The 54,913-nt window shown below is 65.2% G+C and carries 54 protein-coding genes and 1 tRNA gene (2 of these 55 running past the window's edge); 20 read left to right on the top strand and 35 right to left on the bottom strand.

Annotation, left to right across the window (positions count from 1 at the left end):
- The 9 genes from Q0030_RS16005 to Q0030_RS15965 form a co-directional block, all read right to left on the bottom strand.
- Positions 1 to 195 carry the 5' portion of a low molecular weight phosphatase family protein gene (locus Q0030_RS16005; protein ID WP_298368681.1) on the bottom strand. Its footprint begins 270 nt before the window's first position, so 195 of the gene's 465 nt are visible here — the first part of the coding sequence; its start codon is at positions 193 to 195; its stop codon lies off the left edge, out of view.
- A 168-nt stretch (positions 196 to 363) separates the two neighbouring features.
- Positions 364 to 870, bottom strand: a complete 507-nt coding sequence (locus Q0030_RS16000) for a UPF0262 family protein (protein WP_092123128.1) — start codon at positions 868 to 870, stop codon at positions 364 to 366.
- On the bottom strand, positions 867 to 2,162 hold the full coding sequence (gene hisD / locus Q0030_RS15995) for a histidinol dehydrogenase (protein ID WP_298368677.1): 1,296 nt from the start codon (positions 2,160 to 2,162) through the stop codon (positions 867 to 869). Before hisD ends, Q0030_RS16000 begins: the two co-directional genes overlap by 4 nt.
- 195 nt (positions 2,163 to 2,357) lie before the next feature.
- The gene (locus Q0030_RS15990) at positions 2,358 to 2,786 is read right to left on the bottom strand and encodes a DUF2948 family protein (RefSeq protein WP_298368674.1); all 429 of its coding nucleotides are present in this window, start codon (positions 2,784 to 2,786) and stop codon (positions 2,358 to 2,360) included.
- 92 nt (positions 2,787 to 2,878) lie between these two features.
- Positions 2,879 to 3,538 (bottom strand): epimerase, encoded by a 660-nt coding sequence (locus Q0030_RS15985; protein WP_298368672.1) that lies wholly within the window; start codon positions 3,536 to 3,538, stop codon positions 2,879 to 2,881.
- Between the two features lie 51 nt (positions 3,539 to 3,589).
- A complete protein-coding gene (locus tag Q0030_RS15980) occupies positions 3,590 to 4,414 on the bottom strand; it encodes an alpha/beta hydrolase (RefSeq protein ID WP_298368669.1) in 825 nt (274 codons plus the stop codon).
- 113 nt (positions 4,415 to 4,527) lie between these two features.
- Positions 4,528 to 5,028 carry a hypothetical protein gene (locus Q0030_RS15975; RefSeq protein ID WP_298368667.1) on the bottom strand — a complete coding sequence of 167 codons (501 nt, stop codon included), beginning with the start codon at positions 5,026 to 5,028 and terminating at the stop codon, positions 4,528 to 4,530.
- 171 nt (positions 5,029 to 5,199) lie between these two features.
- Positions 5,200 to 5,508 (bottom strand): UBP-type zinc finger domain-containing protein, encoded by a 309-nt coding sequence (locus Q0030_RS15970; protein ID WP_298368664.1) that lies wholly within the window; start codon positions 5,506 to 5,508, stop codon positions 5,200 to 5,202.
- 8 nt (positions 5,509 to 5,516) lie between these two features.
- Positions 5,517 to 7,214, bottom strand: a complete 1,698-nt coding sequence (locus Q0030_RS15965) for a cyclic nucleotide-binding domain-containing thioredoxin-disulfide reductase (protein WP_298368661.1) — start codon at positions 7,212 to 7,214, stop codon at positions 5,517 to 5,519.
- 682 nt (positions 7,215 to 7,896) lie between these two features.
- Here Q0030_RS15965 and Q0030_RS15955 point away from each other — a divergent pair.
- Both Q0030_RS15955 and Q0030_RS15950 read left to right on the top strand, forming a co-directional pair.
- A tRNA-Thr gene (locus Q0030_RS15955) sits at positions 7,897 to 7,971 on the top strand.
- A gap of 197 nt (positions 7,972 to 8,168) precedes the next feature.
- On the top strand, positions 8,169 to 9,356 hold the full coding sequence (locus Q0030_RS15950) for a hypothetical protein (RefSeq protein ID WP_298368657.1): 1,188 nt from the start codon (positions 8,169 to 8,171) through the stop codon (positions 9,354 to 9,356).
- A gap of 128 nt (positions 9,357 to 9,484) precedes the next feature.
- Here Q0030_RS15950 and Q0030_RS15945 read toward each other — a convergent pair whose 3' ends face one another.
- On the bottom strand, positions 9,485 to 10,372 hold the full coding sequence (locus Q0030_RS15945; protein WP_298368654.1) for a LysR family transcriptional regulator: 888 nt from the start codon (positions 10,370 to 10,372) through the stop codon (positions 9,485 to 9,487).
- Positions 10,373 to 10,534: 162 nt separating this feature from the next.
- Between Q0030_RS15945 and Q0030_RS15940 the strand changes: the two genes are divergently transcribed.
- Complete coding sequence (locus Q0030_RS15940) at positions 10,535 to 11,410, top strand: MBL fold metallo-hydrolase (RefSeq protein WP_298368652.1); 876 nt, start codon at positions 10,535 to 10,537, stop codon at positions 11,408 to 11,410.
- A gap of 28 nt (positions 11,411 to 11,438) precedes the next feature.
- On the opposite strand, the gene Q0030_RS15935 is transcribed toward Q0030_RS15940, so the two are convergent.
- Positions 11,439 to 12,428 (bottom strand): zinc-dependent alcohol dehydrogenase family protein, encoded by a 990-nt coding sequence (locus tag Q0030_RS15935; protein ID WP_298368650.1) that lies wholly within the window; start codon positions 12,426 to 12,428, stop codon positions 11,439 to 11,441.
- Positions 12,429 to 12,551: 123 nt separating this feature from the next.
- Between Q0030_RS15935 and Q0030_RS15930 the strand changes: the two genes are divergently transcribed.
- On the top strand, positions 12,552 to 12,935 hold the full coding sequence (locus Q0030_RS15930) for a helix-turn-helix domain-containing protein (protein WP_298368648.1): 384 nt from the start codon (positions 12,552 to 12,554) through the stop codon (positions 12,933 to 12,935).
- Positions 12,936 to 12,975: 40 nt separating this feature from the next.
- On the opposite strand, the gene Q0030_RS15925 is transcribed toward Q0030_RS15930, so the two are convergent.
- A complete protein-coding gene (locus Q0030_RS15925) occupies positions 12,976 to 13,101 on the bottom strand; it encodes a hypothetical protein (protein ID WP_298368646.1) in 126 nt (41 codons plus the stop codon).
- 100 nt (positions 13,102 to 13,201) lie between these two features.
- On the opposite strand from Q0030_RS15925, the gene Q0030_RS15920 reads away from it, so the two are divergent.
- From Q0030_RS15920 to Q0030_RS15895, 6 genes are all read left to right on the top strand, one after another.
- Entirely contained in the window at positions 13,202 to 13,522 is a 321-nt protein-coding gene (locus Q0030_RS15920; protein ID WP_298368644.1) for a hypothetical protein, read from the top strand.
- A gap of 227 nt (positions 13,523 to 13,749) precedes the next feature.
- Positions 13,750 to 14,496: an outer membrane beta-barrel protein gene (locus Q0030_RS15915; RefSeq protein WP_298368642.1), complete on the top strand. Its 747-nt coding sequence runs from the start codon at positions 13,750 to 13,752 to the stop codon at positions 14,494 to 14,496.
- Positions 14,497 to 14,733: 237 nt separating this feature from the next.
- A complete protein-coding gene (locus Q0030_RS15910) occupies positions 14,734 to 16,878 on the top strand; it encodes a methyl-accepting chemotaxis protein (RefSeq protein WP_298368640.1) in 2,145 nt (714 codons plus the stop codon).
- Between the two features lie 218 nt (positions 16,879 to 17,096).
- Positions 17,097 to 18,161 (top strand): MBL fold metallo-hydrolase, encoded by a 1,065-nt coding sequence (locus Q0030_RS15905; protein WP_212317191.1) that lies wholly within the window; start codon positions 17,097 to 17,099, stop codon positions 18,159 to 18,161.
- Positions 18,162 to 18,344: 183 nt separating this feature from the next.
- On the top strand, positions 18,345 to 19,574 hold the full coding sequence (hemA, locus tag Q0030_RS15900; RefSeq protein WP_298368637.1) for a 5-aminolevulinate synthase: 1,230 nt from the start codon (positions 18,345 to 18,347) through the stop codon (positions 19,572 to 19,574).
- A gap of 114 nt (positions 19,575 to 19,688) precedes the next feature.
- Complete coding sequence (locus tag Q0030_RS15895; protein ID WP_298368635.1) at positions 19,689 to 23,198, top strand: PAS domain-containing hybrid sensor histidine kinase/response regulator; 3,510 nt, start codon at positions 19,689 to 19,691, stop codon at positions 23,196 to 23,198.
- Positions 23,199 to 23,215: 17 nt separating this feature from the next.
- On the opposite strand, the gene Q0030_RS15890 is transcribed toward Q0030_RS15895, so the two are convergent.
- Positions 23,216 to 24,622: an MFS transporter gene (locus tag Q0030_RS15890; protein WP_298368633.1), complete on the bottom strand. Its 1,407-nt coding sequence runs from the start codon at positions 24,620 to 24,622 to the stop codon at positions 23,216 to 23,218.
- Between the two features lie 94 nt (positions 24,623 to 24,716).
- Here Q0030_RS15890 and Q0030_RS15885 point away from each other — a divergent pair, with 94 nt between their 5' ends.
- Positions 24,717 to 25,352 carry a metalloregulator ArsR/SmtB family transcription factor gene (locus Q0030_RS15885; protein ID WP_298368631.1) on the top strand — a complete coding sequence of 212 codons (636 nt, stop codon included), beginning with the start codon at positions 24,717 to 24,719 and terminating at the stop codon, positions 25,350 to 25,352.
- A 1-nt stretch (position 25,353) separates the two neighbouring features.
- Here the strand turns inward: Q0030_RS15885 and Q0030_RS15880 are convergent, their stop codons facing one another.
- On the bottom strand, positions 25,354 to 26,028 hold the full coding sequence (locus Q0030_RS15880) for a response regulator transcription factor (protein WP_050630075.1): 675 nt from the start codon (positions 26,026 to 26,028) through the stop codon (positions 25,354 to 25,356).
- 354 nt (positions 26,029 to 26,382) lie between these two features.
- Here Q0030_RS15880 and Q0030_RS15875 point away from each other — a divergent pair, with 354 nt between their 5' ends.
- Complete coding sequence (locus Q0030_RS15875; RefSeq protein ID WP_298368822.1) at positions 26,383 to 28,008, top strand: MFS transporter; 1,626 nt, start codon at positions 26,383 to 26,385, stop codon at positions 28,006 to 28,008.
- A 73-nt stretch (positions 28,009 to 28,081) separates the two neighbouring features.
- On the opposite strand, the gene Q0030_RS15870 is transcribed toward Q0030_RS15875, so the two are convergent.
- The 3 genes from Q0030_RS15870 to Q0030_RS15860 all read right to left on the bottom strand — a co-directional run bounded on the left by Q0030_RS15870 (position 28,082) and on the right by Q0030_RS15860 (position 29,905).
- Entirely contained in the window at positions 28,082 to 28,558 is a 477-nt protein-coding gene (locus tag Q0030_RS15870; protein WP_298368626.1) for a secondary thiamine-phosphate synthase enzyme YjbQ, read from the bottom strand.
- 182 nt (positions 28,559 to 28,740) lie between these two features.
- On the bottom strand, positions 28,741 to 29,250 hold the full coding sequence (locus tag Q0030_RS15865) for a hypothetical protein (RefSeq protein ID WP_298368624.1): 510 nt from the start codon (positions 29,248 to 29,250) through the stop codon (positions 28,741 to 28,743).
- Positions 29,251 to 29,281: 31 nt separating this feature from the next.
- Positions 29,282 to 29,905, bottom strand: a complete 624-nt coding sequence (locus tag Q0030_RS15860; protein WP_298368622.1) for a 2-hydroxychromene-2-carboxylate isomerase — start codon at positions 29,903 to 29,905, stop codon at positions 29,282 to 29,284.
- Positions 29,906 to 30,181: 276 nt separating this feature from the next.
- Here Q0030_RS15860 and Q0030_RS15855 point away from each other — a divergent pair, with 276 nt between their 5' ends.
- The 5 genes from Q0030_RS15855 (at position 30,182) to Q0030_RS15835 (ending at position 32,808) form a co-directional block, all read left to right on the top strand.
- On the top strand, positions 30,182 to 30,553 hold the full coding sequence (locus Q0030_RS15855; RefSeq protein WP_050403125.1) for an AtpZ/AtpI family protein: 372 nt from the start codon (positions 30,182 to 30,184) through the stop codon (positions 30,551 to 30,553).
- A gap of 72 nt (positions 30,554 to 30,625) precedes the next feature.
- Positions 30,626 to 31,375: a F0F1 ATP synthase subunit A gene (locus tag Q0030_RS15850; protein WP_298368619.1), complete on the top strand. Its 750-nt coding sequence runs from the start codon at positions 30,626 to 30,628 to the stop codon at positions 31,373 to 31,375.
- Positions 31,376 to 31,430: 55 nt separating this feature from the next.
- Positions 31,431 to 31,661: a F0F1 ATP synthase subunit C gene (locus Q0030_RS15845; protein ID WP_016847054.1), complete on the top strand. Its 231-nt coding sequence runs from the start codon at positions 31,431 to 31,433 to the stop codon at positions 31,659 to 31,661.
- 91 nt (positions 31,662 to 31,752) lie between these two features.
- Positions 31,753 to 32,319: a F0F1 ATP synthase subunit B gene (locus Q0030_RS15840; protein WP_097676593.1), complete on the top strand. Its 567-nt coding sequence runs from the start codon at positions 31,753 to 31,755 to the stop codon at positions 32,317 to 32,319.
- A gap of 3 nt (positions 32,320 to 32,322) precedes the next feature.
- On the top strand, positions 32,323 to 32,808 hold the full coding sequence (locus Q0030_RS15835) for an ATP F0F1 synthase subunit B (RefSeq protein WP_298368615.1): 486 nt from the start codon (positions 32,323 to 32,325) through the stop codon (positions 32,806 to 32,808).
- 109 nt (positions 32,809 to 32,917) lie between these two features.
- On the opposite strand, the gene Q0030_RS15830 is transcribed toward Q0030_RS15835, so the two are convergent.
- The 7 genes from Q0030_RS15830 to Q0030_RS15800 form a co-directional block, all read right to left on the bottom strand.
- Positions 32,918 to 33,565, bottom strand: coding sequence for a hypothetical protein (locus Q0030_RS15830; protein ID WP_298368613.1), 648 nt, complete (start codon positions 33,563 to 33,565; stop codon positions 32,918 to 32,920).
- Between the two features lie 139 nt (positions 33,566 to 33,704).
- Positions 33,705 to 34,292 carry a GNAT family protein gene (locus Q0030_RS15825; RefSeq protein WP_021076543.1) on the bottom strand — a complete coding sequence of 196 codons (588 nt, stop codon included), beginning with the start codon at positions 34,290 to 34,292 and terminating at the stop codon, positions 33,705 to 33,707.
- A gap of 241 nt (positions 34,293 to 34,533) precedes the next feature.
- Positions 34,534 to 35,823, bottom strand: a complete 1,290-nt coding sequence (locus Q0030_RS15820; protein ID WP_298368610.1) for a pitrilysin family protein — start codon at positions 35,821 to 35,823, stop codon at positions 34,534 to 34,536.
- Complete coding sequence (thrC, locus tag Q0030_RS15815; protein WP_298368608.1) at positions 35,823 to 37,238, bottom strand: threonine synthase; 1,416 nt, start codon at positions 37,236 to 37,238, stop codon at positions 35,823 to 35,825. Before thrC ends, Q0030_RS15820 begins: the two co-directional genes overlap by 1 nt.
- A 396-nt stretch (positions 37,239 to 37,634) precedes the next feature.
- Positions 37,635 to 38,261: a glutathione S-transferase family protein gene (locus Q0030_RS15810; protein ID WP_298368606.1), complete on the bottom strand. Its 627-nt coding sequence runs from the start codon at positions 38,259 to 38,261 to the stop codon at positions 37,635 to 37,637.
- A gap of 238 nt (positions 38,262 to 38,499) precedes the next feature.
- Positions 38,500 to 38,790 carry a hypothetical protein gene (locus Q0030_RS15805; protein ID WP_298368604.1) on the bottom strand — a complete coding sequence of 97 codons (291 nt, stop codon included), beginning with the start codon at positions 38,788 to 38,790 and terminating at the stop codon, positions 38,500 to 38,502.
- Positions 38,791 to 38,801: 11 nt separating this feature from the next.
- A complete protein-coding gene (locus Q0030_RS15800) occupies positions 38,802 to 39,395 on the bottom strand; it encodes a GNAT family N-acetyltransferase (protein WP_298368819.1) in 594 nt (197 codons plus the stop codon).
- Between the two features lie 149 nt (positions 39,396 to 39,544).
- Between Q0030_RS15800 and Q0030_RS15795 the strand changes: the two genes are divergently transcribed.
- Positions 39,545 to 39,862 (top strand): hypothetical protein, encoded by a 318-nt coding sequence (locus Q0030_RS15795; protein ID WP_298368602.1) that lies wholly within the window; start codon positions 39,545 to 39,547, stop codon positions 39,860 to 39,862.
- 51 nt (positions 39,863 to 39,913) lie between these two features.
- Here the strand turns inward: Q0030_RS15795 and Q0030_RS15790 are convergent, their stop codons facing one another.
- The 6 genes from Q0030_RS15790 to Q0030_RS15765 all read right to left on the bottom strand — a co-directional run bounded on the left by Q0030_RS15790 (position 39,914) and on the right by Q0030_RS15765 (position 48,091).
- A complete protein-coding gene (locus tag Q0030_RS15790; protein ID WP_298368600.1) occupies positions 39,914 to 40,273 on the bottom strand; it encodes a hypothetical protein in 360 nt (119 codons plus the stop codon).
- A gap of 324 nt (positions 40,274 to 40,597) precedes the next feature.
- Positions 40,598 to 43,042, bottom strand: a complete 2,445-nt coding sequence (locus Q0030_RS15785; RefSeq protein WP_298368597.1) for a penicillin acylase family protein — start codon at positions 43,040 to 43,042, stop codon at positions 40,598 to 40,600.
- Positions 43,043 to 43,259: 217 nt separating this feature from the next.
- Positions 43,260 to 44,762, bottom strand: coding sequence for a glycerol kinase GlpK (glpK, locus tag Q0030_RS15780; RefSeq protein WP_298368595.1), 1,503 nt, complete (start codon positions 44,760 to 44,762; stop codon positions 43,260 to 43,262).
- A 259-nt stretch (positions 44,763 to 45,021) separates the two neighbouring features.
- The gene (locus tag Q0030_RS15775) at positions 45,022 to 46,035 is read right to left on the bottom strand and encodes an SGNH/GDSL hydrolase family protein (protein WP_298368593.1); all 1,014 of its coding nucleotides are present in this window, start codon (positions 46,033 to 46,035) and stop codon (positions 45,022 to 45,024) included.
- Positions 46,036 to 46,049: 14 nt separating this feature from the next.
- Positions 46,050 to 46,823 (bottom strand): SGNH/GDSL hydrolase family protein, encoded by a 774-nt coding sequence (locus Q0030_RS15770; protein ID WP_298368591.1) that lies wholly within the window; start codon positions 46,821 to 46,823, stop codon positions 46,050 to 46,052.
- Complete coding sequence (locus Q0030_RS15765) at positions 46,820 to 48,091, bottom strand: OpgC domain-containing protein (protein WP_298368589.1); 1,272 nt, start codon at positions 48,089 to 48,091, stop codon at positions 46,820 to 46,822. Before Q0030_RS15765 ends, Q0030_RS15770 begins: the two co-directional genes overlap by 4 nt.
- A gap of 273 nt (positions 48,092 to 48,364) precedes the next feature.
- Here Q0030_RS15765 and apaG point away from each other — a divergent pair, with 273 nt between their 5' ends.
- Complete coding sequence (gene apaG, locus Q0030_RS15760) at positions 48,365 to 48,763, top strand: Co2+/Mg2+ efflux protein ApaG (protein ID WP_092123063.1); 399 nt, start codon at positions 48,365 to 48,367, stop codon at positions 48,761 to 48,763.
- Positions 48,764 to 48,870: 107 nt separating this feature from the next.
- Here the strand turns inward: apaG and Q0030_RS15755 are convergent, their stop codons facing one another.
- The 3 genes from Q0030_RS15755 to Q0030_RS15745 all read right to left on the bottom strand — a co-directional run bounded on the left by Q0030_RS15755 (position 48,871) and on the right by Q0030_RS15745 (position 52,192).
- Positions 48,871 to 49,872, bottom strand: a complete 1,002-nt coding sequence (locus Q0030_RS15755) for an Hsp33 family molecular chaperone (RefSeq protein WP_298368586.1) — start codon at positions 49,870 to 49,872, stop codon at positions 48,871 to 48,873.
- A 188-nt stretch (positions 49,873 to 50,060) separates the two neighbouring features.
- Positions 50,061 to 50,987 carry an ornithine carbamoyltransferase gene (argF, locus tag Q0030_RS15750; RefSeq protein WP_298368584.1) on the bottom strand — a complete coding sequence of 309 codons (927 nt, stop codon included), beginning with the start codon at positions 50,985 to 50,987 and terminating at the stop codon, positions 50,061 to 50,063.
- Positions 50,987 to 52,192, bottom strand: a complete 1,206-nt coding sequence (locus Q0030_RS15745) for an aspartate aminotransferase family protein (RefSeq protein ID WP_298368583.1) — start codon at positions 52,190 to 52,192, stop codon at positions 50,987 to 50,989. Before Q0030_RS15745 ends, argF begins: the two co-directional genes overlap by 1 nt.
- 497 nt (positions 52,193 to 52,689) lie before the next feature.
- Here Q0030_RS15745 and Q0030_RS15740 point away from each other — a divergent pair, with 497 nt between their 5' ends.
- Positions 52,690 to 53,202 carry a GcrA family cell cycle regulator gene (locus Q0030_RS15740; protein ID WP_021076557.1) on the top strand — a complete coding sequence of 171 codons (513 nt, stop codon included), beginning with the start codon at positions 52,690 to 52,692 and terminating at the stop codon, positions 53,200 to 53,202.
- A gap of 211 nt (positions 53,203 to 53,413) precedes the next feature.
- Here the strand turns inward: Q0030_RS15740 and phoB are convergent, their stop codons facing one another.
- Both phoB and phoU read right to left on the bottom strand, forming a co-directional pair.
- Entirely contained in the window at positions 53,414 to 54,124 is a 711-nt protein-coding gene (gene phoB / locus Q0030_RS15735) for a phosphate regulon transcriptional regulator PhoB (protein WP_016844067.1), read from the bottom strand.
- 130 nt (positions 54,125 to 54,254) lie between these two features.
- On the bottom strand, positions 54,255 to 54,913 hold the 3' portion of the coding sequence (gene phoU, locus Q0030_RS15730; RefSeq protein ID WP_050403109.1) for a phosphate signaling complex protein PhoU. The gene runs 58 nt beyond the window's last position; 659 of the gene's 717 nt are visible here — the last part of the coding sequence; its start codon lies off the right edge, out of view; its stop codon occupies positions 54,255 to 54,257.

Raw genomic sequence — 54,913 nt, 5'->3', positions numbered from 1 at the left:
GATGTCCTGGCCGAACTCGGCCATCACGGCGACCGCGAACGGATCGAGCTCGCCCTTCTTCACGCCGGCGGAGCGGACATAGACGCCTTGCGGAAACATCTCCTGCAGCAGGCTTTCGGCCATCGGCGAGCGCACGGCGTTGTGCCCACATGCGAACAGCACGGCCTGGGGGTGGCGCGCGCGCGGCGCTTCCATGCGATCAGGCTTTTTTCGACCGGGGTACGCCCCCGTCGTCTGGCGAAGTGAAGATGGCCGGGATCATGCGCTTCTTATTCCGGCGCATGATCTCCGCGCAAACGCTCGCGTTTGTCGCGACCGAAAACCGGTGCCCACTTTGCGTTAACGCGGCCTTCCGGGTCGGGATCATGCGCCCTCACCCTTCCAGTGCAGCACAGTGATCAACGTGAACAACCGCCGCGCGGTCTCGAAATCGACGCGCACCTTGCCCTTGAGCCGCTCCTGCAGCGTGCGCGAGCCCTCGTCATGGATCCCGCGGCGGCCCATATCGATGGCCTCGATCTTGTCCGGTGTCGCGGTGCGGATCGCCTGATAGTAGCTGTCGCAGATCATGAAGTAGTCCTTCACGACGCGGCGGAACGGCGTCAGCGACAGTAGATGCGCCACCACGGGCGCGCCGTCCTCTTTCCTGATGTCGAACATCAGCCGGTTGCCGGTGATCGCGATGTGCAGGGTATAGGGCCCCGGCCCGGCTGCGCCTTCTGGCGCGAACAGGTTCTGCTCGACCAGGTCGTAGATGGCGATCGCCCGCTCATGCTCGATGTCGGGCCCGGAACGGCCGATCGATTCCTCGTCGAGCGTCACCGCGACGATGCGATTGTTGGAATCCTCGTCGTCTGGTGGCTTGTTCATGAGAGGTTGAGGCGCAATCCGACGGAACGTGAATGGGCATCGAGACCCTCGGCCTGGCCGAGCGTCATCGCGGCGGGCCCGAGCGCACGAAGCTGATCCGGCCCGCACCGCAGGATCGAGGTTCGCTTCATGAAGTCAAGCACCCCGAGGCCCGAGGAGAACCGCGCCGAGCGCGCGGTCGGCAGCACGTGGTTGGAGCCGCCGACATAGTCGCCGATCGCCTCCGGGGTATGGGGCCCAAGGAAGATCGCGCCGGCGTTGCGGACCTTTTTCGACAGGCCCTCGGCGTCCGCGGTCATGATCTCCAGATGCTCGGCCGCGATCGCATTGGCGAGCTCGATCGCGTCGTCGAGCTTTGACACCATGATCACCGCGCCAAAATCGTCCCACGAGGCGCGCGCAATCACCGCACGCGGCAGCGTCGCAAGTTGCGCCTCGACCGCGCGCTCGACATCGGCGGCGAGCCGTGGGCTGTCGGTGATCAGGATCGACTGCGCGCTGACGTCATGCTCGGCCTGCGCCAGGAGATCGGCCGCGATCCAGTCGGCATTGCCGGTGTCGTCGGCGATCACGAGCACCTCGGAGGGGCCGGCGATCATGTCGATGCCGACCTTGCCGAACACCAGCCGCTTGGCGGCAGCGACATAGGCGTTGCCGGGGCCGACGATCTTGGCGACCGGCGCGATCGTCGCGGTGCCATAGGCCAGCGCCGCCACCGCCTGGGCACCGCCGACGCGGTAGATTTCCGAGACGCCGCCGAGATGGGCGGCGGCGAGCACCAGCGGGTTGAGCTTGCCGTCGGGCGCCGGCACCACCATCACGACCCGCGGCACGCCGGCGACCCGGGCCGGCACCGCATTCATCAGCACCGAGGATGGATAGGCCGCGGTCCCGCCGGGCACGTAGAGCCCGACCGCATCGACCGCGCTCCAGCGCCAGCCGAGCTCGACCCCGGCGGCATCGGTGAAGCGTTCGTCCTTGGGCAGCTGGCGGCGGTGAAAGGTCTCGATCCGGTCGCGCGCGAATTTCAGCGCCTCGACGGTCTTGGGGTCGCAGGCCGCAACCGCAGCGTCGACCTCGGCGGCGGTGATACGCAGGCCGGCGGCTTCGATGTCGAGCCGGTCGAACTTTTTGGTCGCCTCGAGCAGCGCCGCGTCGCCGCGGGCCGCCACGTCATCGACGATGGCGCGGGTGGCGCGCTCGACATCGGCCGATACCTCGCGCTTGGCCGCCAGGAATTCGCGGAAACGCTGGTCGAAATCGGCGCTCTGTCGGTCCAGGCGAACGGGCATGGCGGCTTTCTGAAGAGGAATTCGGGTCCCTGCTCAATGGCGCGGCGGATAATGGCCGTCAACCCTTGGCAGACACCCACCGTCGTCCCGGCGAAAGCCGGGACCCATAACCACCGATGCGGATTATGGTCGCGATGGGACCCCAGCTCCCGCAGCGGGCAATGGGTCCCGGCTTTCGCCGGGACGACGGCATAATTACCCCGGAGCCACCCCGAGATCGTCGGGCCCGAGATCGGTCAATTCGCACTCCAGGCACTCGACATCGAGCCGCAGCGCCCCACCCTGGCCGAACATCAGCAGCGCGCTGCCGCCGGGCGGGTCGGAGGCGTGGAATTCGATCCCGAGCAGTTCCAGGGTGGCCTCAGGGGCCTTCAGGTCGATGTTGCGCGACTTGCATGCCAGCACCCGGTCGAACCTGAGCGCGGCGATCAGCCGGCGCGAGCAGGTGCCGCCGGCCAAGGTCTGCTCCCAGTCCAGCCGGTTCAGGCCGAGCACGAGGCGTTTCTCGTCCTGGCGCCAGACGATGTCGGCGGGCTGGACGCGGGCGTCCTGCACATGGGCGGAGATCACCGCGAGGTCATCGGCATCGAGGGCGATCAGTTTCAGGGGAGCAGGCGGGGACATGGCGGCAATTATAACGTCCTGGAAGCCGGGAGATACCCACGCGCCTCAAGGAAACCCACGATCAAGGGAACCGGCCCTGCCGCCGCCCCCCGTCAGAGGCTGTTGATGTCCTCGCTCTCCAGCACCGGCCTCGGATAGCCGTCGCGGGCGACCTTGAGCATGGCGCGGCCAAGCTGTTCCGATGTCGTCATGTAGCTCGGGGCAACGCGCACCAGAAACGACAGCAACGGCGAGGTCGCGACATAGATCGCCTGCACCCAGCCGGTCTTGGAGCGGACCCCGTGCAGCGGCTGGATACCGGCGGGCCGGAACATGTAGGCCGCCTTGAACGGCAGCTTGAGCAGGTCGTTCTCGGTCTTGCCCTTCACCCGCGCCCACATCTGCGGACCCTGTTCGGTGGAATCGGCGCCACGTCCCGTGACATAGGTGAACACCATGCCGGGATTGAGCCGCGCCAGCGTCGTCGCCGCCGCCAGCGTGATGTCGTAGGTCAGATGGCGGTAGCGCGCCTCGTCCATCCCGATCGAGGAGACGCCGAGGCAGAAGAAGCAGGCGTCATAGCCGGCCAGCTGCGGCTCGATTGCGCTGTAGTCGACGAAATTGTCGCAGATCAACTCGACGAGCTTTGGATCGCGCTGCGCGGTCGGGCTGCGTCCGACCGCGAGCACGCGCTCGACGCCGGGATCGAGCAGGCACTCGCGCAGCACGCCCTGCCCGACCATGCCGGTCGCGCCGAACAGGATGACCTTCATATTGCGTCCTTTTGCCCGGCCTTACCGGATGCGCTCACGCGCAGCCGCCCGTCAGCCCTTGATGAACGCCAGCAGATCCTTGTTGATCGTCTCGGCTTCGGTGGTCGGCATGCCGTGCGGAAAACCCTTGTAGGTCTTCAGCGTGCCGTTCTTCAAAAGCTTGGCCGAGAGCGGGCCGGAATCGGCATAGGGCACGATCTGGTCGTCGTCGCCATGCATCACCAGCACCGGCACAGTGATCTTCTTCAAGTCCTCGGTGAAGTCGGTCTGCGAGAACGCGACGATGCCGTCGTAATGCGCCTTGGCGCCGCCCATCATGCCCTGCCGCCACCAGTTCTGGATCACGGCTTCCGACGGTTTTGCGCCGGGCCGGTTGTAGCCGTAGAACGGCCCGGCCGGAATATCGCGGTAGAACTGGGAGCGGTTGGCCGCGAGCTGGGCCTGCAGCCCGTCGAACACCGACTTGGGCAGACCGCCGGGGTTGGCCGCGGTCTGCACCATCAGGGGCGGCACCGCGCTCAGGATCGCGGCCTTTGCGACCCGGCTCTCGCCGTGGCGGGCGATGTAATGCACCACCTCGCCGCCGCCGGTAGAATGGCCGACATGGACGGCATTCTTCAGGTCAAGATGCGCGGTGACGGCCGCGAGGTCGTCGGCATAGTGGTCCATGTCATGGCCGTCGGCGACCTGGGCGGAGCGGCCGTGGCCGCGGCGGTCATGGGCTACGACGCGAAAACCGTGTCCCACGAAGAACAGCATCTGCGCGTCCCAGTCGTCCGATGACAGCGGCCAGCCATGGCTGAACACGATCGGCTGGCCCGAACCCCAATCCTTGTAGAAGATCTCGACGCCGTCTTTGGTGGTGATGATCGGCATTTGATTGCTCCTCTTGTTGCAGATCTTCAGGCGCGAACGCAGCTCACGCGCGCGCCATCGCGCGTCACCTTCTATGCCGTGCGTCGCCGCGAAATGATGTCATCCGCCCCCGATCAGGCGAACGTGACCGGCCTGAACCGGCGCCAGGCGCCGATGATCACCACGGCGAAGAACACCAGCACGATGCCCTGCACCACCGCAAACACCGGCCCGGACGGTGGGTTCGGCGGCACCGCCGGCGCCAGCGCCTGCAGCGCGGGCACCTTGAGGAAGCTCTGGATGACGAGCACGAAAACGTTGAGATAGAGCGAGACCATCGCGGTCACGATATAGATCGGACGCCAGGCGCCCTTGAGCTGCATCGCATACAGCGCGATGCAGGCGATCGCGAGCAGCACCAGCGAGAGGCCGCCGATGATGTGCGACGGCAGCAGCTTCTCGGTCGCCAAGGGCGGGATCACGAAGCCGGTGGCGTTGGTCAGGATCGTGAGGATGAGGAAGATCGCGGTCAGCCCGGGCATCGCGCGCGAGCCGAGCAGGCCGAACATCACGATCACGCCGGCGACGATAGCGATCAGGCTGATAATGACGTGCACAAGCACCAGCGTCGTCATGTGGCGTACTCCCCGTTGAGAACCCGCACTACGTTACGATGCGTCCTTGAAAATTGCTACATGGTTCGATGGCAGGATCGCCGACATCTCATGAGAAATTTGCCGGCGTCGGCACTTGCCAAAAATTGTCGCACGCATGTCGTACGCACGTGCTCCTCGTGAGACACTGAATCAATAATAGCGCGGGATCGGCCCGTTATGCGGCGTCTTGCGCCTCGACAGGTCGAACAGCACCTCGTCGACATAGCACCAGCCCCAGCCTTCCGGCGGATCGTAGCCCTCGATCACGGGATGGCCGGTGGTGTGGAAATGCGCCGTCGCATGTCGGTTCGGCGAGTCGTCGCAGCAGCCGACATGGCCGCAAGTCCGGCAGATCCGCAAATGCAGCCAGCGGCTGCCGCTCTTCAGGCATTCCTCGCAGCCGAACGCACTCGGCGTGACGTCCTGAATGCCGGCGATGTGGGTGCAGCCTTTTGTCATCAAATCTCCTACAGCGACGGACTGCCGTCATCGGCGAGATAGCCGTGCAGCGCCGCAACGACCTGCGCGCCCTCGCCGATCGCACCGCCGACGCGTTTGACCGATCCGGAGCGGACGTCGCCGACCGCGAACACGCCGGGCACCGTGGTCTCGAGCAACGGCACCGCGGGCGCACCCTCGCCGTTCTGCACACCGGTCATCACGAAGCCGCCGCGGTCGACCTGCACGCCGCAGCCCTCGAGCCAGCCGGTCGCCGGATCGGCGCCGACGAACAGGAAGAGATTGCGGATATCCATGGTGAACTCGTCGGGCGCGAGCCGGCTGCGCCAGCGCACGCGCTCCAGCGTCTCCGCGCCTTCGAGCCCGATCACCTCGGTGTTGAACATCAGTTCGATGTTCGGCGTCGCCTCGATGCGCTCGATCAAATAGCGCGACATGCTGGCCCCGAGCCCGCCGCCGCGAATCATCATGTTGACCCTGCGGGCATGCGCCGACAGATACACCGCCGCCTGCCCCGCGGAGTTGCCGCCGCCGACCAGCACGACATCCTGCTGGGCGCAGAGCCGCGCCTCGATCGGCGAGGCCCAGTACCAGACGCCGCGGCCCTCATAATTCTCGAGATTGTCGATCGCCGGCCGGCGATAGCGCGCGCCGCTCGCGACCACCACCGACTTGGCGCGCAGCGTGTGCCCGCAGCCGGTGGCGAGCGTGAACGCGCCCGACGCCTTCGAGCAGTCGAGCGATTTGATCGAAACCGGGATCAGCATCTCGGCGCCGAATTTCTGCGCCTGGTTGAAGGCGCGCCCGGCCAGCGCCTGGCCGGTGATGCCGGTCGGAAATCCCAGATAGTTCTCGATCCGCATGCTGGCGCCGGCCTGGCCGCCGAACGCGCGGGAATCGAACACCGCGACCGACAGCCCCTCGGAGGCCGCATAGACCGCGGTGGAGAGCCCGGCCGGGCCGCTGCCGACCACCGCGACATCGTAGAGCTTGTCTTGCGCACTGTTGCCGATCATACCGAGCGCCATCGCCAGCGCGGTCTCGGACGGATTGCGCAGCACCGTGCCGTTCGGGCAGACCACCAGCGGCAGCTCGGCGCGCGTCGGCGAATAGCGCGCGACGAGATCGGCCGCATCCTTGTCGGTCTCGGGATCGAGGACGTGATGCGGCTGGCCGTTGCGCGCCAGGAAATTCTGCAGCGGCGCCATGTTGCCGACCGACGCGGAGCCGATCAGCACCGGCCCGCCGGCGCCACCCTGGATCAGGCTGACGCGGCGCAGGATCAGCGCGCGCATGATGCGCTCGCCGAGGTCAGCCTCGGCAACCAGCAGCGCGCGCAGCCGCTCGGGCGGCAGCAGCAGCGTCTCGACGGGGCCCTCGGCATGGCCGTCGACCAGCGCGGCGCGCCCGGAGAGCTGGCCGATCTCGGCGAGGAATTGCCCCGGCCCCTGGTCGATGATCGGCGTGACACGGCCGAGGCCATCGCGCTGGGAGATCGCCACGCTGCCCGACAGCACCACGAACATGCCGGGCCCCGGCTTGCCCGTCTCGAACAGCGCCTCGCCATCCTTGTACGACCGCGGCTCGCCGAAGCGGCGCATCCGCTCGATCTCATGCGCCGTCAGGGTCGGAAAGGTTTGCTCGTGGCGCGGGAAAGCGGTGGCGGTTGCGTTCAATCGGTCGATCGTCGTTTCATCCATGGCCATCTCGGCGACTCGCTTCTTGTTGCAACACACGCCAACCGGCCGGAGTTTCGATTCTCACTAGAACCAGAACCCAGGCCCTGGCTTGTCGTTTTGCCGGATTTTCTGCACGAACTGATGTCCATCTCGCGCGAGATTGCTTTAGCGGCCCGGCTCGCTTCCGCCGGCGTCGTCTCGTGAGCCGTCTTCTGGCGAGGCGTCATCTAACGAGGCTTGGGCCGGTTCGGAAGCCACATCCTCGCGACCGCGCGCCTGCGATTTCCGCCGCTTCAGATTTTCGCGCAGCGCGAGCTTGAGACGATCCTGTCGTGAATCCTTCACGCGGGCTCCGGCCTGGCCGCCCTTGTCGTGCTCACCTGTCATTGCAAAACTCTCGAACCGCCGCCGCGCCTTCCCCGAGGCCGAACATAGCCAATGCCCGCCGCCCGCGCACCCTGCCCGGTCGGCCAGTTGCGCACTCGGTGGCATGATTCGGCGACTTGGCGGATCAGGAGGTTTCCGGAGGAATCGGGAACCCAATCAAGCCGAAATCGGCCGGATTGGACAGAATCACTGCGTGGGGCGTCAATTTCTGCCGATTTCATCAGCAAGCGGGGTGCTGTTTCGCTTGCGTGAAGGGGAGGCCTGTGGCAAGAACCGCCCGCTTGGACGGGCCCTTGGGGCCGATTCAATTTTTCCCGGGCATGCTGCCGTAGCTCAGTGGTAGAGCACTCCATTGGTAATGGAGAGGTCGACAGTTCAATCCTGTCTGGCAGCACCAGGACCTTCATCGCGCAGCGCTAAGCCGAATACGAGACATCCCCGCCTCGCCAAAGACCCGGCCTCCCTTACGTCCTGATCGCGAAATCTACTTTTGGTTGATTTTCGGCCAAAGCCATACTTCTATGCGCCTGTAGTTACTTTGGCGAATTTCAGAACTTGGCAATACGACAGGGAATTGGGGGATTTCGCGTGCACATGAAAATTCTGCTGCCGGCGGCTGTTTCGCTGTTGGCCTCCTCGTCCGCATTTGGCTTTGACTTGGGAGATGTTGAGCGTGCATCGGGCTCGCAGCCGGTCATAAGAGCCTTCGACGGCCCCAGGGACGTTTTCCAGTACGACCTGAAAGTCGGCAATCTCTGCGACAATCCGCAGAGCCTGAACAACGTGGCATCGAGCTGGGTCGGAGCGAAGCGAACCGGCAACGTATTCCAGGATGGATTCAATATTCACGACCGGTCTGTCGCCCTTGCGGCCGTGGTCACGTTCCCGAACGCCAAGAGCAACGAGACCAAGCAGGTCAAAGTGCCGATCATAGCGAAGGCCAACTTTGGCGACACCCAGATTCAGAACTGCGAAGGCACCATCATCACCGACGTTCCGGCGAACGCGAAAATAAGGATGCACTTCGAGTACAAGCAGTCGGACACCATTCGATTCAATGACCCGACGAAGTTTGTGAGCGGTATTGCGACGGTCGGCACCAGCGCCGTCGCGTTGGGCTCCTTAGCCACAGGCACTGGGGGCCTTGGATCGGCGATCGTCCCGGTCGTCTCCTATCTGCAGAAAAACAGCAACGCCATCACGACGCTCAATAGCGGCGTGAACTCGATCATGGAGTCGTTCGCCGAAACCAAATCGCCTGATCCCAAGCAGTACGAGATCAGATCGACCGCCAGCAACATCAGCTACAGAAGCGGCCGAACGACCGTCATCTCGATCGACAAGATTGTGCATGGTAGCGGGTTGGATATTGATGGCATGAACGGCTGGTCGGGGGTCGACGGAGCTTTTTCCGACCGGTACGGCGAGCTTCAGAACCAATTCAACAATGCCCAGAATGCGGTCGATTCTCCCTGGTCGGCCAACCTGCCCAAGTTCTGCGCGAAGCTCCGAAGCTATGTGGACGGAGCGACCAAGGGCGACCGTTTCGCGTCGGCTCTTGGTATCGGGTTTCACGCCTTCTACAATTCGACGGAATATGGCGGAAAAACCTGTCTGAACTCTTGGGACATCGCGGCCCTCAAAGCGCACCATTTTGCCCCGCCCTTCCCCGGTGCCTGGCCGACGAATGCGACACCATCCGAACCTGTGGTGGCAGCACGGTCTGCGCCCAAGCCGTCCGGCAAATCCGCCCGGATGGCCAACGCTCTCGCCTCACGCTGATGATCTGAACTCACCCTGCCGGCGCTGACCCAGGCGCCGGCAGGAGCGTGACTCCTCTTCTGGCAGCACCATCCCCTTCCACCGGTACACTTGTCACTTGCCGGCGAATTTGAGCCAAGCTGCGCAGCTCAGGCTGCGAGCTGCCGGGCGATCGCATCGATCGCGACCCGGGTACGCAGTGGCAGGAACTGCGCCTCCGGCCAGATCAGGAAATAGCTCAAGCGCAACGCCGCGTGATCGGTCAGGACCGGCACCAGCCGGCCGGCCCCTAGCCGATCCTCGACGAGCCAAAGCGGCAGCCAGGCGAAACCCATTCCCGCCTCGACCGCGTCGGCGATGCTCTGGAGGTCGTCGAGCAGCAGCCGCTTGCGCGGCATGACATCGAGCTCGGTCCCACCCTCGCGGGGGAAGCGCCAGGGTCGCGGCCGACCCGAACGGCTGTAGAAGATGCCATCATGGCCGGCGAGCTGCGCCGGTTCCTGCAGCGGCTGCGCGCTCGCGTAAGGCGGTGCGGCACACACGACCATCGGATACTCCGCCAGCTTGCGGCTGATGAGACCGCCACCGTCGGCGGGAAGCCCGCTTCGCACACTGAGGTCGTAGCCCTCGCGAAGCAGATCGCTCGGCCGATCGCTGAACGACAACACCAGATCAAGCGCAGGATGTTCGGTCGCGAGCTGGACCAGCAGCGGTGCGATCAGCATTCGCCCGTAGATCACGGGCAACGTGACGCGCAGCGTCCCTTGCACCGCGCCGACGTGATCCTTGACCATGGCGTCCGCCGCATGCGCTTCCGACAGCACTGCCTTGCAGCGGTCGAAATAGGCGCGCCCCAGATCGCTGAGCGCCATCTTGCGGGTCGTCCGATGCACGAGGGTCGTACCGAGATGCGCCTCCAGGGAACGAATGTGCTTGCCGGCCATCGGCGCCGACATGCCGTAGGCACTGGCCGCGGCCGCGAACGAGCCCAGTTCCACGGCCTTGACGAACACTCCCATGCTGAGAAAGCGGTCCATTGCAAACCTCTGGTTCATTCTGACGTGCCTGGCGGCGCGTTCTCTTCTCGAAGAAGCGGCCTCATGAATGAGGGCAACCGAATGCTCTGCGCCAGCGGACCGCCTCCATCGCGGCGCCCAGTGCGGCAGGGCCGGCTTGATCGCCTCGAACAGGAGACCCGCATGTCCCAGCGTCCAACGTCACAGGCCCCGGGCCTCAATCGCCGCCGCATAGGAGATGCGGTCGTCACCGTGTTGAATGACGGCTACCTCGATCTCAGCTTCGAGCTGCTTGCCGATATCACCGTGGCGGAGGCCGAGGCGATGCTGGCCACCGCGCATCGTCCGCCCGACCCGCGCTTCAGTGTCAGCGCATTCCTGGTGCAGGACGGTACGCGCACCGTCCTGATCGACAGCGGCGGCGGCGGCTTCAACGGCTGGGGCGGCAAGCTGCCGGGCGCGCTTGCCGCCGCAGGGGTTGCTGCCGGCGAGATCGACGCGGTGCTTCTGACCCATGCGCATCCCGACCACATCGGCGGTCTCGTCGGCGCAGACGGCACTCCCGTGTTCGCGAATGCAGAGCTGATCCTGTCGGATGTCGAGCTGGCTTTCTGGGCGGATACCGCGCGCGCCGACGCCGCTCCGGAGAGCCTGCAACCGATGTTCGCGCTTGCCCGTGCAGCCTTCGCGACTTACGGCAAGGCCCTGCGCCCGATCGGAAGCGGCGAAGTCGTACCCGGCATCGAATTCGTTGCGCTTCCAGGCCACACGCCGGGCCATGGCGGCTACAGGGTGTCGTCGGGAACCGATACGTTGCTCGTCTGGGGCGATATCACCCACGTGCCCGATGTGCAGATCAAGCGGCCGGAGGTCACCATCGCCTTCGACGCGGATCCCGATCAGGCCCGCACAACGCGCCTGAAGACGCTCGATATGGCAGCAGCAGAGCGCACCTTGATCGCGGGGCCACATCTCAACTTCCCCGGCCTGATCCACGTCGTCCGGTCAGGTACCGGTTTCGACTATTATGAAGAGCCATGGTGCCCCGCGCTGATCTAGAGCGCCGTCGCGCAATCGGTGCGTGACCTCAGACGGTCACCACCACCTTGCCGACCTGCGCGTTCGCCTCCAGGAAGCGATGGGCCTCCACGATGCTCTCGAACGGGAAGGTCCGCGCGATCCTCGGACTGAAATGCCCGGAGGCGAGGCCTTGGAGCACGAACTCCTTCGCTTGCCCGAGCTTGTCATCCCGAGACGTGACCTCGAACAGCTCATAGCCGCGGATGGTCAGGTGACGCCCCAGCACAGCCATCAAGGGCAGCGGTGTCGTGTCCGGGCTCAGCGCGCCGTAGATGAAGATGATGCCGCCGACCGCGGTTGCCTGCGCCAGCTTCTCGAACGCCGGGCCACCGACCGGATCGAACACAACGCGCGCGCCCTTGCCGTCGGTGATGCGCAACAATTCGGCTGTCACATCCTGTTCAGCGGTGGCGATGACGTGCGCGGCGCCTGCGGCCTTCAATTCGTCCGCCTTCGACGACGTTCGAGACAGCGCGACCGGCAATGCACCGACGTAACGAGCCACTTGAATGGTCGCCAGGCCGACGCTGCTCGCTGCGGCCGGAATCACGACGACGTCGCCTTTGGTGATCCCTGCAATGTCGATCAGCGCACCCCAGACGGTCACGAACGGCATCCAGATGGCCGCGGCCATCTCCCAGCTCAGCCAGCGCGGATGCTTCACGACCGCTCTCGCCGGCGCGATCACATCCTCGCCGTACATGCCGTATTCGGCGAAGCTGAACGCCGGAATCACGCTGACGGCGTCGCCGACCTCGAAGCCGTCGACGCCATCGCCCACGGCGTCGATGATGCCGGCGGCCTCATAGCCGAGCTGCGCGGGAAACACCGGCGCGGACACATAGGCACCAGACCGGTACATCACCTCTGCCCGGTTCAGCCCGATGGCCTTGGTCTTGATGCGAACCTCGCCGACACCGGGCACTGGGATCGGGATGGTTTCGATCTTCAGCACCTCCGGGCCACCGACCTGATGGAACCTCACGCTCTTCGACACGCCGTCGTCTCCTGATGTTCATGGCCACCTGACGCAGCGGCCTGATCTATCTGGAGGGCAGTACCCAGGTGCGCTATACTGTAAAAATTAGCCGGTACTATCCGAAAGCGTAGTGTCCACGATATGCAGAAGCAGAGACGATACGATCTGGTGCCCGGCTGCTCGATGGAAGCAGCGGTCAACTTGATCAACGGCAAGTGGAAGTCGGTGATCCTCTATCACCTGCTCGACGGCACCCAGCGGTTCAACGAACTGCACCGCCATCTGACCGGTTGCACGCCGCGCCTCCTGACCAGGCAGCTGCGCGAGCTGGAGGAGGACGGACTGATCCAGCGGACCGCCTATCCGGTGATTCCTCCGAAGGTCGAGTACAGCCTGACCGAGGAGGGACGCTCACTTGGCCCACTGCTGCTGCAGCTCCGCGATTGGGGTCAGGGCTGGCTGAACCGGCGCGGCCGCAAGACCCTCGCCGATCGGGTGCTCGATCAATCCGGGGCGCCTCACTAGCGGACGAACGAATCCAACCGGTCGCGATGTCCGTGCTGCATCAATGCGCCAGCAGCAGCCCCGCCCCGCCGATCATCAGCACGACGTAGAACGCGAACACACTGCCGACCCATTTCCAATCGATCTGTCCGTGTTCGGGGCTGAGGCCTTCGATGATGCCGTGCATGATGGTTTCCTTGAGAAGTCGCATGAGCAGCGTATAGACGGGCCCCCGAGCACGTCATGTGACTCACTTCACACTTCAAAATCGCGGAGCGGACCCAAGAGTGACTGGCCCAGAACTGAAGAAACTGCGCGAACATCTCGGCGAGGCACTCGGCCGGAAGCTGACGGCGGCGGACATGGCGAAACTGTGCGGGCTGCCGGCGGCCGGCGGCGCCGAGAAACTCCGCAGATGGGAAGTCACCGGCCCGACCCCGAAGGTCGCAGGCCTGCTGCGCGTGCTGGCGATGGCGAGCGAGCACTATCCGATCCTGGAGAAGTTCGACGTGTTCGATCGCCACGACGTTCCGGTCAAGGATCGCGCCGCACGCCGCCAGGCGTTCCGCGAGCAGATGCGCGACGACGTGCGCAAGCGATTGGACTAGCGGACGGCCTGGTTAACGGAGCAAGCGCGTCGCGCACGGTGCGTTAAGCATTCCGTCATTCCCGCTTAAGCGTTCGTTAGGCACAACAAAACGTTTCACCGCAAAGGGTGCGACTTAACGTGCCAAGTCGTCATTCGGTGACAGCATTTTATTCAAATGCGGTCTAACGCATCGCCATGGATGGCGCCATTCACGCTGCGCCTCATGACTTGTCCGGAGACTGCCCCATGAAGAAGTTCCTGCTCGCAACCGCAGCCGCAGCTGTCGCCATCGCTGCCTTTGGCGCGACCGCCCAGGCTGCCGACCTCGGCTCCCGTGGCTATTACCAGAAGGCGCCCGCGCCTGTTTACGCCGCGCCGCTCTACAACTGGACCGGCTTCTATCTCGGCGGCCATCTCGGCGGCGTGTTCTCGCAGAACAACACGTTCAACGGCCTCGCGCTGTCGGACTCCAGCGCCCGCTTCATGGGCGGCGTCCAGGGCGGCTACGACTGGCAGCTGTCGCCGATGTGGGTGATCGGCCTCGAAGGCCAGTATTCCTGGGTCGGCGGCCATCAGCTCAACGCGATCTTCCCGGGCGGTTACGTCTACAACAACAATCAGCGCGGCATCGCGTCGATCACTGGCCGCGTCGGCTACACCTGGGGCCCGGGCCTGATCTATGTGAAGGGCGGTTACGCCTATTCCGACAACAACGAAACGGTGACGCTGGGCGGCGCGCCGATCGGCTTCGCGCTCAGCGACAACCACAGCAACGGCTGGACCATCGGCGGCGGCGCCGAATACATGTTCGCGCCGAACTGGTCGGCCAAGGTCGAGTACCAGTACTACGACTTCGGCGACAGCCGCTTCACCGCACCGGGCGCGCTGGTGCCGGTCGGCAGCTTCCACAATGACGAGCACACGGTGAAGGCGGGCCTCAACTACCGCTTCAATCTCGGCAACCTCGGCGGCCCCGCTTACGGCCGCTACTGAGATTACTGATCACCACAACCATGAGCGGAAAGGCCGGCTCGCGCCGGCCTTTTTGCATCCGATCGCGCGCATCTGTTCCGCACTGCGAACCAACACCGCGTTGGCACGCGGCAGCCGCGAAAAATCCCGCAGATCGTCGCAATTTTCCCGATTTTGTTAACCCGCCGCACCGATACTCCCGCGCCGGGGAAACATCCAAGAGTAGTGGCCAAGAGTATGGCCAGGGGGCACGGGGCAATGGCGTTTCGGTTCAAGCTCGGCAAACCAAATCTCAAGCGTATCCATCTGCCGCAGATGGGCGTCAGGGGCAGCCTGTTCGCGGCGTTCGCCGTGATCGCAGGCATGGCGCTGGTGATCAGCGCAGGTGCCGGCATCGTGCTGCATCAGCTCGGCGGCACCATGAGCGATCTCTCCGGCCGCGACATTCCGCGGCTCGCCGCGAGCCTGCAGCTTTCCGCGCAGAGCGCCTCGCTCGCAGCCCAGGGGCCCGGCCTGCTCGCCGTGCAGAGCGAGGATGCGCTGAACGATCGCACCAAGAAGGTGCAGGAGGTCGCGCAGCAAACCAATGCCAAGCTTGGCGAGATCATCGAACTCGGCGCCGACAAATCCGTCGTCAGCGCGCTGCAGGAGAACGTCAAGAACACCGACGAGGCGACCAAGAGCCTGATCTCGGCGGCGCATGAGCGGCTCGACGTCGGCGCGCTGCGCGACAAGCAGTACAACGCGCTGCGCAAGGCGCAGGGCGCCTTCGTCTCCGCCGCTGGTCCCGCGATGCTCGACGCGCAGACCCGGCTCAACGCCATCCTTGGCGCGGCCGATGTCTCCGCCGACGCTGCCACCGAAGCGGCCCGCACCGTCGGCCAGATCGGCAACGTGCTCGCGGCCGGCAATCTGATGGCCGCCGACATGACCGCAGCGCTGTCGGCCAATTCCAGCGAGACGCTCGATGCGATCGAGGCGGAGTTCAAGAAGGGCCGCGAGCGCGTCAAGTCCAACCTCGAGGACCTGCCGAACAATCCGGCGATCGTTGCCGTGCGCGACACCGCGCAGAAGCTGCTGGTGCTCGGCGAAGGCAAGACCGGCGTGTTCAAGATCCGCCAGAAGGAGCTCGACTCGATCGATTACGGCCAGACCATCCTGGAAGAGACCCGCAAGCTCAATGTCGGGCTCGGCATCAGCGTCCAGCAGCTGGTCGACGCCGTGCAGAAGGAGACCGACTCCGCGACCTTCCAGGCGCGGCAGCAAATCTCGCTTGCCACCACAGTGATGATCGGATTGGGCGCGCTGACCTTGGTCGGCTCGTTCCTGTTCGTCTGGCTCTATGTCGGGCGCAACATCCTGCGCCGCATCCGCGGCCTGCAGCGCTCGATGCAGCTGCTGTCCGACGGCGACCTCGACACCGAGATCCCGCAGAGCCGCCAGCGCGACGAGATCGCCGTCATGGCCGACTCGCTGCAGGTGTTCCGCGAGAGCATGATCGAGAGCCGCGAGCTCACCGAGAACCAGAACAAGGACCGCTCCGCCAAGGCCGAGCGCGCCTCGCGCATGGAGAAGCAGATCACGACGTTCGAATCGACGGTCCGCACTGCGCTCGGCAGCCTGCAGACCGCGGCGAACTCGATGCAGTCGACCGCGCAGAGCATGTCGGCGACCGCCGACCAGTCGAGCGCATTGGTCAATGCGGTCGCCTCGGCCGCCGAGGAGACCTCGGTCAACGTGCAGACGGTATCGGCCGGCACCGAGGAGCTGTCGTCGTCGATCTCCGAGATCGGCCGCCAGGTCGTCACCTCGGCGGAGATCGCCCGCAAGGCGGTCGAGGAAGCCAGCGCCACCGACACCACGATGCAGGGCCTCGCCGACAATGCCGCGCGCATCAGCGTCGTGGTCGACCTCATCCAGACCATCGCCTCGCAGACCAATCTTTTGGCGCTCAACGCCACCATCGAGGCGGCGCGCGCCGGCGAGGCCGGCCGCGGCTTTGCCGTCGTCGCCTCCGAGGTGAAGAACCTGGCGAGCCAGACCGCCAAGGCGACCGAGGAAATCCGCCAGCAGATCGTCAGCATGCAGGAGGTGACGACGACGGCGGTCACCGCGATCCGCAACATCTCAAGCACGATCGGCGAGATCAACGACGTCACCACCGCGATCGCCGCCGCGGTCGAGGAGCAGGGCGCGGCGACCCGCGAGATCGCCCGCAACATCCAGCATGCGGCGGGCGGCACCAGCGAGGTGTCGAGCAACATCGTCGGCGTCTCGACCGCCTCGGCCGAGGCCGGTGCCGCGGCCGGCGAAGTACTCAGCGCCTCGGACGCATTGCGCCGCGAGGCCGACGTGCTGCGCTCCGAGATCGACGGCTTCCTGTCGAACATCCGCGCGGCGTAGCAAGGTTACGCGTCGTTCCGGGATGGTCCGAAGGACCAGACCCGGAACCTCGAGATTCCGGGTTCGATGCTGCGCATCGCCCCGGAATGACGGGCGTATTTGTAGATTCCGTCCGTTTGATCCGGGCTACGGAATTCCAGCTCTGGGCCCCCCATTCTCCGGACGACTATCTGATTTTTCGGCTGGCGCGGCGGCCCGGGGCCCGCTAAGTCGGTAGCATGCATACGAAGACCGACAGCCTTCCCTCCTCGGCGGAGGCACTGCGATACCCCTGGGAGAACCATCCCGGCCACGACCAGGTCGTGGAGGTGGCCCCCGGCGTACTGTGGGCGCGGCTGAAGCTGCCGTTCCGCCTCAACCATGTGAACATCTATCTGCTCGCCGACGGCGACGGCTGGACCATGGTGGATGCCGGCTTTGGCAATGAGGAATCGATTGCGGCCTGGACCACGCTGTTCGAGGGACCGCTGAAGCACGTCAAGGTCAAGCGGCTGATCGTGACGCATTCGCATCCAGACCATGTCGGTCTCGCCGGCTGGATCACCGAGCGCTTCGACTGCCCGCTGTACATGTCGCAGGTGGAATACCTGCAGTCGGTCTATCACCAGAACCGCGGCACCGAGGAGCGGCGCAACGCACAGCGGCTGTTCTTCCGCCGCCACGGCATGGACGAGGACCTGACCGAGAAGCTGCTCGGCCGTGGCCAGGATTACCTGAAGCGCGTGTCGGTGCTGCCGCCGTCCTATCACCGCCTCACCCATGGCGACGAGGTCGTGATCGGCACGCGGCGCTTCAAGGTGATCACCGGCGGCGGACACGCGCTCGACCAGGTGATGCTGTATTGCGCGGCCGACAAGCTGTTCCTGTCCGCCGACCAGGTGCTGAGCAAGATCTCGCCCAATGTCAGCGTCTGGGCAGTCGAGCCCGAACAGAATTCGCTCGGCGAATATCTGGCCTCGCTGGCGAGCCTGACCACCACCCTGCCCTATGACGTGATGGTGCTGCCCGGCCATGGCGTGCCGTTCTACGGGCTGAAGACCCGGATCAAGCAGCTCGCCGATCACCATGAGGAGCGCTGCCGGCTGATCGCCGAGGCCTGCCGCGAGGTGCCGCAGACCTCCAAGGAACTGGTCCCGGTGGTGTTCCACAAGCACGTGCTGGACGAGCACCAGATGGGCTTTGCCGCCGGCGAACTGGTCGCCCATGTCAATTACATGCTGGTCGAGGGTCGCCTGACGGCGGAGATGCACGACGACGGCATGCTGCGCTTCAAGACGACCTGAGCGCCGGCCGGGCCGAAATGCCCCGGGCAATTTGACCGAAATCAAGCCGGATCGACGGCCGCTAGGGCAATTTGCCCAACTGCAACGCATGCCCGGATGTGGGCCAATGCATGGACATTAGAGCTGGAAAAGCTCTAAGAAGAGGCAGCTTTTCCGGTCAGGTTCCGCTTTCTGGGTTCGCCGATGAATTACAGCCAGTTTTTCCAAACCGCCCTCAACCGCCTGCATGACGAGCGGCGCTACCGTGTGTTCGCCGACCTCGAACGGATCGCGGGACGCTTCCCGCACGCGACCTGGCATTCGCCGAAGGGCAGCCGCAATGTCGTGATCTGGTGCTCCAACGACTATCTCGGCATGGGCCAGCACCCCAAGGTGGTCGGCGCCATGGTCGAGACCGCGACGCGCGTCGGCACCGGCGCCGGCGGCACCCGCAACATCGCGGGCACCCATCATCCGCTCGTGCAGCTCGAGGCGGAGCTCGCCGACCTCCATGGCAAGGAAGCCTCGCTGCTGTTCACCTCGGGCTATGTCTCGAACCAGACTGGCATCTCGACCCTCGCCAAGCTGATCCCGGACTGCCTGATCCTGTCGGACGCGCTGAACCACAATTCGATGATCGAAGGCGTGCGGCAGGCCGGCTGCGAACGCCAGATCTTCCGCCACAACGACGTCGCGCATCTCGAAGAGCTGCTGATCGCCGCCGGTCCCGACCGGCCGAAGCTGATCGTTTGTGAGAGCCTTTATTCGATGGACGGCGACGTCGCGCCGCTCGCCAGGATTTGCGATCTCGCCGAGAAATACGGCGCCATGACCTATGTCGACGAGGTCCATGCGGTCGGCATGTACGGCCCGCGCGGCGGCGGCATCGCCGAGCGCGACGGCGTGATGCACCGGATCGACGTGCTCGAGGGCACGCTTGCGAAAGCGTTCGGCTGCCTCGGCGGCTATATCGCGGGCCGTGCCGAGATCATCGACGCGGTACGCTCCTACGCGCCGGGCTTCATCTTCACCACCGCGCTGCCGCCGGCGATCTGCTCGGCCGCGACGGCTGCGATCCGCCATCTGAAGACCTCGAACTGGGAGCGCGAGCGCCACCAGGACCGCGCCGCCCGCACCAAGGCGATCCTGACCGCGGCCGGCCTGCCCGTGATGTCGAGCGACACCCATATCGTGCCGCTGTTCGTCGGCGACCCCGAGAAGTGCAAGCGTGCCTCCGACCTGCTGCTCGAGGACCACGGCATCTACATTCAGCCGATCAACTATCCGACGGTCGCCAAGGGCAGCGAGCGGCTGCGCATCACGCCCTCGCCCTACCATGACGACGGCCTGATCGACGCGCTGGCCGAGGCCCTGCTCCAGGTCTGGGACCGGCTCGGCCTGCCCCTGCACCAGAAGTCGCTGGCCGCCGAGTAACCCTATCCGTTTCCAACCCCGAATTTGGGCCGGCCGTGCATCGCGCGGCCGGCCCTTTGCGCTATAATCCTGACACCCGGCCCTCCCAGCGGCGGGGACAGGAGATGAGCAGCGATGCTGCACGACTGGGGCGTTATCGCCACGGCGTTTGCCTACATCGGATTGTTGTTCTTCATTGCCAGCCGCGGCGACCGGATGTCGGCGGGCGCGCGCGGCCGTGCCAGCCAGTGGATCTATCCGCTGTCGCTGGCAATCTACTGCACCTCCTGGACCTTCTTCGGTTCGGTCGGCTTCGCCACCCGCACCAGCGTCGACTTCCTGGCGATCTATGTCGGCCCGATCGTGATGATCGGGCTGTGCACCCCGCTGCTCCGTCGCGTCATCGCGCTCGCCAAGTCGCAGAACATCACCTCGATCGCCGACTTCATCGCCGCGCGCTACGGCAAGAGCCAGGCGGTCGCGGCCACCGTGGCGCTGATCGCGATCATCGGCTCGGTGCCCTACATCGCGCTGCAGCTCAAGGCGATGGCCTCATCGCTGGAAACCATCCTGAGCGAGGATCAGGCGTTCTCGAAAATCCCGATCATGGGCGACATCGCGCTGATGGTGACGCTGGCGATGGCGGTGTTCGCGGTGCTGTTCGGCACCCGTCACACCGACGCGACCGAGCACCAGCACGGGCTGATCCTGGCGATCGCCGCCGAGTCCATCGTCAAGCTGGTCGCCTTCATCGCCGCCGGCGCCTTCGTCACCTTCTGGATGTTCTCCCCGGTCGAGCTCTACGAGCGCGCCCTGAAGACGCCGGAGGCGGTACGCGCGATCGAATATGTGCCGTCGATCGGCAATTTCCTGATCATGACGCTGCTGTCGTTCTGCGCGGTCATGCTGCTGCCACGCCAGTTCCATGTCAGCGTGGTCGAGAATTCGACGCCCGCCGAAGTCACCCGGGCGCGCTGGCTGTTCCCGCTCTACCTCGTCGCCATCAACGTGTTCGTGACTCCGATTGCGATCGCGGGCCTCGTCATCTTCCCATTCGGCGCTGTCGATGCCGACATGTTCGTGCTGGCGCTGCCGATCGAGGGCAATTCGCAGCTGCTCAGCCTTGCGGTCTTCGTCGGCGGGCTGTCGGCGGCGACCGCGATGGTGATCGTCGAATGCGTCGCGCTGTCGATCATGGTCTCCAACGACATCGTGCTGCCGCTGGTGCTGCCGCGCAGCGATGACGCCCGCGCCGGCCAGAAAGACTTTGGCGATTTCCTCCTGAAGGCACGTCGCTTCTCGATCTTCGCCATCATGGTGATGGCGTATTTCTACTATCGCGCGCTCGGCAACACCCAGCTGGTCGCGATCGGCCTATTGTCCTTTGCCGCGATCACCCAGCTCGCGCCGGCGTTTTTCGGCGGGCTGTTCTGGCGGCGCGCCACCGCACGCGGCGCCATGGCGGGCATGCTGGTCGGCTTCGCGACGTGGCTCTACACGCTGTTCATCCCGAGCTTCCTGGAAAACTCGACCACCGGCCTGATGCTGCTGCAGCACGGGCCGTTCGGGCTCGAGGCGCTGCGGCCGCAGGCGCTGTTCGGCGCCGACCTGCCGCCGCTGCTGCACGGCGTGCTGTGGAGCCTCGCGCTCAACATCGTCACCTACGTCGTGTTCTCATTGGCGCGTGCGCCGTCCTCGATCGAGCTGTTGCAAGCCGACGTGTTCGTGCCCAACGCACTGGCCCCGATCGCGCCGAGCTTCCGGCGCTGGCGCACCACGGTGACGGTGCAGGACATCGAGAGCACGGTGACGCAATATCTCGGCCCCGACCGCACCCGCGAGGCGTTCGCCTCGTTCGCCGTCGACCGCAACGTCGTGCTGCTGGCATCAGCGCCGGCGGATTTCGAGCTGCTGCAGCACGCCGAGCGGCTGATCGCCTCCTCGATCGGGGCGGCGTCCTCGCGCCTCGTGATGTCGCTGCTGCTGCAGCGGCGGACGGTGTCCGCCAAGGCCGCGCTGAAGCTGCTCGACGACTCGCACGCCGCGCTGCATTTCAACCGCGAGATATTGCAGACCGCGCTCAATCACGTGCGCCAGGGCATCGCGGTGTTCGACGCCGATCTGCAGCTGATCTGCTCCAACCGCCAGTTCTCCGAATTGCTCGCGCTGCCGCCGCATCTGGTACAGCTCGGCATACCCCTGCCCGAGATCCTCGAATTCATGGGCGCGATCAGTCCGCCGCCGGCCGGCGACAGCGACAACCTGCTGCAACTGCGGCTGCGCGCCTACACCACCGAGGGCGAGCCCTATCTGGAGCGCTTCACCGATCGCCATCTGGTGATCGAGGTCCGCGCCAACCGCATGCCGGGTGGCGGGCTCGTCATCACCTTCTCCGACGTCACGCCGAGCTTCGAGGCCGCGGAGGCGCTGGAGCGCGCCAACGCGACCCTGGAAAAGCGTGTCCGCGACCGCACCGAGGAGCTGACGCGGCTGAACTCGGAGCTCGCGCTCGCCAAGGGCATCGCGGAGGACGCCAACGCCTCCAAGACGCGCTTCCTCGCGGCGGCCAGCCACGACATCCTGCAGCCGCTCAATGCGGCGCGCCTCTATGTCACGAGTCTCGTCGAACGCCAGAACGGCGGCGAAGATTCTCGACTGGTCGAGAACATCGACGACTCGCTCGAGGCGATCGAGGACATCCTGGGCGCGCTGCTCGACATCTCGAGGCTCGATGCCGGCGCCATGACGCCGGCGATCACGAGCTTCCGAATGGCCGATCTGATGCGCTCGCTGGAGATCGAGTTCATGCCGATCGCCCGCGACAAGGGCCTCGATCTGCGCTTCGTGGCCTGCTCGCTGCCGGTCGAATCCGACCGCTCGCTGCTGCGCCGGCTGCTGCAGAACTTCATCTCCAACGCGATCAAATATACCCCGCGCGGCCGCGTGCTGATCGGCTGCCGCCGCCGCGGCGACACGCTCCAGATCAGCATCTTCGACACCGGCGTCGGCATTCCCGTGCAGAAGCGCGGCGAGATCTTCAAGGAATTCCATCGCCTCGAGCAGGGCGCCCGGATCGCCCGCGGCCTCGGCCTTGGACTATCGATCGTCGAGCGGCTGGCGCGCGTGCTCAACCATCGCATCGCGATTTCGGCCAATGTGAGCGGCGGCTCGGCGTTCTCGGTCACCGTGCCGGTCGCCACCGCCGTCAACCATACCGCGGCCGTCACTACCGCCACGCCGCTGTCGAAGACGCCGATGAGCGGCTCGCTGATCGTCTGCATCGAGAACGATCCCGCCATTCTCGACGGCATGAAGACGCTGCTGACGGCGTGGGACGCCGAGGTGATCGCGGTGCTCGATGCCGACGGCGCGATCAGCGCGATCGAGGCTGCCGGCGGCCGCGTCACCGGCGTGCTGGTCGACTATCATCTCGATCGCGGCAACGGCGTCGCCGCGATCCGCGAGATCCGCCGCCGCTTCGGCGACGGCATTCCGGCGATCCTGATCACCGCCGACCGCAGCCCCGCGGTGCGCTTGGCCGCACGCGAGGAAAACATCGCGGTGCTGAACAAGCCGGTCAAGCCGGCCTCGCTGCGCGCGCTGCTCGGACAATGGCGCACCCAGCAGATGGTGGCGGCGGAGTAGCCTTACGACGGGCCGGCTTACGGCCTGCGCAGCGCCCGCAGGCGGAGCCCGGCGGCAACGGCGAGCATGGCCGGCACCACGAAACTCGCCGGCACCCAGAAGGCGGCGCGCGCCATCGTGGCGTCCGCGATCGCAGCCGACAGGCCGCTGGCATTCGCGATCAGGCCTGCGATCGCCGCACCGAACGCAAAGCCCATCTGCTGGATGGTCGGCACCGACGAGGCCGCGACCACTTCGTCGCCAGCCTTGGCGCTGTCCATGATGCGATGAGCGACGAGCGGCCAGCACTGGCCGATACCGGCTCCCAGCATCGCGATCGCCATGACCAGCAGGATGATCGACGCCGCGCCGTCCGGACCGAGCAGCCCGATCGCGGCAAGGCTAGCTGCCATGATTGCAGGGCCGATCAGCATCAGGCGGTCCGCCCGGCGGGCCGACACGCCGGCCGTCAGCAGCGAGGCGGCGCTCCAGCCCAGCGAAGCGCAGGCGACGGTGAATCCGGCCGAAAGCGGATCGAAGCCATGCAGCTGCTGCAGGAACATCGGCACGTAGATTTGCAGCGGACTGAAAGTGATGCAGAGCAGCAGCGCGAGCCACAGCCCGACGCCGGTGCCGGTTCGCCAGGAGAACGCGTCGCTGGGCAGCAGCCGGGGCGACGCCAGACGATCGAGCCGCAGCATCGCGACAAACGAGACGATCGCCGTGACGATCAGGCCGAGCTTCAGCAAGGACGACCCAGCGGCGGAGGTCGCCGACGTCGCGGCGATGGCAAGGCAGATCAGCGCGACACGGCCGAGCGGCACGCGTGCCGACGATGCGCGCTGCGCCGCCGTGACCGGCGACAGCACGAAGAAGGCAGCGATCGCCAGCACGACGGCGGTTGCGGCGCTGGCGACAAAGGCGCCGCGCCAGCTGGCGAAATGCGCGAACATCCCGCCGACCAGCGGACCGATCAGCACCGACATGCTCCAGCTCGTCGACATCAGCGCGATCGTTCGCGACCACATGCGCTCCGGAAACGTACCGCGCACCAGCACATAGGCGACAGCAGCCTCCAGGCCGCCGCCGAATCCCTGGATCAGCCGGCCGGCCACGATCCAGCCCATCGCGGGGGCCAGCGAACACAGCACGGCGCCGACGCCGAAGATCGCAACGCCCACGCAGTAGACCTGCCGGGCGCCGAGCGCGGTGGAGAGCACGCCGACGCAACTCGCCGCGACGATCGAGGACGCCAGATAGGCGGTGGTCGGCCAGCTCAGCATGGCGACGCCGCCGAGTTCGCCGACGATCGACGGCAGCACCGTCGTCAGCATCAGCACGTTCATGGATTGCAGCAGCACACCGCCGAGCAGGATGGCCAGCGTCGGGATCCATTCGCGCTTGAGGAGGGATCGCCACCCCGCGCGGACGTCTTGTTGCTCCATGTCGGAGTTCTCCTTCCGGACTGGCGCCAAGGCAGTTGCACGCGGCGGCGATTTCCGGTTATTTTAGATAGCATCTTGTTTCTAAAATAGGTCAATGAGTCAAGACGACACGCGCAGCCAGGATCGCATCCTGTTCGAACTGAAGACGCGCGGCCCGCAGACGGCTGCCGGCATCGGCGCGCGCCTCGACATGACGCCTGCCGGCGCGCGCCAGCATCTGCTCAAGCTCGAAGCGGCGGGCCTCGTCGAAAGCGGCGATGAGCGCGAGGGACGCGGGCGGCCGCGGAAGTATTGGCGTCTGACGGCGCCGGGCCACGCGCGCTTCCCTGACCGTCATTCCGACCTCACGCTGGATCTGCTGCGGTCGATGCATGAGGTGTTTGGCGAGCGCGGCCTGGAGACGCTGATCGCGCACCGCGAACGCGCCGGCATCGCCGACTATCGGAAAGCGGTCGGAACCGAGGGCTCACTCCGACAGCGGCTCACGGCGCTCGCCCGGATCCGGAGCCGGGAAGGCTATATGGCGAGCGTGGTCAAGGACGCCGGCGGCTTCCTGCTGATCGAGAACCACTGCCCGATCTGCGCGGCGGCGGCAGCCTGTCAGGGCCTCTGCCGCTCCGAACTTGCGGTGTTTCGCGCCGTGCTGGGCAGCGATGTCGTGGTCGATCGCGTCGATCACATCCTTGCCGGTGCGCGGCGCTGCGCGTACCGGGTGATGCCGGCCGCGTAGGTCAGCTCGACGGCGTGCCCTGGCGCCACTGGCCGCCGGCGATCTTCGCGGCGGCGATCACGGCCTGGGTCCGGCTTTCGACGCCGAGCTTCTGCAGGATGGCCGAGACATGGGCCTTGATAGTCGCTTCGGAGACGCCGAGCTCGTAGGCGATCTGCTTGTTGAGCAGTCCCTCGGACAGCATCATCAGCACCCGTACCTGCTGCGGGGTCAGCGTCACCAGACGGTCGCGCAGCCGCGTCATGTCGGGATCGCCGGCCGCCGACAGATCGGTGTCCGGCGGAACCCAGACGTCGCCCTCCATCACCTTCATGATGGCGTCACGCAAGGTCTCGACGCCGAAGCGCTTGGGGATGAAACCGGAGGCGCCGAAATCGAGTGAGCGGCGGATGGTTCCGGCATCGTCACTGGCGGACACGATGACCACCGGAATCGCCGGATATTGCGCCCGCAGATAGATCAGGCCGGAGAATCCGCTGATCCCCGGCATGCTCAAATCGAGCAGGATCAGGTCGACTTCGGAGTCCCGTTCCAACAGCGCGGTCAGATCCTCGAAAGATCCGGCCTCGCTGATCGTGGCCGAACTCACGACGCTGGACACCGCCTGACGCAACGCATCGCGGAACAGCGGATGGTCGTCGGCGATGACAAGATGAGTATTGGCGGCAGCAGTCATCTCAGTCCCACAAGCGGGCTTTGGGAAGCCCGCGCCGTTCGGTTGTCGCCCGCGCGGCAGTATCACGCAAGCCCTTGATAATACCAGATGCCAACGCAGTTAACCCGCCGAGCTTGTGCGCCGCAATAGACGCACGCGGGGACGTTCGATCCGGCACTCACCTCTCAAGATAAGTTCAAGCGTGCAAAAGCCAAAAGTCTTATTGGGGCGGGTTTCACTGCGATGTTACCCTCGACTTAAGCCTAAGGCCCATTCGGGTCTGACCCGCCAGCCGGGGGCGAGCATGGCAGCAATAATTCGGGGGGAGCAATCCAGATGTCCACAATGACTGCAACTTCGGCGCGGCCCGCCGGCATGACGAAGGATGAGCGTTTCGTCATCCTGGCGTCGTCGCTCGGCACCGTGTTCGAGTGGTACGATTTCTATCTCTACGGTTCACTGGCCGGCATCATCGGCGCGCAGTTCTTCTCCGACTACCCCCCGGCAACCCGCGACATCTTCGCGTTGCTGGCCTTCGCCGCAGGCTTCCTGGTGCGTCCGTTCGGCGCCATCGTGTTCGGCCGGGTCGGCGACATCGTCGGCCGCAAATACACCTTCCTCGTCACCATCCTGATCATGGGCCTGTCGACCTTCATCGTCGGCCTGTTGCCCAGCGCCAAGACCATCGGCCTCGCGGCGCCGATCATCCTGATTTCGCTGCGCCTCCTGCAGGGCCTCGCGCTCGGCGGTGAGTATGGCGGTGCTGCGACCTACGTCGCCGAGCACGCGCCAAACGGCAGGCGCGGCTATTACACCTCGTTCATCCAGACCACGGCAACGCTCGGCCTGTTCCTGTCGCTGCTGGTGATCCTGTTCACCCGTTCGATCACCGGCGAGAAGGATTTCGCGGACTGGGGCTGGCGGATTCCGTTCCTGGTGTCGGTGCTGCTGCTCGGCATCTCGGTCTGGATCCGGCTGCGGCTGAATGAATCGCCGGTGTTCCAGCGCATGAAGGACGAGGGCAAGAGTTCAAAGGCGCCGCTGACGGAGGCCTTCGCCAACTGGGGCAACGCGAAGATCGTCCTCCTGGCGCTGCTCGGCGGCACCATGGGTCAGGGCGTGGTGTGGTACACCGGCCAGTTCTACGCGCTGTTCTTCCTGCAATCGATCCTCAAGGTCGACGGCTACACCGCGAACCTTCTGATCGCCTGGTCGTTGCTGTTTGGCACCGGGTTCTTCGTCGTGTTCGGTGCGCTGTCCGACCGGATCGGACGCAAGCCGATCATCCTGGCAGGCTGCGCGATCGCGGCACTGACCTTCATTCCGATCTTCAAGATGATCTCTTCCAACGCCAACCCGGCGCTGGAGAAGGCGATCGAATCGGCCAAGGTCGAGGTGGTTGCCGATCCCGCAGGCTGCGGCGACCTGTTCAACCCGGTCGGCACCCGCGTGTTCACCGCGCCCTGCGACACGGCCCGCGCCTTCCTCGCCCAATCGTCGGTCAAGTACTCGACGACGTATGGCGCGGCCGGCTCCGGCGTGAAGGTCGTCGTCAACGGCAAGGACGTCCCCTATGCCAACGCCAAGGACGGCAATGCGGCGATCACCGCCGCTGTGGCCGCCGCCGGCTATCCGAAGGCGGGCGACGCCGGCATCGTGAAGATGTCGCATCCGTTCGACATCTTCCGCCCGCAGGTCGCGGCCGTGATCGGCTTGCTGTTCATCCTGGTGATCTTCGTCACCATGGTGTACGGCCCGATTGCCGCGATGCTGGTCGAGTTGTTCCCGACCAAGATCCGCTACACTTCGATGTCGCTGCCCTATCACATTGGTAACGGCTGGTTCGGCGGGTTGTTGCCGGCGACGGCGTTCGCGATCGTGGCCTCAACCGGCGATATCTATGCCGGCCTCTGGTATCCGATTATCTTCGCGGCCATTACCGCGGTGGTCGGCCTGATCTTCCTGCCGGAGACCAAAAACGTAGACATCAGCAAGACCTGATCGGCTGACACCTTTCGATGAACCGGCCGCGGAGCGATCCGCGGCCGGTTTCATTTTTGCGCGCGATTTGCGATCAGTTTCTGGTCGCGCCGATGAATTGCAGCACAATCTCGCGCCGGTGCGGGTGGGCGCGATGCTCGATCAGATAGATGCCCTGCCAGGTGCCGAGCGCCATCTCGCCGTCGAGGACCGGGACCTGCAGCGAGGTTGCCGTCAGCATGGTCTTGATATGCGCCGGCATATCATCGGGACCTTCGGTGTCGTGACGCCAGCCGCCGTCCTCGGGCGCCGCGCGATCGAGCGCCGTCGTCAGATCGGCCAGCACCGTCGGATCGGCATTCTCCTGGATCGTCAGCGAGGCCGAGGTGTGACGGATGAACAGCGTCACCGCACCCTCGCCGGCGCGCACCTCACGCAGGAATTTTGCGACCTCGCGCGTGATGTCGGTGAACCCGGCGCCGGGCGTTTCGACCGTCAGGCGCGACGACACGATGCTGGTCGCCGCGACCGAGGATGGCGCCGAGCGCGACATTTGCTTCGATGAACTCATCCGCAGTCTCTCAACTCGTCGTCCCGGCCTAGTGCGCAATTGCGCACGGGGGCCGGGACCCATACTCCGCGGCCCTTCACGTTCAAAGACTCGGAGTGGATATCCTTTGTAACCAATACGCTTCGGTGGTTATGGGTCCCGGCTTTCGCCGGGACGACACCGTGGATGTTGCAAACGCCGCATCAAATCTTGCCACCATTGACGTCGCGCTGTACGCGGTTGGCCATCTCGATCAGCCGCCGCCAGGCCCGCTCCACGAACGACATCATGCGATCCATGTCGCGGTCGCTCGGCAGCGGGATCTCGATCTTGCGCTCGCCCTCGGCGACTTTCGGCTCAGCCTTCTTCAACGAATCCGATTTCGGCAACGCCTCGTCGGTCTTGGCCGATGGTGTGCGCGCTGCGAGCTCGCCTTTCAGCTTGTCATTGTCGGCTTGCAGGCGCCCGATCTCGGCATCGAGCGCCGCACGCTCGTCGGGCACCATGTAGCAGGCCCAGCCGGCGCTGGAATTGGTGCAGGTCGACACCGCGCCGGTGCGGGTGTCGAGCCGCAGGAAGCCATCGCCGGCCGGCGACAACGCGTAGCGGCCGTTCTCGGTATCGGGCGCAGTTTGCGCGAGCGCGGCACCGCTTGAGATCAGGATGGCAACAATTGCGATGGACAATTTCGAGGACGACATCGCGATGGGCATGGCTTGCTCCGCCTCAACCAGATTCCTGCCCCTAGACCACAGAGCTATAGGGCTCGCGGCCTGACTTCAACGCGTCCTCGAGCAATTCGATCCGGTCCTGCCCCCAGAACACCTCGCCATCGAGCACATAGCCGGGCGAGCCGAACACGCCGGCGTCCAATGCAGTCTGGCGATTCTGCTCATAGGCCGCGCTGATCGCATCCGAGCCCGAGCGCTCCACCAGCTGCCGGCCGGGCAAGCCTGCATCGTCGGCGAGTTTCACCAGCGTCGCAGCATCGGCAAGGTTGAGCTCAAGCTCCCACACAGCAGGATAGGCGCGTTGCAAAAACGGCTCGGGATCGAGCCCGGCCTCGAGCATCGCGATGACGACGCCATCGGCAAGCCGCCCGTTGAACGGCCAGTTGGCCGGCTGCAGGTGAAAATTCAGCCCGCGCTTGTCGCGCCAGCGCTGCAACTCGATCATCCGGTAGCGCTGCCGCACCGGATGGCGCTGGGCGAGCGGCAGCCCGCCGGTCTCCGAGAACAGATCGACCAGCAGCACGGGCCGGTAATTTACCTTGAGATCGTAAGTGTTTACGAGCCGAACGAAGGGCTTGTGACCGATATAGGCCCAGGGCGATTGCAGCGAGAAGTAGTAATCGATCTGGCGTGACATGCGGAACCTTGACTGCGCGAGAGGATGAGGACTTTCGGTGATCCCAGCAGAGCCGGAAATGCCAGGCAACATCACTTCACAGCATACAAGCTGTTGCACTGCGAACACTGCGTCACTCTGACCTTGAATATCTCCAAATAAATCCAGTAGAATCAAAGCAATAACTGGTTACGACGCAATCTTGACTTGATTAGACGCGGTAAGTATGGTCCGCGCGGCTTTTGACGGGGACGGGCGCAATTTCCATCATCCGCGGCATCGGTTAGTGTTTGCAGCATGGCTGAGAACACCAACGACGGCGCAGATGGAAGTCGCGATCAATCGCCTCCTGACGAAGCTGCGCTTTCCGCAAGGCTCGGAAGTCTCGATCATCGGTTGTCAGAAATTCGCGACAGCCGCAGGAGCAAGACTGATCAATCCGGTACTGAAAGCGGGGACAGTGCCGCCAGAGCTTCGGCGATGGCGCTCGGTTTTCGTCTTTCCTCGGAGCTGATCGCGGGCGTTGCCGTCGGAGCGGCGATTGGCTGGGGGTTCGACCGTTTGCTGTCGACGTCGCCATTCGGCTTCATCGTGTTAACGCTGCTCGGCTTCGTCGCCGGCGTAGTCAACGTGGTGAGGTCCGCGGGCGTGGCCTCGGGCAAGCGCTGAGCGCTGGCGGGAAGTCACGACATTTGAAATTCGATTACCGGCACGATGGCCGGTGGACCAAGAGCCGCGCGGATGAAAATCGACCCGATCCACCAGTTCAATATCGAGCCCCTCTTCACGCTCGGCCACATCGGCAATCACACGATCGCCTTCACCAATTCGTCGCTCTTCATGCTCATCGCGGTGCTGCTGATCGCGCTCTTGATGCTGGCGAGCGGCCGGGACCTGGTTCCGGGACGGCTGCAGTCGGTCGCTGAAATCTCCTACGAATTCGTCGCGTCGACGATTCGCAGCACGGCCGGCTCGGAAGGCATGAAGTTCTTCCCGCTGATCTTCTCGCTCTTCATGTTCCTGTGCGTCTCGAACCTGGTCGGCGTGATCCCCTACACCTTCACGATCGCTAGCCACCTGATCGTCACCGCGGCGCTGGCGCTGCTCGTATTCTTCACCGTGCTGATCTACGGCCTCTACAAGAACGGCCTGAAATTCTTCAGCATCTTCGTCCCCTCCGGCGTTCCGATCTACATCCTGCCGCTGGTCATGTTCATCGAGATCCTGTCGTTCTTCCTGCGGCCGGTCTCGCATAGCGTTCGTCTGTTCGCCAACATGCTGGCCGGCCACATCGCGCTCAAGGTGTTCGCGGGCTTTGTCGCGATGCTCGGCTTCTCGCTCGGCGCGCTCGGCTGGTTCGGCGGCGTGCTGCCGCTGGCGCTCACGGTCGCACTGTACGCGCTCGAACTGCTGGTCGCATTCCTGCAGGCCTACGTGTTCGCGATCCTGACCTGCATCTACCTCAACGACGCCATTCATCCGGGACACTAAGCGGTCCGGGGAATCTCCACCCACCAATCTGTCTATCTTTCTCAAGGAGCTACAAATGGAACCGGCAGCAGCAAAACTTATCGGCGCGGGCATCGCGTGCATCGGCATGGGCGGTGCGGGCGTCGGCGTGGGCATCATCTTCGGCAACTACCTCGCCGCTGCGGTGCGTAACCCGTCGGCCGCTCAGGGCCAGTTCGGCAACCTGATCTTCGGCTTCGCCGTGACCGAAGCGCTCGGCATCTTCTCGCTGCTGATCGCGCTGCTTCTGCTGTTCGTTCCGCTCTGAGCGGCACCCCGGTTCCGCTTTAGCGGCAACCCGTCGCGCCGCCCAGAGGTCGTACCAAGGGCGGCGCGCATGACAGCAACAGGAGAACACCGTGGCTGAGAGTCATGGCGAGGCAAAAGGCCAGAATGCCGGCGCCCACACCGAGGCCGATGGCGGACATCACGGCGGAGCCTTTCCGCCGTTCGATTCCTCCAATTTCGCTTCGCAGCTGGTGTCGCTGGCGATTGCATTTGTCGCGCTCTATCTGATCGTGTCGCGTATCGCACTGCCGCGTGTCGGCGGGACGATCGATGCACGCCAGAACAAGATCGAGGGCGATCTGGCCGAGGCGCAGAAGCTGAAGGACGAGTCCGACGCGGCGCTGAAGGCCTATGAAACCGAGCTGGCGAATGCGCGCTCCAACGCGCAGGCGATCGGCAACGAGACCCGCGAGAAGCTGAACGCGGCCTCGGAAGCCGAGCGCAAGGCGCTGGAAGAGAAGCTGGCGGCAAAGCTCGCCGACGCCGAGAAGCAGATCGCAACGACCCGGACCAACGCCATGAGCAACGTCCGCGGCATCGCGGCGGATGCGGCCGGCGCCATCGTCCAGCAACTCGCCGGCGTCACGCCGGACGCGAATGCGGTCAACAGCGCCGTCGACGCGTCGCTGAAGGGATAGACGATGTTTTACGAACCGGAAACCTGGGTTGCCATCGCCTTCGTCATTCTGCTGGTCGTGTTCGGCTATCTCGGCGTCCATCGCACCCTGCTGACGGCGCTCGATCATCGTGCCGAGCGCATCAAGGCCGAGCTCGAGGACGCCCGCCGTCTGAAGGACGAGGCCAACAAGCTGCTCGGCGAATACAAGGCGCGCCGCGCCAGCGCGGAGCGCGAGGCCGCCGACATCATCTCCAGCGCCAAGGCCGAAGCCGAGCGGATCGCGGCTGAAGCCAAGACCAAGATGGAAGATTTTGTCGCCCGGCGGACCAAGACCGCCGAGAGCAAGATCGCCCAGGCCGAGGCGCAGGCCGTGGCCGATGTGCGCGCCGCCGCGGCCAACGCCGCCGTGACCGCCGCCTCGACCATCCTGTCGCAGTCGGTCAAGGGCTCGGTTGCCGACGAGCTCGTCGGCAAGGGCATCGCCGAAGTCCGCTCCAAGCTGAACTGACGCGATCACACGTCCTTCCGGAAAAGGCCGGCGCGAGATCATCGCGCCGGCCTTTTTCTTTGTTCCTGCTGCTTCTTTATTCTACCGGCCCCCGTCACGGCGGCAGCCGCTACTTCTTCTTGTGCGGCGCGCGGGGCTTGGGCTCCGGCTTCAGCGCCTGCGGATCGAAGCCGATATAGAAGACATAATCGTCGTTCTCCGCGGCCGACGGCGCCGGATAGACGACATCCTCGGCGACCAGGCTGAACGGCACGCTGCCGCTGTCGTCCATCTGCACCGTGGTGGTGTAGGCCTTGGTGGCGATGGTCTTCTCGCCGACGCCGCCCTTCACCACGGCGACGCGCAGCGGCACCTGGATGGTCGGCGGCGCGCCCTGGGGGCCGACGATGACGCGCCCCTGGATACCGATCTTGGCCGTGATCTGGCCGCTGTTCAGATTGCATTCCCGCGCCGTGCGCGTGATCGAGGCCAGGAATTTGACGTCGTTGCCGACCGCTTCCTTGCCGTCCACAGCGACCGAATAGGTCGAGGCCCCGGAGCGGATCTGCACCGGCGGGCAGGTTAGCCCGGCGTCGGCATCGTTGAGCGGCTGCGGCGCCGCTGGCGTCGCCGGCTTCGAATCCGACGAACCGCCGCCGAACAGGCTCTTGAAGCGGTCGCTCAGCGACTGCGCCGAGCCGGCCTCCGGCAGCAGGGTGGCACCGAGACCGATCGATACCGCCGCCGCGAGCGCGAACCTGATCACCCTGTCACCCATCAATACCCTCAAATCTCAAAACACGGTTCCCCGTTTCGCGGGCGTTATAGCAAGGCAATGGCGGCGAACCCAAGGCATCTAACAGGGCCTCCAGGAGGCGCCGGGCGGCGGGCCCGCCATCAGCCAACAGGCTTAAGATTCAACCGCGGAAATCCTCGTGCAGCAGGCCGAACAGCAGGTGGTCCTGCCAGATCCCGTTGATGCAGAGATAGCGCCGCGCCAGGCCCTCGCGGGTGAAGCCGCACTTCTCCAGCACGCGGATCGACGACGCATTGGAGGGAATGCAGGCCGCCTCGATGCGATGCAGGTTGAGCTCGCCGAACAGCGAGGGCAGCAGCACCCGCAGCGCCGTCGTCATGTAGCCGCGATGGGCGTGCGGCAGGCCGACCCAATAGCCGATCGTGCCGGCCTGCACGATACCGCGGCGGACATTGGCAAGCGTGATGCCGCCGATCATCACCCCGTCCGATTCGCGGAAGATGATGAACGGATAGGAGCGGTCGGCGGCGATATCCTCGCTGTAGCGGCGCAACCTACGGCGGAAGCCCGCGCGGGTCAGGTCGTCGGAGGGCCAGATCGGCTCCCATGGCGTGAGATAGGCGCGGCTGAACTCGCGCAATTGCGCCCATTGCGGGAAATCCGACATTTGCGGCGCACGCAGCAAAAGCCCGTGACCCCGCGGCATCAGTGCGGCCGGTCCACCAGACGGCAAACGAAACAGGGCCATGGCCCAACACTCCCCCGCCGGACTACTTCTCCCTCGCCCGCTCTTGCGGGGTCAAGACGAGCAAAGCTCGCTCTTGGAGGGTCGGGGTGAGGGCCCTTTCCGCAGCCTCAATCTGCGGCTCGACCCCTCACCCGAAGCCTTCGGCCATAGCCGAGGCTCCGCCTCGGCGTATGTCCGTCAACGGCCGCCGGTAGGCGGCCCATGCTCTCCCCGCAAGAGCGGGGCGAGGTCAGCTCAATCCCTAATGCAGCAGCGTCTTTGCCTTCGACTTCGTCAATCCTTCCGCAAAAGACACCGCCGTGTCCAGACCCCTGCCGCTGCCGAGTGCAACAACGGCGGGCCGGCTGCGCGACAGCAGCGCGCGGGCGGCGTTGCGGCTCGATTCGACGCTGACCGCGTCGATCCGTGCCACCAGCTCTTCCACCGTCTGCGGCCGGCCGTAGGCTAGCACATGGCGTGCCAGCTGCTCGGCCCGGGATGAACAGCTTTCCAGCGCCATCAACAGGCCGGCCTTCATCTGCGCCTTGGCGCGGGCGACCTCGGCCTCGGTCAGGGTCTCCACCGCGTCATTGATGACGTCGACGATGACTTCCATCATTTCCGGCGCGTCGGCGGGATCGGTCCCGGTGTAGAGGCCGAAAAAGCCGGTGTCGGTGTAGGGGGCGTGGAAGGTGTAGATCGAGTAGCACAGCCCGCGCTTCTCGCGCACCTCCTGGAACAGCCGCGACGACATCCCGCCGCCGAGCGTGTTGGTGAAGACCTGCAGCGAGAACAGCGACAGGTCGGTCTGCGGCACGCCCTCGAGCGCCAGCGTCAGATGCGCCTGCTCGAGATCGCGATGCACCACCCGCGAGCCGCCCTTGCCGAACATCGCAGGCTGCGGCGCCGGTGCCGGCGTGGCGTCGAAGCTGGCGAATTTCTGCGCCACGTCCTCGACGACGCGCTTGTGATCGACGGCGCCGGCGGCGGCGACCACCATGTCCGGCGCACGGTAATGCGTCGACAGATAGCCGCGCAGCGTGTCCCGGTTGAAGGCCTTCAGCGTCTTGGCGGTGCCGAGCAGCGAGCGCCCCATCGGCTGGTCCGGATAGCAGAGCTCGTTGAGGTGCTCGAACACGACGTCGTCGGGCGTATCCTGCGCCGCGCCGATCTCCTGCACGATGACGCTCTTCTCGCGCTCCAGCTCGTCCGGCACAAACGACGGATTGGCGAGGATGTCGGAGAGCACGTCGAGCGCCAGCGGCACGTCCGCCTTCATCACCCGCGCATAATAGGCCGTGGTCTCGGTCGAGGTCCCGGCATTGAGGTCGCCGCCGACCGCCTCGATCTCCTCGACGATCTCGCGCGAGGAGCGCCGCGCGGTGCCCTTGAACGCCATGTGCTCCAGGAGATGCGAGATGCCGTGCTCGTTCGGCTTCTCGTCGCGTCCGCCGACACCGGCCCAGACCCCAAGCGCCGCAGTCTCCAGATGCGGCATGGTATCCGTGACGACGGTCAGGCCGCTCGGCAACTTGGTGATTTCAACGCTCATCAGGCAACTCCCTGCTTGGCGGCACGGCTGACCGACAGCACGAAGCGCTCGACCTCGGCGGAATCATTTTTCATGACCGTCATGTGTTCGGATTTCGTCATCAGGCTTCCGAGCCAGGCCGGCAGCTGCGGACGCACCCCGCAGGCCGCCTCGACCGCGTCGGGGAATTTCGCCGCATGCGCGGTCGACAGCACGATGTTCGGGATCTTCGAATCCGAGGTGTCGCGGTCGGCGACCGCAAGCGCCACTGCGGTGTGCGGATCGACGAGATCGCCTGCCTCGCGCCAGGCGGCGCGGATCGCGGCCGCCGTCTCAGTCTCGTCGGCGCGGCCGGCGTCGAAATCGCGGCGCACCGCGGCCAGCGTCGCATCCGGCAGCACGAAGCGGCCGGACTGCTTCAGCGAGGCCATCAGACGGCGCACCTGGTCGGCGTCGCGGCCGCTCGCCTCGAACAGCAGCCGCTCGAAATTCGAGGACACCTGGATGTCCATCGACGGCGACGCCGTGGCGTGGACCTCGCGCACCTCGTAATTGCCGGTTTTCAGCGTGCGCGGCAGGATATCGTTGACGTTGGCGGCAATCCGCAGCCAGCGGATCGGCAGCCCCATGCGCTTCGCGACATAGCCAGCGAAGATGTCGCCGAAATTGCCGGTCGGCACCGTGAAATCCACGGTCCGCTGCGGCGCGCCGAGCGCAACCGCTGAGGTGAAATAATACACCACCTGCGCCACGATGCGCGCCCAGTTGATCGAGTTGACGCCCGACAGCGCCACCTGGTCGCGGAAGCGATGGTTGTTGAACATCTCCTTCACCAGCGCCTGGCAATCGTCGAACGTGCCTTCGATCGCCAGCGCGTGGACATTGGCGGCGCCGGTCGTCGTCATCATGCGGCGCTGCACTTCGGAGATGCGCCCGTTCGGGAACAGCACCACGAGATCGACATTGTCGAGATTGGCAAACGCCTCGACCGCGGCGCCGCCGGTATCGCCCGAGGTCGCGACCACGATGGTGGTGCGCTGCGCGCGCTTGGCCAGCACGTGATCCATCAGCCGCGAGATCAGCTGCATCGCGACGTCCTTGAACGCCAGCGTCGGCCCATGGAACAGCTCGAGCAGGAACTGGTTCGGCCCGACCTGGTCGAGCGGCACGACGGCGGGATGGCGGAAGGTGGCATAGGCCTCGTTCGCCATGCGGCCGAGCTCGGCGTCGGAAATCTCGCCGGCGACAAACGGCCGGATGATCTCGACCGCGACCTCCCAATAGGGACGACCGAAGAAGGCCGCGATGGTCTCGGGCGACAATTGCGGCCAGGTCTCGGGCACGTAAAGCCCGCCGTCACGGGCAAGCCCGGTCAGCATCACATCGCAGAAGCCAAGCGCCGGGGCCTCACCCCGGGTCGAAATGTACCGCGTCAAACCGCCCTCCAAAGGCTTCGATTAGAGCCTTAAGCCTTTGATATCATGGATTTATCGAGTTCACCGCATGCGACCCGATGTGGTTCACCATAGAAGATCGGACCGGCAATGGGTAGCCCGAAGCACGCGCGCCGGGGTCACGTGGAGTGGTGCGCGGCGTTGCCCGCGATCCACCGCCAGCGCCGCATTCACAACCGTCGTCCTGGCGAAAGCCAGGACCCATAACCACCGCAAGCGGTGATGAACGGGATGGTGGCCCCAACGTCGCGCAACAACAAGCAGTCGGGGTAATGGGTCCTGGCTTTCGCCAGGACGACGTTGAGTGTGTTGCACGATCCTGAGCAAGCCCGGTGTCATCACCCGCGAAAGCGCACGCGGGTGATCCAGTATTCGTCCCTAACCGCTCGGCGGCGCCAGCGGCTGCACGATCTCCTGGAACGGCGGCAGCGCTTCACAGCGCGCGGCGTGGGCCTTGAGCGCCGGATAGCGCACATCGAACAGATGTGGATGCGCCTCGCCGGTGAAGCGGAGCGCGCAGGCCACTGCGATATCGGCGTGACCAATGCGATCGCCCAGCCAATACGGCGACGGCACCGCCGCGCGCTCCCGCTCCAGCACCGCGAGCACGCCGGAAATCTGCGCCTCGCAACGCTCGACCCACAGCTTCAACTGCTCCTTGCGCAGCACGCGCTCGTAGACAAGGCTCACCGACTTGTCGGCGAGCCCGGTCGCCAGCGCCGTGATGCGCAGATGCCTGCGCCGCTCAGGCCCCGAGCGCGCGATCATCGCCCGCTCCGGCCCGACCAGCTCGTCGAGATGATCCAGGATCGCACCGCTCTCGATCAGCGCCTCGCCATCATCGAGCACCAGCGTCGGCACCCGCCGCACCGGATTGTAGGCCGCAACCTTCTCCGCATCGCCAAACGTCGACCACGGCTTGTGCTCGAACGACAATCCATAGAGCCGCAACGCGATCGCGGTGCGGCGGACAAAGGGCGAGTCGTACTGGCCGATCAAAAACATCCGTCATCTCGTCGGTCATGCCGCGGCAGGCCGTTGCCGCGAAAGCAGGGCTTTCGAAGGTCAGGCGGCCAAGCCGGGTCAGAGGTTGCACTTTGCACCATGGTAGATGAGCCGCACCGCATTGCAATATGGCGAGTCATTCCGGCAAGGCATTACGTGCTGTTGATTCTGCCGAGGCTACAGGTGGGTGCGGGATGATGCTTGATATTTCACGAAGGCGGGGCGCGACACCACGGCGCTATTCCTCAACCATGTTGATGAGCTCGCCTGACTCCATCAATAGCGCCACGGCCTGCTCCATATTCGCCCTTGTGATGGATTGAACTATCACCAGGTTCGGCTCGAAGAACACCCTGCCACGCTCGAGCTCGTCATTGATGGCTTGTGCAAGTCGTGCGGGGTCATAGAAATTCAGAGGGTACCGCTTCCCCGAAACATTGATCCGCGCCTGCGAAAACCAACCCTTTGCCTCGACTTCCCATTCGTAGTCTGCAAAGTCTACCGGTAGTTCCAGGGAAAAGTCAGGCATATGATTCCCTCCTACCCGATCACCGGCACATGCCGCGCCGCATCGCGCGGCAATTTGCCGGCGAGCCTGGGATCGTCGGCCACCTCGATCTGCCGCTTGAACGCACGGAAGCCGGAGCGCTGGTAGAACGCGATGGCGGAGGGATGGTCGAAGGTGCAGGTGTGCACCCAGACACGGCTGACGTCGCGCGACCAGGCGATCTCGAGCGCGCGGTTCATCAGGAAGCGTGCGGCGCCGGTGCCGATGAATTTTGCGGTGACGCCGAAATAGAGCAGCTGGCACCCACCCGGCTCGCTGAAATCGAGTTCGAGCAGGCCTTCATCCTGGCCGTCGACGACCAGCCCGTAGAGCTCGACGCCGGGCGCGTGAATCCGCCCGGCGAGATCGGCGTCATCGATGCCCGTGCGGGTGAACCACAGCCACTCCTCGCCGACGCGGCGGTAGAGATCGCGATACCAGTCGAGCGCGGGCGGCTCGACCTTGCGCAAGCGCCACGCACCGGGCGGATCGTCGCGCAGCGGCGGGCGCTCGGTCATTTCCAGATGTGTGACGACGGCGGCGACCGTGCCGCGGGGAATGTCGGAAGTGCCGTCGGGCAGCAGCATCGCGCAACCTTTTTTTTGCATTGTCGGCGCGACATATCCGCATGTCGCGGCAGATGCAATGCAACGCCGCGTAACAATGTTACCGATTTGTCAGTCGGTGCTTTGGCGAATCAGGTGCTCCATGTCGCAAGGCCACCGGAGCAACGACCGTGTCGCGCCATCACACACTGCCGCCGATCATCACTACGCCGCCGCCACCGAAGCCGAAGCCCATGCGGCGCCGGCGCGGCATTGGTTACGCGCAAGGTGCGCGTACGGCTGACGAGGCCGCAGATATCGAGGATGGTGCACCGGTGCGCAGCGCGCCGGTCGTTCCGCAGCATGCGCGACCGGTCGAGACCGTCGAGCCGCGCGCGCCGTCACCGAACGGCAAGCTCAGCGACGACACGCTGCGCGCGATGTTGGAGCTGCAGGAGAAGCAGACGGGGTTACCAGCCACACCCGCTGTCGCTCACTCGAGCGGATAGACCAGCTTGAACCCGTTTTGAGGAGGGCTCCCCATGCCCTCCCGCATTCCGTTAATTGCCAACCCACACATTGCCGTAAGAGTCGAAATCGTCCTTCGGCTTGTAGCCAGAATCGCGCAGGTTCCGCATATGCATCGCATGGTCGCTGACATCGCCGCTGAGACTGGCGTTGGCGTTGAGCACGGCAGGGCTCAGCGCTGTACCCATCACGAGGTGGCTATGGTGGGTCCGGTGTCCCGCCGTTCGTGCATCAGCAAGTGCCGCCGTGGAGAGAGAAGCAAGTGCGATCGAAACAAGAATGATTTTCGTCATGGCCAGCTCCTGTGAATTAACCAGTCGAGCTTTCAATCGCTTCCAGAAAATTCGTTCTCGCGCCGCATGTGAAAATCGCCACAGCGCGGCGTCGATCACGATCGATCAGACTAACAGGTGGAAGCCACCTCTTCTTGGACCCTCGCGCACAACGCAACGGGAAGTCCGTGCGCAAATCGCAAACGCTCGCTGCAAGAGATCCAGCCGCGTCGCCAGGTCGATGGCACAAAGTGAATAAAGTGAATTGTGGCGGACGGCCGCAGCGCTCGTTGGCATTCGCGCATGTGCGTCCCGCGTCGCGCTTCCGCCTTCAGGAGAAGCTGGAAAAGTCAGCGCGGCGCTTGCCACACACTCGCTGTCGTCCCTGCGAAAGCAGGGACGACAGCGGAGTTTGTGGCGCAGCCAGTGAGACCTAACCGCCTCTCACCGCGGCGTCAGCGCGATCGCCTCCGCGGTCGCGGCTTCCACCGCCGGGCGGCTGTAGAGCAGCGGCACATACTGGCCCGTCGCCCACAGCGGCGCTAGGTCGCGGTAGTGGCCGCTGAACGGATCGCCGGACTGGCCTGGTGTGTTGATGGTGCGGCTCGCATCCCAATTGCCGACATCGAGCACCATGCGGAACGAGGCGCCCGCGGTGAGATGATAGTCGGAGCGGCGATAGGTGGCGGCGCGCGGCACGTTGGCGGCGCCGCCATAGGCGAGCGGACCGACCGACATCTGCGCGGCAGTTGCCTTGTCGGCGAGCGGCATCAGCGCGTGATCGAACCTGGCGACATGCAGGCGGCCCCAGCGCCAGGTCGAGGCATCGGACCCGAGCTTGTCGGCGACGTCGGCAACAGCCGCGCCGAGGCTGTCGCGCAGCACGCGGTCGCGTTCGCGAGCGGGATCGCTGCCGAGCGCGGCATCCGGCTTTTCGAGATAATCGACGATGGCGGAGATGCTGGAAGCTTCCGGCGCGATCAGCTCGGCCGCTTTCGGAGCCGTGGTCTTGAGCAGCACCGGGCCGAGATGGTTCGCGATCCACACTTCGTAGACCGCGGCCGCAGCGCTGTCCTCAGTGTCGCGGGCGTCCCATGCCTTCAACAGATCGAGGCCCTTCTTCACATTGGCATCGTCGGACGACAGCGGCTTCAGCAACGCGACGAGGCGCCGCGCGAGCATGCCGGTGTCGTCGTTCTGCAACGCCATCGCGTCCGCCAGCGTCACCTTGCTGTTGGCTTGCAGCACCTCGACGATGCGCTGCCAGCGCGCGCTGTCGGACCATTCGAAGCCGACCCTGCGCTCATTGACCGGATAATCCGCCGGCAGGTTCATCTGGTTGGCGGTGGCGATGAAGCCCTGCTTCGGCTGGTACTGCTTCGGCAGCTCGTCGAGCGACAGAAATCCCTGCCACTCGTAGCGGCCGTCACCGGGCACCGGCATCAGGCCATCGAAGCTGGTGCGGCGCGGCGTCTTGCCGGCGGCGACCCAGCCGATATTGCCTGACGTGTCGGCATAGACCTGGTTCTCCGACGGCGCGCCCCAGCGCCGCATCGCGCCGAGGAAGCCAGTCCACGACTTCGCGGTCATGTAGTCGGACGAGCCGAAATAGGCCGAAGTACCCGGCTCGAACCAGATCGAGCGCACGGCGAACGCGTGCTTCTTGTCGGGGTCGACAAAGATCACCGGGCCATGGCGAGTGAACTTCAGCTCGAGGTCGCGGTCGGCCTCGCCCTTCACCGCCTCCTTCTCGTGCACGACGCGCATATCCTCCCAGCCGGTGCCGTAGCGATACTGGTTCGGATTGTCCGGGTTGAGCTCGTAGACGTAGAGGTCTTCCTGGTCGACGTTGAAGATGGTGAGGCCGAACGCGATGGTGTCGTTGTGGCCGATCGAGATGCCCGGCAGCGCCGGCTCGCCGGCGCCGATCACGGAGATGCCGGGCGCGTTGAGGCCGACGATGTAGCGCAGCGACGGCACCGAGTGCTCGCGATGCGGATCGTTGGCGAGGATCGGCCGTCCCGTCGCGGTGCGCGATGCTGCGATCACCCAGTTGTTGGAGCCGATGGTGTCGCGCTGTTGATCGGCCTCGGCGAGGAATTTGTCGGGATCATGCGCCAGTGCGGCCTTCTGGTCTTTCGGCGCGGCGAACTTCACCGGGCGCGTGGCAAGGTCATAGGCCGCGAGCACGCCCTTCGGCACGCTGCACGGATCGAGCCCGTCGGGAATCTTGGTGGTCCAGGTGGGCTCCAGCTTGACGCGGAAGCGATCGGCATCGAGGCCAGCGGCGCAGGCGACCAGCGCGCGCTTCACCTCGGAGGCGACGTTTCGGGTCAAGCCGTGGCTGCGGACCCGCACCACATCCTCCGCCGACCACAGGTCCGGCATGGTGCCCGCGATCCTGAACTCGATCGGCAGCGGCCGCTTGCCGGCCCTGACGTCGGCGACATAGGCGTTGACGCCGGCGACGAAGGCCTCGGCATAGGTTTTCGCCTTCGGGCCATAGGCGGCCCATTCCGCATTCATGTCGCCGCGGTAGAGGAACTGACGCAGCGCCTTGTCCTGCTCGGCATAGGCGGGGCCGAAATCCTTCGCCAAGAGACCGAGCCCGCGCTTGCGCCAGAGATCGATCTGCCAGAGCCGGTCGCGCGCGGCGTTGAAGCCCTGCAGAAAGAACAGGTCGTGCTCGTTGCCGGCATAGATATGCGGGATGCCCCAGACGTCGACCAGGATCTGGCCCGGCGCCTTCAGCCCGGCGACGTCGGTCTTGACCTCGCGCGCCGCCACAAGCGGGCTCGCCTTCTCGCGCGCCGCGGCAGGCGCGGCGAGCCACGCGGTGCAGAGCGCGGCGGTGAATAGTTTCGCGACGCGGTTGAGATCCGTGTTCATGTTGTTCTCCGATGGTTGTTATTGGTTATGAGACGCCTCCAGCCGCAGCGGCACTGCGCCCCCTCTCCCGCTTGCGGGGGAGGGCTGGGGTGGGGGTGTCGCCGCGATGGGACCAGCCATTATGCGGAGAGAGCCCCCACCCGCCGCGCTCTTCGAGCGCAGCGGCCTCCCCCGCAAGCGGGAGAGGCGTGGGCAGCGCGCCTGCCGCACGCGTTCACTACTCCCCCTCGTCGCTCGCCAGCACGCCCTTCACTGCGCGGGCCCAGCCGGCGAGCTTGCGGTCGCGCGTGGCTTCGCTCATCGCAGGCCTGAAGCGGTGTTCGAGCCGCCAATTGTCGGCGAATTTCGCGGGCTCCGGATAGACGCCGGCCTCGAGGCCGGCGAGATAGGCCGCCCCTAACGCTGTGGTCTCCTGGATCATTGGACGATCGACCGGTGCGTTGAGCAGGTCGGCGAGCCGCTGCATGGTCCAGTCCGATGCCGTCATGCCGCCGTCGACGCGCAGCACGGTGTTGGCGGCATTGGCCTCCGGCCAGTCGGTGCGCATCGCGGCCCACAGGTCGAAGGTCTGGTAGCAGACGCTCTCCAAGGTCGCATGCGCGATCTCGGCCGGGCCGGTGTTGCGGGTCAGCCCGATCAGCGCGCCGCGCACCCGCGGATTCCAGTAGGGCGCGCCCATGCCGACGAAGGCCGGCACCAGATAGACGCTCTGCATTGAGTCGGATTTATCGGCAAGCGGCCCGGTCTCGGCGGCGTGCTTGATGATGCCGAGCCCGTCGCGCAGCCATTGCACCGCGCTGCCGGCGACGAAGATCGAGCCCTCGAGCGCGTAGGTGCGCTGGCCATTGAGCTGATAGGCGATCGTCGTGAGCAGCTTGTTCTTCGAGGCGACCGGCGTGGTGCCGGTGTTGAGCAGTGCGAAGCAGCCGGTGCCGTAGGTTGACTTCATCATGCCGGGCTCGAAGCAGGCCTGGCCGATGGTCGCGGCCTGCTGGTCGCCGGCGATCCCTGAGATCGCGATCGGGCCGCCGAACAGATCAGCGGTGCTCTCGCCGAACCGGGCGGAGGAATCCTTCACCTCAGGCAGCATCGAGCGCGGCACGCGCAAGAGGTTGATGAGGTCGTCGTCCCAGGCGCCGGTGTGGATGTTGAACAGCAGCGTGCGCGAGGCGTTGGTGGCGTCGGTCGCGTGCACCCGGCCGCCGGTGAGCCGCCACAACAGATAGCAGTCGACGGTGCCGAACAAGAGCTCGCCGCGCTCGGCGCGTTCGCGCGCGCCCGGCACGTGATCGAGTATCCAGGCGACTTTCGTCCCCGAGAAATAGGGGTCGATGATCAATCCTGTTTTGGCCGATATCCCGGGCTCATGGCCTTCGCTCTTCAGTTTGGCGCAGATGTCGGCAGTGCGGCGGTCCTGCCAGACGATGGCGCGATGCACGGCCTGGCCGGTGGCGCGGTCCCACACCACGGTGGTCTCGCGCTGGTTGGTGATGCCGATCGCGGCGATGTCCTTCGCCTTCAGCCCGGCCTTCTCCAGCGCCTCGCGGCACACCATCACGGTCGAGGTCCAGATGTCCTCCGGCTCGTGCTCGACCCAGCCGGAGGCCGGAAAATGCTGCGGAAACTCCTGCTGCGCGACCGCGGCGATGGAGATGTCGCTGCGAAACACCATCGCGCGCGACGATGTGGTGCCCTGATCGATGGCCAGCACGAAAGACATGAGCGTTTCCCTTTAGGCGTCGTAACAGGCGCCAAGGGAGCGGATTACCGCGGCGAGGTCAAGATTGCTGGTGCGTGTGGCGGGATGGTCGAAGCAAAAGCCCGCGACGGTATCAATCCCGTCATCCTGAGGTGCGCGAAGCGCGTCTCGAAGGATGCACGGGCACAGTCGGGCCGTCGACCCTTCGAGACGGCCGCTACGCGGCCTCCTCAGGGTGACGGTGACGGACTAGATGCCGGGAGAGAAGCAGCAGCGCCGATCACATCGGCCGGTAGGTCCGCACATCCCCTGGCACGTTGACGCCGATCTTGATCGCGCCGACCGAGCGGATGATGTCGTCGCCGAGCAGCTGGGCGAAGCAGGCATAGCCCCAGTCGTTCATGTGCAGGCCGTCGGCGATGACGAAATCGTCGATCGGGATCGCCTGTTTCTCGTGCCATTCGCGCATCACCTCGAAGCGCGGGAAGATGCCGACATGGCGCAGCGCGGCGATGCGGCCGAGCAGCTTCACCATGCCGCGAGCGCTCTCGGGGCGCTCGGTGACGCGCGGCGAATATTGCGGATCGACCAGCACGATATCGGCACCGTCGGCCTGAATGCGCGCGACGCCGTCCTCGACCTGCTTGGCGGTCTCTGACGGATCGAGGTTGCGCAGCACCGCGTTGGTGCCGACCTGCCAGATCACCATGTCGGGATGCATGTCGATCACTTCGGTCTGCAACCGCTTCATCATCTCGGGTGCGTCCTCGCCGCCCTTGCCGCGATTGAGCACGGTGATGTCGGCCGACGGATACTGCCGGCGCAGCTGCGCGGCGAGCCGGTTCGGATAGGTGAATTCCGGTGCCGACGAACCGTAGCCCTGGGTCGAGGACGAGCCGAACGCGATGATGACGACCGGCTTGCCGGCGGCGAGCTTGGCTGCGACATGCGGCAGCGAGCCGGTGCTGTTGGGCACGCCGGTCGGTTGATGACAGGGCACGCGGTGGAAGATATCGCTGGCGGATTTTGCGACCTGCTTCACCTTGTCGAGCGCCTTCGCGGCGACGCCCGGTTGTGGCTGCGGACTGGCCGCGTCGGCTTCGATCGCGGCGGGCTTCGCCGCATCAGGCTTGGTTGCTTCAGTCTTTGCTCCTGATGACAGCGCCGCATGCTGGTCGGCCTGGCCGGTCTGCGCGCACAACGGCACGACCGAGAGCGGCGCGAGCAATACGAGCGCCGCAACGGCGCGCAGGCTCCGCCCTGCGGCGAAACGAAAAGGGAAGGCAAAACGCATCAACTCGGCTTCCTCTAATTCTGCTGCACCGGGCCCAGATGAGCCGCATCGATCACGAATTTCGCCAGTGCGCGGCCGAGACAGGCATGAACCTTCTTGGCCAGGTCGACACCATGCGAGGTGCTGAACAGGTCAAAATATCCGGCGTCGCTCCACTGCTTCATTATCGCGAACCGATCGAACAGCGGAACGTCGTGCTGCTGTGCCACCACCTTGATGTTGTCGAGATATGGCGGCGCAGAGATCATCGTTTCCGTACGCGGGCTGTATTGCAGATTGACCAGCACCACGTCGGTCCCGGCGCCCCGCAACGCAACAACGCCATCGTTGATGGCGGTGCGGAAATCGTCAGGATCGACTGCTCGCATAGCATCGACCGTCCCGGTCTGCCAGATAACCAAAGTAGGCTTTTTTGCTTCGACAAGCTTAACGAGGGTTCCCGCGGTCTCCTCGGCGGTGCTCTTTGCCTGTAATTCTACGGATAGATCGATGGTTGCCGCCGGAAACGCCTCCTTCAGCGCCGCCTGCAGCTTGGCCGGATAGGCGCTCGCCTCGTTGCCGGGGATGGTCGAGGAACGGCTGCCCACCACCAGCACGTTGAGCGGCTGATTGGCCTTCACCGCGTCGTTGACCTTCGGCAGCGAACTCTCGCTCGAAAGCAGATAGGCCGGCACGTCGCAGGGCGGCGCCGGTGCAGGCTGCTCGGGGGTGTCGCCGGCGCGCGCGGGCGCGGCCGCCAAACAGGCGGCCAGCAGCATCAGGCCTAGCATCGTCCGCGCGGACTTCATGCTCCCCCTCCCGCCAGATCGGCGTTGCCGGCGGCACCTTTTTTCGAGGCGCCTTTGTCGGCGGAGTGCTTGTACCACGAAATAATCCACGCCATGCCGCACATGATGAGGATGCCGAAGACGCTGATCAAGGCGTGCAGTGCGGCACCGCCAGACACTTCGGCAAGCACGAAGTGACCGGCGAAGGCGAGGAAGACCCCGAGACAGAATATCTCAAGCGAATGCTGGCCACACAGGATCAAAGGTCGCAGCCAGGGCGATTTCAGGCCCGGCCAGTCCCGCGGCAGGAAGCGCACGGTGAGAGCTGCGAGCGCCAGGAAGTGCGCGAACCGCAACACGTCTAGGTCGGTCTTGTTGATCGGATACATCCATTGCTCGATTACCTTCGGCATGATGTGGCCGAGCTGCGGCACGTACCAGGTCAGGGTCACGAAGAACGCAGCGACCAGATAGACGATGCAGATCCACATCGTGATGTTCGACGACAGGATGCGCGACATCCGCCGCGCGCCGCCGAGCGCGCACCAGGCGCCGAACACGAACAGCAATTGCCAGGCGAACGGGTTGAACGCCCAGAAGCCGTTCGGATAGGCCGAGAGGTAAAGATCGAACTGCCAGGTCAGCGCGTAGAGCAGGACCGACAGGCCGAGCGTGACATCGGGCTTCCACTTCATCAGCCACAGGATCAGCGGCAGGAACAGCATCAGCACGATATAGAGCGGCAGCACGTCCATGTTGACGGGGCGGAAGCGCAGCAGCAGCGCCTGCACGATGGTGACGTCGGGCTGCTTCAGGAAGTCCATGATCCCCATTTCTTCAGAGTAGAGCGGGTTCTCGAACGAGGTCGCGACATAGGAGATCTCGGCGAGGAAGATCGTGAACAGGAAGACATGCGCGACATAGATCTGCCAGACCCGGCGCAGGATTCGCGCAGTCGCGATCACGAAGCCGCCCTCCAGCATCGCGCGGCCATAGACGAAGGCCGCGGTGTAGCCGGAGATGAAGATGAAGATCTCGGTGGCGTCGGAGAAGCCGTAATTGCGGATCGTCAGCCAGGTCAGAAGATTGGTCGGCAGATGGTCGATGAAGATCAGCCACAGCGCGAGCCCGCGGAACAGATCGAGGCGGAGTTCGCGCTCGCCGGTCACCGGCAGCGTGATCGCGGGCGCCGCCGCCACGGCCCTCGCCTTGACCTCGGCATCGACCTTTGCCTCGGTTTTGGCGTCAGCCACCGGCGAACCGGCTATGGGATCGGCAATCGAGCTCATCAAACACCGTGTCGGCCGCGGACGCCCCGCATGCCCAGCAGAAAAGATAATATCGGTCCGCAACTTGCCGACAAAGCACAGAGTGCGGCGACATGCGGCCGCGCTTTAGAGCGGAACTATGTTGAAACCACGATGAATGGACCGCCCCGGGGGCCGGCGTTTCATGACCCGGCAGGCGATTGGTTCCGGCTGACCAATTGGCTATGATGGCACACTGTTTGAGCGTGATCCCTTTGAAAGGGATCACGCACCAAGACCATCGGATTGAGCCGAATGTACCGCGCCGTTACCCGCCAGATCGAAGTCACCGTCGAGCCGAACTTCATGCCGGAGCGCTCGTCGATCGACCGGCGCGAGTATTTCTGGTCGTACAAGATCGTGATCGTCAATTCGGGCCCGGAAACGGTGCAGCTGCGGACGCGGCACTGGATCATCACCGACGCCACCGGCCGCCGCCAGGAGGTGCGTGGCGAGGGCGTGGTCGGCGAACAGCCGGTGCTCGCGCCCGGCGAACGCTTCGAATACACCTCCGGCGTGCCGCTGCCGACCGCCTCCGGCTTCATGACCGGCAGCTACCAGATGGTCACCGAAGCCGGCGAGCGCTTCGACATCGACGTGCCGACATTCTCGCTCGACAGCCCGAGCCCGGACGGGAAAAGGGTGTTGAATTGACGCGCGTCCATGCGCGTCATCGCCGGGCTTGACCCGGCGATCCATCGCTTCAGTAAACGCTCTTGCTATGATGGATGGCCGGGTCGAGCCCGGCCATGACAGACTTGTTACTCCACGCCCGCTTCCTGCGGCGTGAACTCGTAGACCGACGAGCAGAACTCGCAGGTGACGACGACCTTGCCGTCCTTGACCATCTCGGCGCGATCGTTTGGCGCAAAGCTCTTCAGCATCGACGACACCGCATCGCGCGAGCAGGAGCACTGCGCGCGCAGCGGTTGCGGGTTGAAGACGCGCACGCCGCGCTCGTGGAACAGGCGGTACAACAGCCGCTCGCCGGAGAGATCGGGATCGATCAGCTCGACATCCTCGACGGTGGAGATCAGCGACTGCCCCTCGACCCATGCGTCGTCATCCGGCACGCTGTGCGTGGCCGTGCCCTCCGGCGCATCGCCGGGATGCAGATCGGCCTGCTTGGCACGTTCGGGTGCCTTGGGCAGGAATTGCAGCAGGATGCCGCCGGCGCGCCAGTGCAGCTTGCCGCCTTCGCCGCCGCGCATCTCCTCGCCGATCGCGAGCCGCACCCGCGTCGGAATCTGCTCCGAGCGCAGGAAATATTCGTGGGCGGCCTCTTCCAACCCGCCGCCGTCGAGCGCGACCAGGCCCTGGTAGCGGCTGGTGTTGGAGCCCTGATCGATCGTCATCGCAAGGTGGCCCTTGCCGAGCAGCTCACCCGAGCTCTGCCCGTCCTTGAGGCGCGCCACATCGTAGCGCGCATAGGCACGCAGCCGGTCGGGCGCCTGGAAATCGACGATCAGGAGCGAGACCGGACCTTCGGTCCGGGTCTGCAGGATGAAGCGGCCCTCGAACTTGACCGACGAGCCGAGCAGCGTGGTCAGCACGATGGCCTCGCCGAGCAGCTTGCCGACCGCCGGCGGATAATCGTGCTTGTGCAGGATCTCGTCGAGCGCCGGGCCGAGCCGGGTCAGCCGGCCGCGCAAGTCCAACGCGCCGACCTCGAAGGCCAGCACGGCATCGTCGACAGGAACCGCCGAGGGCGCGCGAATGGGCGTCTCGGCCTGGATTTTGATGTCGGGGGATTGTGAAACCATGGCGCTCTATCTGGGGTCTCGGACCGCAAAACGAAAGGGGTTCACTCAACGAGAGATCGTCGTCCCTGCGAAAGCAGGGACCCATAACCACAAGAGTTTGTCGTGACACAAGGCGTCTCCCCTTGTGCCTTTTCCACGGGCCGCGGCGTATGGGTCCCTGCTTTCGCAGGGACGACAGTTGTGGACGCTTACGCGACCGTGTCGAAACACCAGGCCAGAATGCCCTTCTGCGCATGCAGGCGGTTTTCCGCCTCGTCGAACACCACCGATTGCGGGCCGTCGATCACCTCGTCGGTGACCTCCTCGCCGCGATGCGCGGGCAGGCAGTGCATGAACAGCGCGTCCGGCTTGGCGAGCGACATCAGCTTGGCGTTGACCTGATAGGGCTTCAGCACGTTGTGGCGGTGCTCGCCCTCCTTGTCGCCCATCGACACCCAGGTGTCGGTGACGACGCAGTCGGCGCCGCGCACGGCGGCTTCCGGATCGGTGCCGAGCATGATCGGCGCGCCGGTGGCCTTGATCCAGTCCCGCATCGGCTTCTTCGGCGAGAGCTCGGGCGGCGTCGCGATGTTAAGATTGAACTTGAAGCGCTCGGCGGCGTGCGCCCACGAGGCCAGCACGTTGTTGTCGTCGCCGGTCCAGGCCACGGTCTTGCCCTCGATCGAGCCGCGGTTTTCCTCATAGGTCATGAGGTCGGCCATCACCTGGCATGGATGCGAACGCCGGGTCAGGCCGTTGATGACGGGCACGGTGGCGTGAGCGGCGAGCTCGAGCAGTGCGTCATGGTTGAGGATGCGGATCATGATCGCATCGACATAACGCGACAGCACGCGCGCGGTGTCGGCGATGGTCTCGCCGCGGCCGAGCTGCATCTCGGCGCCGGTCAGCATGATCGATTCACCGCCGAGCTGGCGCATGCCGACGTCGAACGACACCCTTGTGCGGGTCGACGGGCGCTCGAAGATCATCGCCAGCGTCTTGCCTTCGAGCGGCTTCCTGCCCTTCTCATGCGCCTTCAGCTTCGCCTTCATGGCGGCTCCGGCGGAAAGCATGTTGCGCAGCTCGCCGAGCGGCAGCTCGTTGATGTCGAGGAAGTGACGGACCGGCTTGCTCATTATCCAGCCGCCTTCTTCGGCTGCGGCGCCGATAGCACAGAACAGGCGCGCTCGAGCGCCGTGATCGACTGGTCGATCTCGGCCTCGGTGACGATCAGGGGCGCCAGGAACCGCACCACATTGTCGCCGGCGCCGACGGTGAGCAGCTTCTCGTTGCGCAGAGCTGCGATCAGATCGCCCGACGGCACCACCGCCTTGACGCCGATCAACAGGCCCTCGCCGCGCACCTCCGACAGCACGCCGGGATAGCGGTCGACGACGGAAGCGAGCTTCTGCTTGAGCAGCAGCGACATCTTCTGCACGTGCTCGAAGAAGCCGGGCTTGAGCATGACGTCGAGCACGGCATTGGCGGCAGCGACCGCGAGCGGATTGCCGCCGAAGGTCGAGCCGTGCGAGCCAGGCGCCATGCCGGCCGCAGCCTGTGCGGTCGCCAGCACTGCGCCGATCGGGAATCCGCCGCCGAGCGCCTTCGCCAGTGACATCACGTCCGGTGTAACGCCGGTGCGCTTGTAGGCGAACAGTTCGCCGGTGCGCCCCATGCCGGTCTGCACCTCGTCGAATGCGAGCAGCAGGCCATGCTCGTCGCACAGCGCACGCAGCGCCTTGAAGAAGGCCTGCGGCGCCGAGCGCACGCCGCCCTCGCCCTGCACCGGCTCGATCAGGATGCCGGCGGTGTGCGGGCCGATCGCCTTCTTTACCGCCTCGATGTCGCCGTGCGGCACCTGGTCGAAGCCGTCCATCGGCGGGCCGAAGCCTTCGAGGTATTTCGCCGAGCCGGTCGCAGCCAGCGTGCCCAGCGTGCGGCCATGGAAGGCGCCTTCGAAGGTGATGATACGGTAGCGCTCGGGATGGCCCTTGGAGAAGTGATAGTGGCGGACCAGCTTGATCACGCCCTCCATCGCTTCCGCGCCGGAATTGCAGAAGAACACGAAGTCAGCAAAGCTCTGCTCGCACAGCCGCGCGGCCAGCACCTCGCCGTCCGGGCTCTTGAACAGGTTCGACATGTGCCAGAGCTTGGTCGCCTGTTCCTGCAGCGCCTTGACCAGATGCGGATGCGCGTGTCCGAGCGCGTTCACCGCGACACCCGAGGTGAAATCGAGATAGCGGTCGCCGTTGGTTGCGATCAGCCAGGCGCCCTCGCCGCGCTCGAAGCCGAGATCGACCCGGGCGAAGACGGGGAGCAGATGCGACGAGGCGTTGGTCATGGCGTTCACTGCCGATTTGAAACCGTCAATTGCTGCGCGCCTTGACGCCAACGCAGCAACCGCCAGCTTCGGAAAACAAAACGGCCGCCTTTGCGGGCGGCACGTGCGGGTCATTCTATGCGGCGGCCGGTCAGTGTCAATCGCCAGGAGCCGGCCTTTGCCGGCCTTCCTGCAATGCGAAACCTGCGCAATCCGGAGCATTCCGGTGCGGTGGAAAAGCCGCACAGCAATGCTTAACTTTGTGGGAACATGTGGACGCACGGCCGCGGACTCTTGCGCCAGAGTCACGCCATATTGTAGCGTTTGGCCTGTCGGGTACGACATCTCGTGCGGCAGTACTGGACCCTCTAAGTAGCCTTCGTGTCTCGCGTAAAACGTTCGGGCGCAACACCGTGCCCGGCGAGGGCTAAAGGATTCTGGCCGCAGGGATATTTGTCCAGATTGGCTCGCAGCGCCGCTCCGCTAACTGGCCGGCGCCATGCGAAAGGAAGAATGTGATGACTGTATTGACATGGTCCGACGATCGCGTCGAGCAGCTGAAGAAACTCTGGGAATCCGGCCTTTCGGCCAGCCAGATCGCGGCGGAACTTGGCAATGTGACGCGAAACGCCGTGATCGGTAAAGTGCATCGGCTCGGCCTCTCGGGCCGCGCCAAGGCCCCCTCCACGGCTGCACCGCGGCAGCGCAAGGCCCGCCCCGCCCAGCACATGATGCGGGTGGCGCGCCCGGTCTCGCGCGGCAACACCGCGCTCGCGCACGCTTTCGAGGTCGAGATGGAGCCCGATCCGATCTCCTTCGACAATGTGGTGCCGATGAGCCAGCGGCTGTCGCTGCTCGAGCTCAACGAGGCCACCTGCCACTGGCCGGTCGGCGATCCCTCGAGCCCGGAATTCTTCTTCTGCGGCGGCAAAGCGCTCGCCGGCCTGCCCTATTGCGCGCATCACTCGCGCGTCGCCTACCAGCCCGCCGCCGATCGCCGCCGGCCGTCGGCGAAGCCACAGATCAAGTAAGCACTCGGGAAACTGCTTGGACTGCAAAAACAAATCCCCGCGAAAGCGGGGATTTTTTGTGCGAGGCGTAGCCCGGATGCAGCGAAGCGAAATCCGGGGCGGTGTTTGAAGCGGAGAACGCACGACATCACCGGCGTGTTCCGGGCCTTTGGCGCATTTGCGCAATAGGCCGGGACGACGGCGTGTTGCGGTCTATGATTACTGCACGGCCTTACGGCTGCGGCTCGGCCTTTGCGAAGCGGTCGTCGAGCGCATAGCCGGCACCGCGCACGGTGCGGATCGGATCCTGCTCGCGGCCGGGATTGAGCAGCTTGCGTAGGCGGCCGATATGCACGTCGACGGTGCGCTCATCGATATAGATGTCGCGGCCCCAGACGCTGTCGAGCAGCTGTTCGCGGCTGAACACGCGGCCGGGATGCTCGAGGAAGAATTCGAGCAGCCGATACTCGGTCGGACCGAGATCGATCGGACGTCCCGAGCGTGCCACGCGGCGCTTCTCGCGGTCGAGCTCGATGTCGCCATAGGTCAGCACGGTCGCAAGCCGCTCCGGGCTCGCACGGCGCAGCAGGCCCTTCACCCGTGCCAGCAGTTCCGGCACCGAGAACGGCTTGACGATGTAGTCGTCGGCGCCGGTGGCAAGCCCGCGCACGCGCTCGCTCTCCTCGCCGCGCGCGGTCAGCATGATGATCGGAAGCTGCTTGGTCTCGGGCCGCGCCCGCAGACGGCGGCACAGCTCGATGCCGGAAAGGCCCGGCAGCATCCAGTCCAGTACCACGAGGTCGGGAACGCGCTCCTTCAGGCGGGTGTCGGCATCGTCGCCGCGCCCGACCGTTTCGACATCGTAGCCTTCCGCATCGAGGTTGTAGCGCAACAGTGTCGTCAGCGCTTCCTCGTCTTCGACTACCAGAATGCGTGCGCTCATCGGTTTAAGTTCTCTCTCTGTGGTGATCCGTTGCCCAGACGCAAACCGAAACGCTTACTTTCCTGAGCATAATCCCCGCGGAAACGACTTGTCGTGAAGACAATCCGGCCCCGCGCTTGCGGATCATGTTCTAGGTACCCGGCACCGTGGTGGCAAAGTTGGTCATGTCGCCCTTCGGGCGCTTGTCGGTGATCTGCTGGCCCTCGATCATGTAGAACACGGTCTCGGCGATATTGGTGGCGTGATCGCCGATCCGCTCGATGTTCTTGGCGCAGAACATCAGATGGATGCAGAACGAGATGTTGCGCGGATCCTCCATCATGTAGGTCAGCAGCTCGCGGAACAGCGAGGTGCAGATCGCATCGACCTCCTCATCGCCCTTCCAGACGTTCATCGCCGCCGGCAGATCGTGCGCGGCATAGGCGTCGAGCACCGACTTGACCTGCGACAGCACGAGGTCGGTCATGTGCTCCAGGCCGCGGATCAGCTTCAGCGGCTGGAAGTCGCTTTCCAGCGCCGCGACGCGCTTGCCCATGTTCTTGGCGAGGTCGCCGATCCGCTCGAGGTCGGTGGCGACGCGCATCGCGCTGACGATTTCACGCAGGTCGATCGCCATCGGCTGGCGGCGGGCGATCGTCAGCACCGCGCGCTCTTCGATGACGCGCTGCAGATTGTCGATCTCGATGTCGGCGGCGACCACGCGCTTGCCGAGCGCGACGTCGCGACGGATCAGCGCGTCGACCGACTCGGTAATCATCCGCTCGACGAGCCCGCCCATCTCGGCGACCA

It is taken from the genome of uncultured Bradyrhizobium sp., from assembly GCF_947648125.1.
In the GTDB taxonomy this organism is placed as follows: domain Bacteria; phylum Pseudomonadota; class Alphaproteobacteria; order Rhizobiales; family Xanthobacteraceae; genus Bradyrhizobium.
Note: the sequence above shows the minus strand (reverse complement) of the source record. Positions and strands in the feature narration are given on the sequence as shown.

What these genes read in the sequence shown, in the direction of transcription:
- Q0030_RS16000 (WP_092123128.1), bottom strand. Translation starts at nt 870, where the DNA reads ATGAACAAGCCACCAGACGACGAGGATTCCAACAATCGCATCGTCGCG.
- hisD (WP_298368677.1), bottom strand. Translation starts at nt 2,162, where the DNA reads ATGCCCGTTCGCCTGGACCGACAGAGCGCCGATTTCGACCAGCGTTTC.
- Q0030_RS15990 (WP_298368674.1), bottom strand. Translation starts at nt 2,786, where the DNA reads ATGTCCCCGCCTGCTCCCCTGAAACTGATCGCCCTCGATGCCGATGAC.
- Q0030_RS15985 (WP_298368672.1), bottom strand. Translation starts at nt 3,538, where the DNA reads ATGAAGGTCATCCTGTTCGGCGCGACCGGCATGGTCGGGCAGGGCGTG.
- Q0030_RS15980 (WP_298368669.1), bottom strand. Translation starts at nt 4,414, where the DNA reads ATGCCGATCATCACCACCAAAGACGGCGTCGAGATCTTCTACAAGGAT.
- Q0030_RS15975 (WP_298368667.1), bottom strand. Translation starts at nt 5,028, where the DNA reads ATGACGACGCTGGTGCTTGTGCACGTCATTATCAGCCTGATCGCTATC.
- Q0030_RS15970 (WP_298368664.1), bottom strand. Translation starts at nt 5,508, where the DNA reads ATGACAAAAGGCTGCACCCACATCGCCGGCATTCAGGACGTCACGCCG.
- Q0030_RS15965 (WP_298368661.1), bottom strand. Translation starts at nt 7,214, where the DNA reads ATGGCCATGGATGAAACGACGATCGACCGATTGAACGCAACCGCCACC.
- Q0030_RS15950 (WP_298368657.1), top strand. Translation starts at nt 8,169, where the DNA reads ATGAAAATTCTGCTGCCGGCGGCTGTTTCGCTGTTGGCCTCCTCGTCC.
- Q0030_RS15945 (WP_298368654.1), bottom strand. Translation starts at nt 10,372, where the DNA reads ATGGACCGCTTTCTCAGCATGGGAGTGTTCGTCAAGGCCGTGGAACTG.
- Q0030_RS15940 (WP_298368652.1), top strand. Translation starts at nt 10,535, where the DNA reads ATGTCCCAGCGTCCAACGTCACAGGCCCCGGGCCTCAATCGCCGCCGC.
- Q0030_RS15930 (WP_298368648.1), top strand. Translation starts at nt 12,552, where the DNA reads ATGCAGAAGCAGAGACGATACGATCTGGTGCCCGGCTGCTCGATGGAA.
- Q0030_RS15925 (WP_298368646.1), bottom strand. Translation starts at nt 13,101, where the DNA reads ATGCACGGCATCATCGAAGGCCTCAGCCCCGAACACGGACAGATCGAT.
- Q0030_RS15915 (WP_298368642.1), top strand. Translation starts at nt 13,750, where the DNA reads ATGAAGAAGTTCCTGCTCGCAACCGCAGCCGCAGCTGTCGCCATCGCT.
- Q0030_RS15910 (WP_298368640.1), top strand. Translation starts at nt 14,734, where the DNA reads ATGGCGTTTCGGTTCAAGCTCGGCAAACCAAATCTCAAGCGTATCCAT.
- Q0030_RS15905 (WP_212317191.1), top strand. Translation starts at nt 17,097, where the DNA reads ATGCATACGAAGACCGACAGCCTTCCCTCCTCGGCGGAGGCACTGCGA.
- hemA (WP_298368637.1), top strand. Translation starts at nt 18,345, where the DNA reads ATGAATTACAGCCAGTTTTTCCAAACCGCCCTCAACCGCCTGCATGAC.
- Q0030_RS15895 (WP_298368635.1), top strand. Translation starts at nt 19,689, where the DNA reads ATGCTGCACGACTGGGGCGTTATCGCCACGGCGTTTGCCTACATCGGA.
- Q0030_RS15890 (WP_298368633.1), bottom strand. Translation starts at nt 24,622, where the DNA reads ATGGAGCAACAAGACGTCCGCGCGGGGTGGCGATCCCTCCTCAAGCGC.
- Q0030_RS15885 (WP_298368631.1), top strand. Translation starts at nt 24,717, where the DNA reads ATGAGTCAAGACGACACGCGCAGCCAGGATCGCATCCTGTTCGAACTG.
- Q0030_RS15880 (WP_050630075.1), bottom strand. Translation starts at nt 26,028, where the DNA reads ATGACTGCTGCCGCCAATACTCATCTTGTCATCGCCGACGACCATCCG.
- Q0030_RS15875 (WP_298368822.1), top strand. Translation starts at nt 26,383, where the DNA reads ATGACGAAGGATGAGCGTTTCGTCATCCTGGCGTCGTCGCTCGGCACC.
- Q0030_RS15870 (WP_298368626.1), bottom strand. Translation starts at nt 28,558, where the DNA reads ATGAGTTCATCGAAGCAAATGTCGCGCTCGGCGCCATCCTCGGTCGCG.
- Q0030_RS15865 (WP_298368624.1), bottom strand. Translation starts at nt 29,250, where the DNA reads ATGCCCATCGCGATGTCGTCCTCGAAATTGTCCATCGCAATTGTTGCC.
- Q0030_RS15860 (WP_298368622.1), bottom strand. Translation starts at nt 29,905, where the DNA reads ATGTCACGCCAGATCGATTACTACTTCTCGCTGCAATCGCCCTGGGCC.
- Q0030_RS15855 (WP_050403125.1), top strand. Translation starts at nt 30,182, where the DNA reads ATGGCTGAGAACACCAACGACGGCGCAGATGGAAGTCGCGATCAATCG.
- Q0030_RS15850 (WP_298368619.1), top strand. Translation starts at nt 30,626, where the DNA reads ATGAAAATCGACCCGATCCACCAGTTCAATATCGAGCCCCTCTTCACG.
- Q0030_RS15845 (WP_016847054.1), top strand. Translation starts at nt 31,431, where the DNA reads ATGGAACCGGCAGCAGCAAAACTTATCGGCGCGGGCATCGCGTGCATC.
- Q0030_RS15835 (WP_298368615.1), top strand. Translation starts at nt 32,323, where the DNA reads ATGTTTTACGAACCGGAAACCTGGGTTGCCATCGCCTTCGTCATTCTG.
- Q0030_RS15830 (WP_298368613.1), bottom strand. Translation starts at nt 33,565, where the DNA reads ATGGGTGACAGGGTGATCAGGTTCGCGCTCGCGGCGGCGGTATCGATC.
- Q0030_RS15825 (WP_021076543.1), bottom strand. Translation starts at nt 34,292, where the DNA reads ATGGCCCTGTTTCGTTTGCCGTCTGGTGGACCGGCCGCACTGATGCCG.
- Q0030_RS15820 (WP_298368610.1), bottom strand. Translation starts at nt 35,823, where the DNA reads ATGAGCGTTGAAATCACCAAGTTGCCGAGCGGCCTGACCGTCGTCACG.
- Q0030_RS15810 (WP_298368606.1), bottom strand. Translation starts at nt 38,261, where the DNA reads ATGTTTTTGATCGGCCAGTACGACTCGCCCTTTGTCCGCCGCACCGCG.
- Q0030_RS15805 (WP_298368604.1), bottom strand. Translation starts at nt 38,790, where the DNA reads ATGCCTGACTTTTCCCTGGAACTACCGGTAGACTTTGCAGACTACGAA.
- Q0030_RS15800 (WP_298368819.1), bottom strand. Translation starts at nt 39,395, where the DNA reads ATGCTGCTGCCCGACGGCACTTCCGACATTCCCCGCGGCACGGTCGCC.
- Q0030_RS15785 (WP_298368597.1), bottom strand. Translation starts at nt 43,042, where the DNA reads ATGAACACGGATCTCAACCGCGTCGCGAAACTATTCACCGCCGCGCTC.
- glpK (WP_298368595.1), bottom strand. Translation starts at nt 44,762, where the DNA reads ATGTCTTTCGTGCTGGCCATCGATCAGGGCACCACATCGTCGCGCGCG.
- Q0030_RS15775 (WP_298368593.1), bottom strand. Translation starts at nt 46,035, where the DNA reads ATGCGTTTTGCCTTCCCTTTTCGTTTCGCCGCAGGGCGGAGCCTGCGC.
- Q0030_RS15770 (WP_298368591.1), bottom strand. Translation starts at nt 46,823, where the DNA reads ATGAAGTCCGCGCGGACGATGCTAGGCCTGATGCTGCTGGCCGCCTGT.
- Q0030_RS15765 (WP_298368589.1), bottom strand. Translation starts at nt 48,091, where the DNA reads ATGAGCTCGATTGCCGATCCCATAGCCGGTTCGCCGGTGGCTGACGCC.
- apaG (WP_092123063.1), top strand. Translation starts at nt 48,365, where the DNA reads ATGTACCGCGCCGTTACCCGCCAGATCGAAGTCACCGTCGAGCCGAAC.
- Q0030_RS15755 (WP_298368586.1), bottom strand. Translation starts at nt 49,872, where the DNA reads ATGGTTTCACAATCCCCCGACATCAAAATCCAGGCCGAGACGCCCATT.
- argF (WP_298368584.1), bottom strand. Translation starts at nt 50,987, where the DNA reads ATGAGCAAGCCGGTCCGTCACTTCCTCGACATCAACGAGCTGCCGCTC.
- Q0030_RS15745 (WP_298368583.1), bottom strand. Translation starts at nt 52,192, where the DNA reads ATGACCAACGCCTCGTCGCATCTGCTCCCCGTCTTCGCCCGGGTCGAT.
- Q0030_RS15740 (WP_021076557.1), top strand. Translation starts at nt 52,690, where the DNA reads ATGACTGTATTGACATGGTCCGACGATCGCGTCGAGCAGCTGAAGAAA.
- phoB (WP_016844067.1), bottom strand. Translation starts at nt 54,124, where the DNA reads ATGAGCGCACGCATTCTGGTAGTCGAAGACGAGGAAGCGCTGACGACA.